The organism is Kribbella catacumbae DSM 19601 (assembly GCF_000372465.1).
GTDB classification, from domain to species: Bacteria; Actinomycetota; Actinomycetes; order Propionibacteriales; family Kribbellaceae; genus Kribbella; species Kribbella catacumbae.
On the sequence record NZ_AQUZ01000058.1, the window covers coordinates 1 to 53428 of the forward strand.

General features: G+C 68.4%; 54 protein-coding genes. 27 read left to right on the plus strand and 27 right to left on the minus strand.

Going from position 1 to position 53428, the window contains the following annotated elements; translation table 11 throughout:
* Positions 1-253 precede the first annotated feature (253 nt).
* The 12 genes from A3ES_RS51905 to A3ES_RS49830 all read left to right on the plus strand — a co-directional run bounded on the left by A3ES_RS51905 (position 254) and on the right by A3ES_RS49830 (position 10905).
* Positions 254-985: an SAF domain-containing protein gene (locus A3ES_RS51905; protein WP_020391990.1), complete on the plus strand. Its 732-nt coding sequence runs from the start codon at positions 254-256 to the stop codon at positions 983-985.
* Entirely contained in the window at positions 985-1800 is an 816-nt protein-coding gene (locus A3ES_RS0137540; RefSeq protein ID WP_020391991.1) for a MinD/ParA family ATP-binding protein, read from the plus strand. The genes A3ES_RS51905 and A3ES_RS0137540 overlap by 1 nt, the downstream gene beginning before the upstream one ends.
* Positions 1800-3107, plus strand: a complete 1308-nt coding sequence (locus A3ES_RS0137545; protein ID WP_020391992.1) for a TadA family conjugal transfer-associated ATPase — start codon at positions 1800-1802, stop codon at positions 3105-3107. Before A3ES_RS0137540 ends, A3ES_RS0137545 begins: the two co-directional genes overlap by 1 nt.
* Entirely contained in the window at positions 3104-3994 is an 891-nt protein-coding gene (locus A3ES_RS49810; RefSeq protein ID WP_020391993.1) for a type II secretion system F family protein, read from the plus strand. The genes A3ES_RS0137545 and A3ES_RS49810 overlap by 4 nt, the downstream gene beginning before the upstream one ends.
* The gene (locus A3ES_RS0137555) at positions 3991-4908 is read left to right on the plus strand and encodes a type II secretion system F family protein (RefSeq protein WP_020391994.1); all 918 of its coding nucleotides are present in this window, start codon (positions 3991-3993) and stop codon (positions 4906-4908) included. The genes A3ES_RS49810 and A3ES_RS0137555 overlap by 4 nt, the downstream gene beginning before the upstream one ends.
* Positions 4909-4940: 32 nt before the next feature.
* Complete coding sequence (locus tag A3ES_RS0137560) at positions 4941-5141, plus strand: hypothetical protein (protein ID WP_020391995.1); 201 nt, start codon at positions 4941-4943, stop codon at positions 5139-5141.
* 3 nt (positions 5142-5144) lie between these two features.
* Positions 5145-5561 (plus strand): TadE/TadG family type IV pilus assembly protein, encoded by a 417-nt coding sequence (locus A3ES_RS0137565; RefSeq protein WP_020391996.1) that lies wholly within the window; start codon positions 5145-5147, stop codon positions 5559-5561.
* A 25-nt stretch (positions 5562-5586) separates the two neighbouring features.
* Positions 5587-5961, plus strand: coding sequence for a TadE/TadG family type IV pilus assembly protein (locus A3ES_RS0137570; protein WP_040456482.1), 375 nt, complete (start codon positions 5587-5589; stop codon positions 5959-5961).
* Positions 5958-6362 carry a pilus assembly protein TadG-related protein gene (locus tag A3ES_RS0137575; protein ID WP_020391998.1) on the plus strand — a complete coding sequence of 135 codons (405 nt, stop codon included), beginning with the start codon at positions 5958-5960 and terminating at the stop codon, positions 6360-6362. Before A3ES_RS0137570 ends, A3ES_RS0137575 begins: the two co-directional genes overlap by 4 nt.
* 11 nt (positions 6363-6373) lie before the next feature.
* Positions 6374-9103, plus strand: a complete 2730-nt coding sequence (locus A3ES_RS51910; protein ID WP_157630963.1) for an AfsR/SARP family transcriptional regulator — start codon at positions 6374-6376, stop codon at positions 9101-9103.
* Between the two features lie 81 nt (positions 9104-9184).
* Positions 9185-9850 carry a dethiobiotin synthase gene (gene bioD / locus A3ES_RS0137585; RefSeq protein ID WP_020392000.1) on the plus strand — a complete coding sequence of 222 codons (666 nt, stop codon included), beginning with the start codon at positions 9185-9187 and terminating at the stop codon, positions 9848-9850.
* Positions 9847-10905, plus strand: coding sequence for a cytochrome P450 family protein (locus tag A3ES_RS49830; protein ID WP_063746042.1), 1059 nt, complete (start codon positions 9847-9849; stop codon positions 10903-10905). Before bioD ends, A3ES_RS49830 begins: the two co-directional genes overlap by 4 nt.
* 42 nt (positions 10906-10947) lie before the next feature.
* Here A3ES_RS49830 and A3ES_RS49835 read toward each other — a convergent pair whose 3' ends face one another.
* Positions 10948-11199 carry a type II toxin-antitoxin system RelE family toxin gene (locus tag A3ES_RS49835; protein ID WP_020392002.1) on the minus strand — a complete coding sequence of 84 codons (252 nt, stop codon included), beginning with the start codon at positions 11197-11199 and terminating at the stop codon, positions 10948-10950.
* A complete protein-coding gene (locus A3ES_RS0137600) occupies positions 11196-11480 on the minus strand; it encodes a type II toxin-antitoxin system Phd/YefM family antitoxin (protein WP_020392003.1) in 285 nt (94 codons plus the stop codon). The genes A3ES_RS49835 and A3ES_RS0137600 overlap by 4 nt, the downstream gene beginning before the upstream one ends.
* A gap of 163 nt (positions 11481-11643) precedes the next feature.
* Here A3ES_RS0137600 and guaA point away from each other — a divergent pair, with 163 nt between their 5' ends.
* The 3 genes from guaA (at position 11644) to A3ES_RS0137615 (ending at position 14502) form a co-directional block, all read left to right on the plus strand.
* Complete coding sequence (gene guaA, locus A3ES_RS0137605; RefSeq protein WP_040456486.1) at positions 11644-13194, plus strand: glutamine-hydrolyzing GMP synthase; 1551 nt, start codon at positions 11644-11646, stop codon at positions 13192-13194.
* Positions 13195-13224: 30 nt separating this feature from the next.
* The gene (locus A3ES_RS0137610) at positions 13225-13476 is read left to right on the plus strand and encodes an amphi-Trp domain-containing protein (RefSeq protein WP_020392005.1); all 252 of its coding nucleotides are present in this window, start codon (positions 13225-13227) and stop codon (positions 13474-13476) included.
* A gap of 63 nt (positions 13477-13539) precedes the next feature.
* On the plus strand, positions 13540-14502 hold the full coding sequence (locus A3ES_RS0137615; protein WP_020392006.1) for an endonuclease/exonuclease/phosphatase family protein: 963 nt from the start codon (positions 13540-13542) through the stop codon (positions 14500-14502).
* On the opposite strand, the gene A3ES_RS0137620 is transcribed toward A3ES_RS0137615, so the two are convergent.
* The gene (locus tag A3ES_RS0137620; RefSeq protein WP_020392007.1) at positions 14486-15268 is read right to left on the minus strand and encodes a TetR/AcrR family transcriptional regulator; all 783 of its coding nucleotides are present in this window, start codon (positions 15266-15268) and stop codon (positions 14486-14488) included. The two genes, A3ES_RS0137615 and A3ES_RS0137620, sit on opposite strands and share 17 nt — an antisense overlap.
* A 74-nt stretch (positions 15269-15342) precedes the next feature.
* On the opposite strand from A3ES_RS0137620, the gene A3ES_RS0137625 reads away from it, so the two are divergent.
* On the plus strand, positions 15343-16176 hold the full coding sequence (locus tag A3ES_RS0137625; RefSeq protein ID WP_026163572.1) for an NmrA family NAD(P)-binding protein: 834 nt from the start codon (positions 15343-15345) through the stop codon (positions 16174-16176).
* A 37-nt stretch (positions 16177-16213) separates the two neighbouring features.
* Entirely contained in the window at positions 16214-17233 is a 1020-nt protein-coding gene (locus A3ES_RS49840; RefSeq protein WP_040456475.1) for an Rv2578c family radical SAM protein, read from the plus strand.
* 5 nt (positions 17234-17238) lie between these two features.
* On the opposite strand, the gene A3ES_RS0137635 is transcribed toward A3ES_RS49840, so the two are convergent.
* Entirely contained in the window at positions 17239-17847 is a 609-nt protein-coding gene (locus A3ES_RS0137635) for an SMI1/KNR4 family protein (RefSeq protein WP_020392010.1), read from the minus strand.
* Positions 17835-18608, minus strand: a complete 774-nt coding sequence (map, locus tag A3ES_RS0137640) for a type I methionyl aminopeptidase (RefSeq protein ID WP_020392011.1) — start codon at positions 18606-18608, stop codon at positions 17835-17837. The genes A3ES_RS0137635 and map overlap by 13 nt, the downstream gene beginning before the upstream one ends.
* Before the next feature lie 61 nt (positions 18609-18669).
* On the opposite strand from map, the gene A3ES_RS49845 reads away from it, so the two are divergent.
* Positions 18670-19200: a CapA family protein gene (locus A3ES_RS49845; protein ID WP_083933946.1), complete on the plus strand. Its 531-nt coding sequence runs from the start codon at positions 18670-18672 to the stop codon at positions 19198-19200.
* Between the two features lie 63 nt (positions 19201-19263).
* Positions 19264-19821 carry a 23S rRNA (adenine(2058)-N(6))-methyltransferase Erm(C) gene (locus tag A3ES_RS0137650; RefSeq protein ID WP_026163574.1) on the plus strand — a complete coding sequence of 186 codons (558 nt, stop codon included), beginning with the start codon at positions 19264-19266 and terminating at the stop codon, positions 19819-19821.
* A 58-nt stretch (positions 19822-19879) separates the two neighbouring features.
* On the opposite strand, the gene A3ES_RS0137655 is transcribed toward A3ES_RS0137650, so the two are convergent.
* Genes A3ES_RS0137655 through A3ES_RS0137665 form a run of 3 tightly spaced genes read right to left on the minus strand, consistent with a single transcriptional unit; the run spans position 19880 to position 24552 of the window.
* Positions 19880-21616, minus strand: coding sequence for an ABC transporter ATP-binding protein (locus tag A3ES_RS0137655; RefSeq protein WP_020392014.1), 1737 nt, complete (start codon positions 21614-21616; stop codon positions 19880-19882).
* Positions 21613-23334, minus strand: coding sequence for an ABC transporter ATP-binding protein (locus A3ES_RS0137660; protein WP_020392015.1), 1722 nt, complete (start codon positions 23332-23334; stop codon positions 21613-21615). The genes A3ES_RS0137655 and A3ES_RS0137660 overlap by 4 nt, the downstream gene beginning before the upstream one ends.
* A gap of 54 nt (positions 23335-23388) precedes the next feature.
* Positions 23389-24552 (minus strand): DUF418 domain-containing protein, encoded by a 1164-nt coding sequence (locus A3ES_RS0137665; protein WP_020392016.1) that lies wholly within the window; start codon positions 24550-24552, stop codon positions 23389-23391.
* Positions 24553-24707: 155 nt separating this feature from the next.
* Between A3ES_RS0137665 and A3ES_RS0137670 the strand changes: the two genes are divergently transcribed.
* On the plus strand, positions 24708-25673 hold the full coding sequence (locus tag A3ES_RS0137670) for a glycerophosphodiester phosphodiesterase (RefSeq protein WP_020392017.1): 966 nt from the start codon (positions 24708-24710) through the stop codon (positions 25671-25673).
* Here the strand turns inward: A3ES_RS0137670 and A3ES_RS0137675 are convergent.
* A complete protein-coding gene (locus A3ES_RS0137675; RefSeq protein ID WP_020392018.1) occupies positions 25670-26938 on the minus strand; it encodes a M48 family metallopeptidase in 1269 nt (422 codons plus the stop codon). The two genes, A3ES_RS0137670 and A3ES_RS0137675, sit on opposite strands and share 4 nt — an antisense overlap.
* A 115-nt stretch (positions 26939-27053) precedes the next feature.
* Entirely contained in the window at positions 27054-27377 is a 324-nt protein-coding gene (locus tag A3ES_RS0137680; protein ID WP_040456490.1) for a PspC domain-containing protein, read from the minus strand.
* Between the two features lie 150 nt (positions 27378-27527).
* Between A3ES_RS0137680 and A3ES_RS0137685 the strand changes: the two genes are divergently transcribed.
* Positions 27528-27866 (plus strand): MmcQ/YjbR family DNA-binding protein, encoded by a 339-nt coding sequence (locus tag A3ES_RS0137685; RefSeq protein WP_026163575.1) that lies wholly within the window; start codon positions 27528-27530, stop codon positions 27864-27866.
* Positions 27867-27957: 91 nt separating this feature from the next.
* A complete protein-coding gene (locus tag A3ES_RS0137690) occupies positions 27958-28386 on the plus strand; it encodes a RidA family protein (RefSeq protein ID WP_026163576.1) in 429 nt (142 codons plus the stop codon).
* Here the strand turns inward: A3ES_RS0137690 and A3ES_RS0137695 are convergent.
* The gene (locus tag A3ES_RS0137695; protein WP_157630964.1) at positions 28370-28933 is read right to left on the minus strand and encodes a GNAT family N-acetyltransferase; all 564 of its coding nucleotides are present in this window, start codon (positions 28931-28933) and stop codon (positions 28370-28372) included. The two genes, A3ES_RS0137690 and A3ES_RS0137695, sit on opposite strands and share 17 nt — an antisense overlap.
* A gap of 236 nt (positions 28934-29169) precedes the next feature.
* Here A3ES_RS0137695 and groL point away from each other — a divergent pair, with 236 nt between their 5' ends.
* A complete protein-coding gene (gene groL / locus A3ES_RS0137700) occupies positions 29170-30798 on the plus strand; it encodes a chaperonin GroEL (RefSeq protein ID WP_026163578.1) in 1629 nt (542 codons plus the stop codon).
* A gap of 68 nt (positions 30799-30866) precedes the next feature.
* Here groL and A3ES_RS0137705 read toward each other — a convergent pair whose 3' ends face one another.
* Together A3ES_RS0137705 and A3ES_RS0137710 are read right to left on the minus strand one after the other, a co-directional pair.
* A complete protein-coding gene (locus tag A3ES_RS0137705) occupies positions 30867-31844 on the minus strand; it encodes a glycoside hydrolase family 6 protein (RefSeq protein ID WP_020392024.1) in 978 nt (325 codons plus the stop codon).
* 107 nt (positions 31845-31951) lie between these two features.
* The gene (locus tag A3ES_RS0137710) at positions 31952-32473 is read right to left on the minus strand and encodes a DinB family protein (protein WP_020392025.1); all 522 of its coding nucleotides are present in this window, start codon (positions 32471-32473) and stop codon (positions 31952-31954) included.
* Between the two features lie 228 nt (positions 32474-32701).
* Here A3ES_RS0137710 and A3ES_RS0137715 point away from each other — a divergent pair, with 228 nt between their 5' ends.
* On the plus strand, positions 32702-33625 hold the full coding sequence (locus tag A3ES_RS0137715) for a GNAT family N-acetyltransferase (RefSeq protein WP_020392026.1): 924 nt from the start codon (positions 32702-32704) through the stop codon (positions 33623-33625).
* Between the two features lie 132 nt (positions 33626-33757).
* Positions 33758-34198: a hypothetical protein gene (locus A3ES_RS0137720; protein ID WP_020392027.1), complete on the plus strand. Its 441-nt coding sequence runs from the start codon at positions 33758-33760 to the stop codon at positions 34196-34198.
* 4 nt (positions 34199-34202) lie between these two features.
* Here A3ES_RS0137720 and A3ES_RS0137725 read toward each other — a convergent pair whose 3' ends face one another.
* The 11 genes from A3ES_RS0137725 to A3ES_RS0137775 form a co-directional block, all read right to left on the minus strand.
* Complete coding sequence (locus tag A3ES_RS0137725; protein WP_020392028.1) at positions 34203-35393, minus strand: epoxide hydrolase family protein; 1191 nt, start codon at positions 35391-35393, stop codon at positions 34203-34205.
* 292 nt (positions 35394-35685) lie between these two features.
* The gene (locus A3ES_RS0137730) at positions 35686-36396 is read right to left on the minus strand and encodes an FHA domain-containing protein (protein ID WP_020392029.1); all 711 of its coding nucleotides are present in this window, start codon (positions 36394-36396) and stop codon (positions 35686-35688) included.
* Positions 36393-37670, minus strand: coding sequence for a vWA domain-containing protein (locus tag A3ES_RS0137735; RefSeq protein ID WP_020392030.1), 1278 nt, complete (start codon positions 37668-37670; stop codon positions 36393-36395). Before A3ES_RS0137735 ends, A3ES_RS0137730 begins: the two co-directional genes overlap by 4 nt.
* 44 nt (positions 37671-37714) lie before the next feature.
* Complete coding sequence (locus tag A3ES_RS0137740; protein ID WP_026163579.1) at positions 37715-38776, minus strand: PP2C family protein-serine/threonine phosphatase; 1062 nt, start codon at positions 38774-38776, stop codon at positions 37715-37717.
* A complete protein-coding gene (locus A3ES_RS0137745; RefSeq protein WP_020392032.1) occupies positions 38773-41004 on the minus strand; it encodes a serine/threonine-protein kinase in 2232 nt (743 codons plus the stop codon). The genes A3ES_RS0137740 and A3ES_RS0137745 overlap by 4 nt, the downstream gene beginning before the upstream one ends.
* Positions 41001-42125, minus strand: a complete 1125-nt coding sequence (locus A3ES_RS0137750; RefSeq protein ID WP_020392033.1) for a coiled-coil domain-containing protein — start codon at positions 42123-42125, stop codon at positions 41001-41003. Before A3ES_RS0137750 ends, A3ES_RS0137745 begins: the two co-directional genes overlap by 4 nt.
* Positions 42125-43105: a glutamate ABC transporter substrate-binding protein gene (locus A3ES_RS0137755; protein WP_020392034.1), complete on the minus strand. Its 981-nt coding sequence runs from the start codon at positions 43103-43105 to the stop codon at positions 42125-42127. The genes A3ES_RS0137750 and A3ES_RS0137755 overlap by 1 nt, the downstream gene beginning before the upstream one ends.
* Positions 43102-44430, minus strand: coding sequence for a hypothetical protein (locus A3ES_RS0137760; protein WP_020392035.1), 1329 nt, complete (start codon positions 44428-44430; stop codon positions 43102-43104). The genes A3ES_RS0137755 and A3ES_RS0137760 overlap by 4 nt, the downstream gene beginning before the upstream one ends.
* On the minus strand, positions 44427-45860 hold the full coding sequence (locus A3ES_RS0137765) for an AAA family ATPase (protein WP_020392036.1): 1434 nt from the start codon (positions 45858-45860) through the stop codon (positions 44427-44429). Before A3ES_RS0137765 ends, A3ES_RS0137760 begins: the two co-directional genes overlap by 4 nt.
* Positions 45857-46426, minus strand: coding sequence for a hypothetical protein (locus A3ES_RS49850; RefSeq protein ID WP_020392037.1), 570 nt, complete (start codon positions 46424-46426; stop codon positions 45857-45859). The genes A3ES_RS0137765 and A3ES_RS49850 overlap by 4 nt, the downstream gene beginning before the upstream one ends.
* A gap of 7 nt (positions 46427-46433) precedes the next feature.
* Positions 46434-47567, minus strand: coding sequence for a toxic anion resistance protein (locus A3ES_RS0137775; RefSeq protein ID WP_020392038.1), 1134 nt, complete (start codon positions 47565-47567; stop codon positions 46434-46436).
* Positions 47568-47901: 334 nt separating this feature from the next.
* On the opposite strand from A3ES_RS0137775, the gene A3ES_RS0137780 reads away from it, so the two are divergent.
* Positions 47902-49740 carry an alkaline phosphatase D family protein gene (locus A3ES_RS0137780; RefSeq protein WP_157630965.1) on the plus strand — a complete coding sequence of 613 codons (1839 nt, stop codon included), beginning with the start codon at positions 47902-47904 and terminating at the stop codon, positions 49738-49740.
* On the opposite strand, the gene A3ES_RS0137785 is transcribed toward A3ES_RS0137780, so the two are convergent.
* Positions 49737-50195, minus strand: a complete 459-nt coding sequence (locus tag A3ES_RS0137785; RefSeq protein ID WP_020392039.1) for a dihydrofolate reductase — start codon at positions 50193-50195, stop codon at positions 49737-49739. The genes A3ES_RS0137780 and A3ES_RS0137785 overlap by 4 nt on opposite strands.
* The gene (locus tag A3ES_RS0137790; protein WP_020392040.1) at positions 50192-50983 is read right to left on the minus strand and encodes a thymidylate synthase; all 792 of its coding nucleotides are present in this window, start codon (positions 50981-50983) and stop codon (positions 50192-50194) included. The genes A3ES_RS0137785 and A3ES_RS0137790 overlap by 4 nt, the downstream gene beginning before the upstream one ends.
* Before the next feature lie 49 nt (positions 50984-51032).
* Here A3ES_RS0137790 and A3ES_RS0137795 point away from each other — a divergent pair, with 49 nt between their 5' ends.
* Positions 51033-51698 carry a peptidyl-tRNA hydrolase gene (locus tag A3ES_RS0137795; RefSeq protein ID WP_020392041.1) on the plus strand — a complete coding sequence of 222 codons (666 nt, stop codon included), beginning with the start codon at positions 51033-51035 and terminating at the stop codon, positions 51696-51698.
* On the opposite strand, the gene A3ES_RS0137800 is transcribed toward A3ES_RS0137795, so the two are convergent.
* Positions 51695-53293 (minus strand): HNH endonuclease signature motif containing protein, encoded by a 1599-nt coding sequence (locus A3ES_RS0137800; protein WP_020392042.1) that lies wholly within the window; start codon positions 53291-53293, stop codon positions 51695-51697. The genes A3ES_RS0137795 and A3ES_RS0137800 overlap by 4 nt on opposite strands.
* Positions 53294-53428 lie beyond the last annotated feature (135 nt).

Genomic DNA, 53428 nt, shown 5'->3' on the forward strand with positions numbered 1-53428 from the left:
GCGCCGTACCGGTTCACTCCAGCCTCCCCGAGATCTGATACAAACACCTGATCGTAGGTGACAGCGGGTCCGCAACCAGTCGCGGCAAGTTGCAGGAAGCTGCAACTTGCACTGACCCAAAGTGACCGCTCAGCACGTTACTGTTGCACGGACTGACTGAGTTGGACGTCAGTTTGTTGGCGTACGCCTAGCGGGGGCGGGCGCTGCTCGCCGCCCAGAGGAACCCCGCCAAGCCGTGAGGAGAGCGGGTCAGATGTCCAGCAAAGCCGGCACCGAGTCGGCGGATCGGCAACGTCAGCGCGCCCAACGAGGCGTAGGCGTTCCTGGTCCCGCACCAACGTCCAGTCGGCTTCCGACCACACCTCGCCGACGGCGTCCCGCCATCGCGGCTCTGGCTGCGCTGCTGGTTGTCGGTGGCGCGTTGGTGGCCGGCGTGCTCGCGGTCCGGATGGACGAGCGTCAGTCGTACCTGCAGGTGTCACAGGATGTGGCCGTCGGGCAGAAGATCACCCGCGCCGATCTCACCGAGGCGCAGGTGGCCGGTGACGTTCCCGGCCTGATCTCGACTTCTCTTGCAGGTCAGGTGGTCGGCCGCTACGCGAAGGTGGCGATGGCCAAAGGTCAACTGCTGGACCGCGCGATGCTGACGCTGCAGGGTCCGCTGCAAGCAGGCAAGGCCGCGGTCGGCATCGTCCTGGTCGACGGACGGACTCCCGCCGAAGGGCTGGCTTCCGGCGATCTCGTCGAGTTGGTCAGGATCGGCCAGGGATCCACCCCACCCGCGGTGATCGGTGAGGCCACGGTGCTGACCGTCAGTGCGGACGAGAAGAAGGGATCCGGGCTCGGGGAGAAGTCCTCGACGGCCGTGAAGACGGCGACCGTGCTGGTCGACCGGCAGGACGTCCAGGCGATAACCGATGCCTCCGGCAACAACAAGATCGCGGTCGCGCTGCTGCAACGCGGTGCTTCGTTGGAGGACAAGTAGTGGGTCTGTACGTCGTCGCCGCGGCCAAGGGCTCCCCGGGGGTCACAACTTCGGCGGTGGCCCTGGCCGGCGTTTGGCCAGGCGAGCCGATTCTGGCGGATCTCGATCCCGCCGGCGGCGACATCGCCTTGCGCTACAGGGATCCGTCCGGCCAGCCGCTCGACCCTGACCGAGGGCTGCTTTCACTCGGCGCAGCGGTCCGACGAGGTACCGCGGAAGTTCGGCTGACCGACCACGTGCAGCAACTGTCGGGCGGCCTGGAGGTCCTGGCCGGTGTCAGCTCACCAGGTCAGGTCCAGGGCCTCGGCCCGACCTGGCAACACCTGGCGAAGTCACTGCGCTCGGTGCCTGGCCGGGACGTGATCGCCGACTGCGGCCGGCTGATGCCTGGCTCTGCGACCGTGCCCATCCTGCAGAGTGCGGACGCGGTTCTGATGCTCGCGCGGCCAACGCTGGAAGGGCTGTCGCACCTCCGGGAGCTGATCCGTGGTCTGTCCGACATCCTGCAACTCGGCTCGTACGACGCTGTGCCGGTCGGCGTCGCGTTGGTCACGTCGTACCGGGATGCACGCTCCGCGGGCAACCTTCGGGCGATCTTGACGCAGGCCGGGCTGTCGGCCTCGGTGCTCGGCATCCTGGCCGAGGACGACAAGGCAGCAGCCGCGATCCGGATCGGAGACAGCCGCCGGGCGAGGCAGTCGTTGCTCACGCGGTCGGCAGCCGAGATCGGCGACCGGCTACGAGCGCTCGGGCGCGACCGCGTCGAGGGTGTGCCGCCGGCTCAACCTCTCGGACAAAGCTGGGGACGCGGCTGATGGACCAATCACTCGTACGCAGCCTCCGTGAGGAAGTAGCGGAGATCCTGGCCCGTCAGCGACGCGAGGACACCGCCAACGGTCTCCCGCAGATGACGGCGGAAGACGAGCGCCAGTTCGCCCGAGCGGTCGTCGCGCGCGTCCTGGAAGCGCATGCGCGGGGAGAACTGGCCGCCGGCCGGACCCCGCCCGGTGCGGGCGAGGAGCAGGACCTTGCCGACGGCATCCATGCCGCGCTGTTCGGTGTCGGCCGGCTGCAGCCGTTGCTGGATGACCCCATGGTGGAGAACGTCGACATCAACGGCTGTGACCGCGTCTTCATCGGGTACGCCGATGGCCGCGAGGAACGGGCCGACCCGGTCGCGGAATCCGACGACGAGCTGGTGGAGCTGATCCAGACACTCGCCGCGTACTCCGGACTGGCGAGTCGCCCGTTCGACTCCGCCAACCCACAACTGGACCTACGCCTCCCCGACGGCAGCCGGTTGTCGGCTCTGATGGGGGTGTGCTCACGGCCGTCGCTGTCGATCCGGCGAGCCCGGTTGGCCCGGGTGAGCCTGGAGATGCTGATCGACTACGGCACCATCAGCCCTGACCTGGCATCCTTCCTGTCCGCGGCTGTCCAGGCACGGAAGAACATCATGATCGCCGGTGCCACCAACGCCGGGAAGACGACGCTCCTGCGAGCACTGGCGAACGAGATTCCGGCCGACGAGCGGCTGATCACGGTCGAGCGGGCACTGGAGCTCGGACTCGACGAGTTCGAGGACCTGCACCCGAACGTGCTGGCCCTGGAGGAGCGGCTGTCGAACTCGGAAGGCCAGGGCGCCATCGTGATGGCCGACCTGGTCCGGCGGAGCCTGCGGATGAATCCGAGCCGGGTGATCGTCGGTGAGGTACTCGGCGACGAGATCGTCACCATGCTGAACGCGATGAGCCAGGGCAACGACGGCTCGCTGTCGACCATCCACGCGAACTCCTCGCTGGAGGTCTTCAACCGGATCTGCACCTACGCGATCCAGTCCGCCGAGCGGCTTCCGGCCGATGCCACGATGATGCTGATCGCCGGGGCGATCGACTTCGTGGTCTTCGTCGAGCGGCGCAACGAGTTCGCCAGCGGCGGCAACCTGCGCCGGGTGGTCACCTCGGTGCGCGAGGTCAACGGCGTGGACGGCAGGGTGCTGTCCAGCGAGATCTTCGCCGCCGGCCCGGGTGGGATGGCGGTGCCGGCAGCCCCCATCAGTTGTATGCCGGAGCTCCAGGCCGTCGGCTACCAAGGCGCGGCGCCGGCCGGGTGGGCGTCGTGAACGCCATCTCACCTTCTCTGTTGCTGATCGTCCTGGCCGGCGCGGTCGCTGGTGGAGCCCTCCTGTTGCTGATCATGGCCCTGGTCCCCCGGGAGCAGTCCGCCGAGCTGAAGGCGCCGTCGGCGATCGTCGGAGCGCTGCGGCGAGCCGGTCTCCGGCTGCCCATCGCCGTCGGTGTGGCCCTGCTGGTCTTGCTGCTGACCCGGTGGCCGGTCGCAACGATCGCCAGCGGAGTCCTCGTCTTCGCCTGGCCGATGCTGTTCGGTGGCGCCAACGAGGAACGGGTGGCCATCGCCCGGCTCGACGCAGTAGCTGCCTGGACGGAATCGCTGCGGGACACCGTCGCGGGTGCGGTCGGCTTGGAGCAAGCGATCCCCGCCACCGCCTACGCGGCATCGCCGGCCATCCTGAAAGAGCTGTCAGTCCTTGCGGATCGGCTCAGGGTCCGGGTTCCGTTGCCGCAGGCGTTGCAGAAGTTCGCCGACGAGATGAACGACTCGAGCGTCGATCTCATCGTCGCCACCCTGATTCTGAATGCGCGGCTCCGCGGTCCGGGCCTGCGCGAAGTACTGACCTCACTGGCCGAGTCGGCCAGAGCCGCGCTGGACATGCGCCAACGGGTCAATGCCGGACGGCGGAGTACCAGGCGCAGCGTGCAGATCGTGATCGCGGTCGCGCTGGTGTTCGTCTTCGGGTTGTCGATCTTCAACCGTGACTACGTGGAGCCGTACTCCAGCCCGGTCGGCCAGGGCGTTCTGCTGGTCATCCTCGGGCTGTACACGGTCGGGTTCTTCTGGCTGCGGCGGCTGGCGAGCTTCGAAGTACCGGAGCGCTTTCTGCACGCGCGCGATCGGCTTCCCGACGCCGAGAGCGGGAGCCGGCGATGACCCTGATCATGCTCGGCGGTGCCGTGATGGGACTGGGGCTGCTGCTCGGCATCCGGCTGCTGGACCGATCCGCGCCCGACGGTGCGGTCGGCCTGATGCAGCTCGACGCGGACCGGCGCCGGTTCCGTCAAGAGGTCAGCTTGACTGCCGACCGGCGGCATCAGGCAGAGTCGCTGCGCGCACGCCGCCTGGGTGGGAACCTGCGCCGGCTGCTGGATGCCCGGGGCTTCCAGCTGCCACCGGCGATCCGCGCCGACCTCGGCGTGACCGGCCGATCGCTGGAAGCCCACCTGGCCTCCAGCCTGATGAGCGGAGTGGCCGGATTCTTCGTACCGATCCTGGTACTCGCTCCGGTCGGTGTGGTGACCGGCGGCATCCCCGTCGTGGTTCCGGTCTGGCTGGCACTGGTCGGGGTGGCCATCGGCCTGGTGTTGCCGACCGCGCAACTGCGCACTGTCGCGGCGGACCGCCGTCGCGACTTCCGGCACGTCGTCAGCGCCTTCCTCGACCTGGTGGCGATGAACCTGGCCGGTGGCCGCGGCGTACCCGAGGCGCTGTCGTCGGCGTCCGGGATCAGCGACGGTTGGGCGTTCGTGCGGATCCGGGACACCCTCGAGACCGCGCGGCTGCAGGGAATCACCCCGTGGGCCGCCCTCGGCGAGCTCGGCGAGGAGCTGTCCATCGACGAGCTCCGCGACCTGTCGGCAGCGCTGGCCTTGGTTGCAGAGGACGGCGCAAAGGTTCGGGAGTCGCTCACCGCCCGTGCGGTCTCCATGCGGCGGCGCGAACTGGCCGACACCGAAGGCCGGGCGCAGGCGCGGTCCCAGTCGATGTTGATGGCCCAGATGCTGCTCTGCGTCGGCTTCCTGCTCTTCTTGATCTACCCAGCGGTCGCCCGGGTGATGGGACTGTGACGCACCGAGTGACCGAACAGAAAGGAACGACGATGACAACTTCGACCAATCAGGCGGTCATGCTGCTCCGGGTACTGATCGGAGCCCGGATCGATCGTGCCCGGTCGTCCGAGCAAGGCGCCTCCGCGGTCGAGTGGGTAATCATCTCGGCACTGCTCATCGGCGTCGCTCTGGCCGTCGGCGCGATCATCTTGAGCAAGCTGACCGGCAAGGCCGAGAAGCTGCCGCTGTGACCCATGGCTGACCGGTCGGGGAGGACGAGGCGGCGTCGCCGGCTCCGCTCGGAGCTCGGTGCCAGCACCATCGAGCTGGTGGTCTACGCGCCGATCCTGATGCTGTCGATCTTCCTGACCATCCAGTTCGCCCTGATCTACCTGGGCAACCAGGCCGCGTCGTCCGCCGCTCGCGAGGCCGCGCGGACGGCCCGTACGACGCTCGACAGTGGCGCCGCGCAGACGGCTGGGCAGGCGTACTCGGACAAGGTTGGCAAAGGCATCCTCGAGGACGTGGCCGTGACGGTCGAACCGGTCGGCACCGAGCAGGTCCGGGTGGTGGTGACCGGTCACGCCCTCAAGATCACCCCGTTCATCGACCCACCGACCGTGACCCAGGTCGTCCAAGGCCCTCTGGAGGAGTTCCGTGCGGACCGCTGAACGTCGTCGTGACGATCGCGGTTCGATGGCTATCGAGATCGTTCTGCTCGCTCCGGTGATGATGGCCTTCATCCTGCTCGTGGTCGCCTGCGGCCGGTACGTCGCGCTCCGCGGTGACATCGAGGCCGCCAGCCGGGACGCCGCCCGGGCGGCATCGCTCGAGCGAACCGCGGGCGCGGCCGAGGCCGCGGCCCGCGACGTCGCGGCGGCGTCCTTGCGGAATCCCGAACAGTGCCGGCCGATCGAGCTGACCGGCGATTTCGTTGCTGGCGGCACCATTACCGTGACGGTCAGCTGCGACGTCTCGTACGCCGGCCTGGGGCTGATCGGCCTGCCAGGGTCCAGAGAGTTCAGCGCCAGCAGTTCGGCACCGCTGGACACCTACCGGAGAACAGGATGAGGCGGCGCACGGAGCGGGGATCCGCCACCGTGTTCATGCTCGGATTCGCCACCGTGTTGCTGGCCGGCGCGGGTTTGGTGATCGACGGCGGGCTGGCCCTGAACGGGAGGCAGCGGATCGCCGATGATGCCGAGCAGGCCGCACGCTACGGTGCCGGAGCGATTGACGAAGCGGCGTACCGGAGTCGTGGTGAATTGGTGGTCGACCGCGGAACCGCGATCGACCGGGCGACGGAATTCATGGCCGACCGTGGCTACCGCAACATCTCGGTGTCAGTCGACGGTGGCGAGGTAACCGCCTCGGCTGAGGGGACCGTCGAAACGGTGCTGTTGAACCTGGTCGGCATCGGTTCCTTCACGGTGCAGGGCGAGGCGACCGCCGCAGCGGTGGACGGGCCGTAGGAGGAGAGACGATGACGCAGACACCTAGTCCGCAGCGCTTCCTGGAGCGCCCGGAACCGCGGCGACACCGCTCAGCCGGTCGCGCCTTTGTGGCGGCGATCGCGCTGCTGCTCCTGATAGCTGGAGTCCCTGTTGCGCTCCTGCTTCTGTCAGGACCACCACCGCTTCCTCAGGGCTGGCCGACCAAGGAAAACCTGTCCCAGCCGATCGGGATCGGGGCGCTGCTGACAGTTCTCACCTTCGTGGTCTGGGTGGCGTGGCTGCATTTCGTCGTCTGCGTGATCGCCGAGCTGGCCAATGCCCTCCGAGGTCATGGCGTACCACGGCCCATCCCGCTGGGTGGTGGAAGTCAGCGCATCGCGCGAGTACTCGTCAGTGCGCTGATCGTGACCGGGATCGCGACCGGCCAGGCAGTCGCAGGTGCGGGCGCGACACCCGCTGGACCGTCGGCTTCCGCGACACACACGGTGAGCGCAAGTCAGCAAGAGCCTGCGTCGCAAGTAGCCGTCGTGGCAACTGCTACCGGTACCTCCGCGGGCACCAGCCAGGTCGTAGGCAACAAGGATCCGCTGGCGGGCAAGAAGGTCTACCTGGTCAAGGCGCCGCACGGGCACCACCACGACAACCTGTGGGACATCGCGGAGAAGCATCTCAACGACGGCCGCCGCTATCCCGAGATCTACGAGCTCAACAAGGACCGGATCCAGCCGGACGGCCAGCGGCTGCACCTCGCCCGGCTGATCATGCCGGGCTGGAACCTGATCATGCCCGAGGACGCGGTCGGGGTCTCGCGGCTGCCCACCGAGGTGCCCCTGGACCAGCACCGTACGCAGACTCCGAAGCCGGTCGAGCAGCCGAAGCAGACCGCCGGAGCAGACGATCACGTCGAGCAGCCGAGCGTCACGGACCACGGGCACGCCGGCTCGGACGCAGTGCAGTCCGACTCACGCTGGCGCCTGCCCAGCGACCTCCTCGGCGGCGGGCTGCTGACCGCGGGCCTCCTTGCCCTCCTCCTGGTGGAGCGCCGGCGACGCCGCGGCCGCGATCCGGAGCAGGCGGCGACAGCGGCCGAGGTCGCACTCCGGGTCGGCGGCGATCCTTCGCGATCGATCGCACTCGACTGGGCATTGCGTGCCTTGGGCAATGACTGCGAAGCTGCCGGCGTCCCCTTGCCGCCGGTCTTCGCCGCGCTGATCGATGACGAGTGGATCGAGCTCCTGCTCGCACCTGGCCAGCAACCCGCCCCTACTCCGTGGCAAACCCTCGAACAGGGTCAGCGCTGGCGGCTCGCCCGATCCGAACTGACCACGGACACCGGCGGTGCCGCGCCGTACCCGGCCCTGGTCTGCCTGGGGCGCGACGAGGAGGGCCGCGACGCATTGGTGAACCTCGAAGCGGCCAGTGGCGCGGTGAGCATTCAGGGGGACTCGGTGGTGGCCCGCGAGGTGGCGAACTCCGTGGCCGTGCAGCTCGCGACCAACCCATGGGCGGATCTCCTCGAGGTGACCGCCTGGTCCCTGCCCGACGGACTCGACCAGATCCTGTCCGACCGGCTCCGCGTCGTCCGTGACCTCGACGCTCTGATCCCGGAATTCGAGGCGGGCGGAACGGACTTCGATGTACTGTCCGGCCGGACCGGCCGTGCAGCGGACGAGGTGCCGCGGTATGTCGTCCTGGGTGCGCCGCCGAGCGAGACCTCCGCGACCAGGCTTGCGACGTTGGCAGGACGTGGACAGAGCGGGTTCGGCCTGCTGATCGCCGGCCCTGTCGCCGGCGCACGGTGGCAGCTCCTCGTGGACGAGTCCGGGACCCTCCGAGTTCCGTCGCTCGGCCTGACAGTCCGGGCGAGCCGACTCGCGGAGAGCTCCCTCGACCTGGTCACCGAGTTGCTCGCCTCGGCTCGCTCGACCACCGCCGATCCAGCCGGACAACTCCGGGTGCCGCAGACAGGCAGGTCGGGCGACGACTCGGCCTGGGTCACTGCCAAAGTGCGAGTCGGTGTGCTCGGAAGGCTCGAAGTACGAGCTCAGGGCCAGCTCGAGGCCGCCCGGGAACCGCTCGCGACCGAGCTCGTCACCTTCCTCGCACTTCATCCCGGCGGCGTGCACCCCAGCGTGCTGGCCGCATCGGTCTGGCCCCGAGGAGTCACCGCCGAAGTCCGCGACGCGACCGTGCAACGTGTCCGGCAATGGCTCGGTACCGATTCGCAAGGCGGACACCAGCTCCGTAGCGACAGCACCGGACGGCTCTACCTCGGACCGGAGGTGGCTGTGGACTGGGATTGCTTCTGCGAGTTGTTGCGGCGCAGCAGAACGGCGCAGACCACCCGAGATGAACGAGAACTCCTCCGGCGCGGAATGCACCTGGTCCGAGGTCAGTTCCTCAGCGGTCGTGCGCCAGGCGCCTACTCGTGGATCGCTCGCGTGCACCTGGAACGCGTTGTCCCAGATCTCGTCGCACAGGCGGCGCACCGCCTCGCGGAGTTGTCCATCGGCGACGACGATCCAGCCGGCGCAGCCAACGCAGCAAGGGCGGGACTCCGGCTGACCGTGGGTACGGAGTACCTCTGGCGCGACCTGCTGATCGCCGAGTTCCGCCATGGTGGCCAAGTCGCTGCCGAGCAGGTCGTCCAACTCCTCGGCGAGACCGCCCAGGGGCAGGGACTCCTGCTCAGCGCCGAGACCCACGCCCTGATCGAGGAGCTACTCCCTGGACACAACCCAGCCCAGCGGGTGAGCTGAAAAACGTTAGTCAGCTTCGTGCGGACCCCTGCACCCTGGGGTCTGTCCCTGGGGCTGTCCCCAGGCTTCTAGGATCAGCTGATGCACAAGGTTCTGTTCGTTACCGGTACTGACACCGGGGTGGGGAAGACCGTGGTCACGGCTGCGCTGGCGGCGAGTGCGGTCGGGCGCGTGGCGGTGGTGAAGCCTGCGCAGACGGGGGTTACCGCGGATGAGCCGGGGGATCTGCAGGAGGTTCAGCGGCTGACCGGGCTGGACGATCTGCACGAAGGGGTGCGGCTGCTCGAGCCGCTGGCGCCGACGACGGCTGGGCGGCGGCAAGGTGTTGCGCTGCCGTCCGTCGATGAGCACGCGCAAACCATCGAGAAGCTGGCGGCCGATCGGGACCTGGTGCTGGTCGAAGGCGCGGGCGGGTTGCTGGTCGGACTGGATGACGACGGCAACGATCTGGCCGATCTCGCGGCCGGGCTGGAGATTCCGTTCGCGTTCGTGGTGGTCGCTCGCGCCGGTCTGGGCACGTTGAACCACGCCGGGCTGACGGTCGAGGCGTTGCGGGCGCGGGGGTTGCCGATTGCCGGTCTGGTGATCGGATCCTGGCCGGCTGAGCCGGATCTCGCCGAGCAGTGCAACTTGGACGACTTGCCGACGACGACCGGCGTACCGGTGATCGGGCGGGTTCCGGCGGGCGCCGGGGACCTGGATCGGGAGGCGTTCGTGGCTGCGGCGGCGGGCTGGTTCGGCAAATGACTCGCTGCCCGGCTCGGTACGACGAAGAGCTGGGGATGTGGGTTGTCGACGAGCCGGCTGAGGTTCGTGAGGTGCTGCTCGATCCGGAGACGTTTCGGCCGGACAACGCGGTCGTCGCCCACACCGCGCTGAGCGTGAAAGCACTGCGGGTGCTGCAGGGGGTCGGGTTCGTGTTGCCGCCGACGCTGGCGAACAACGCCGGAGCGTCGCATCGGCCGATTCGGGCGGCGGTGGCGCGGTTCTTCAGCCCGGCTCGGGTTGCCGCGGTCGAACCGCTGACGCGAAGGCTGGTGTCCGATCGGGTGGCGGTCGCGTGGGAGTTGCTCGACGCCGGTACGACGGACCTGGTCGAGGTGATCGCGGCCGAGCCGCCGGCGCTGGTGCTCCTGGACATGCTCGGGTTGCGCGACGTCGACGTACCGGAGTTGAAGGCGTGGAGCCGGGAGTCGCTGGAGTTGTTCTGGGGCTGGCCGGATGACGATCGGCAGTTGGAGCTCGCGCACAGTGCGGCGGAGTTCTACGGATGGTTGCGGAAGCGGGTCCTGGCGGCTCGTCGGTTGCCGGGCGAGGACCTGTTCGGGGTGTTGGTGCGGCTCGGGCTGAGCGATGAAGAGGTATGCGCTGTGGCTTACTTCCTACTGATCGCCGGCCAGGAAACGACGACCCAGCTGATCTCGACCGCCTTCCTCCGGATGCTGGGTCGTGCTGTCGACGACGACGCGGCGGCGGTCGTCGAGGACGTACTGCGCGATTCGTCATCCGTCCCGACCTGGCGCCGGGTCACGACTCGGCCGGTTGCGGTCGGTGACGTGGAGCTGCCCGCCGGTGAGCCAATGCTGCTGGGGCTGACCGGCCATGGCGGGCCCGCCGATCTCGCCTTCGGGCTCGGCGTCCACCGCTGCCTGGGCGCCGGTCTCGCGCGACTGGAGGCCCGGATCGCCTTAGGATGCGCGGCGCCGCTGCTGTCCGCAGTACGGGCTGTCGAGATTGAGCCGCCGATGATCGAGCTGCTCTCCTTTCGCGCGCCCGCGCGGGTGCTGGTGACTCGCGCTTGACGCCGGACCAATCGGATCGTCAGATCACCCGCGCCCTGCAGGTCACCCCGGCACCCGGCCGAGCGACCACACCCGCACCAAGTCGTCGCCGACCTCGTACAGGACCCGGTAGTCGCCCACTTGGAGCCGGTGGAAGGTGCTGCCGCTGAGGCGTGAACTGCCCGGCGGGCCCGGATCGCGGGCGAGCATGTTCACAGCCACCATCACCCGACGGGCAGTCACCTTGGCGGTCGCAACCAATTCTCTGAATGCCGGGAGCCAGGCGGTGTCGTAGATGAGGTTGCGATCGGTCACCGTGCCTGGTCCGCTGCGTCCGCATCGGCCAGCATCTCGTCCATCATCCGCTGCGCCTCTTCGCCGCTGACCCACTGTGGCCCGCGCTTTTTGATCTTCTCGATCACCGCGAGGTCAGCAGCGTCCTCGAGAGCCTGGTAGCGCGCGAGCATCTCCGGGGAGATCAGCACCGCCGCAGGCTTACCATGGTCGGTGATCAGCACGGGCTGATGCCCGTAGCGCGCCTCGTTCACCATCTCGGCGGTCTTCTTGTTCGCCTCGGTCATCGTGTACGTCGACATGCTCCCATCTTACTCGGCCAGTGCCGGAAATTCTGGAAATTCCAGACTGGCCGGGTGGTCTGGACTAGAGGCTGAGCACGGGGAAGCCTTTGCGCGGGCCGGTGTGGGCGGCGGGATCTGGCGCGATTACAGTCCCGCTGACCTGCACCGATACCCTTTGCAGGTGACTGAGCATGAGCTGGTTCTGGTCGTGGACTTCGGGGCGCAGTACGCGCAGCTGATCGCACGCCGGGTGCGCGAGGCGAAGGTGTACTCCGAGATCGTGCCGTCGTCGATGCCGGTCGAGGAGATGCTCGCCCGGAATCCGAAGGCGATCATCCTGTCGGGCGGTCCGCAGTCGGTGTACGCCGAGGGCGCGCCGCGGGTGGACTCCGGGCTGTTCGAGGCCGGGGTGCCCGCGTTCGGGATCTGCTACGGGTTCCAGGCGATGGCGCAGACGCTCGGCGGCGAGGTCCGGCGGACCGGGCTGCGCGAGTTCGGGCGGACGCCGGTCTCCGTGAGCGAGCCTGGGACGTTGCTGGCCGGCGTACCGGAGGATCTCAACGTCTGGATGTCCCACGGCGACGCGGTGTACGCGCCGCCGGCCGGGTTCGCAGTACTGGCTGGGTCTACTGGTGCGCCGGTCGCGGCCTTCGAGGATCTCGACCGTCAGCTCGCCGGTGTGCAGTGGCACCCGGAGGTGCTGCACTCTCAGGCCGGCCAGGCGGTGCTGGAGCACTTCCTCTACGACATCGCGGGCTGCAAGGGCGACTGGACCACGACGAACGTCGTCGACGAGCAGGTCGAGCTGATCCGTCAGCAGGTCGGCGACAAGCAGGTGCTGTGCGCGCTGTCCGGCGGCGTCGACTCCGCGGTCGCGGCCGCCCTGGTGCACAAGGCGATCGGCGACCAGCTCACCTGCGTGTACGTCGATCACGGGCTGCAGCGCGCGGGGGAGTCGGAGCAGGTCGAGAAGGACTACGTCGCCGCGACCGGTATCCGGCTGGAGGTCGTCGACGCGGAGGACCAGTTCCTCAGCGCGCTGGCCGGCGTCACGGATCCCGAGCAGAAGCGCAAGATCATCGGCCGCGAGTTCATCCGTACCTTCGAGGCGACGGCCCGCAAGCTGGACGCCGAGCGGCACATCGAGTTCCTGGTCCAGGGCACCCTCTACCCGGACGTGGTCGAGTCCGGCGGCGGGACCGGGACGGCGAACATCAAGTCCCACCACAACGTCGGCGGACTGCCCGACGACCTGCAGTTCTCGTTGATCGAGCCGCTGCGGACGCTGTTCAAGGACGAGGTCCGTGAGCTCGGGCTGGCCCTCGGGCTGCCCGAGGCGATGGTCTACCGGCACCCGTTCCCCGGCCCGGGGCTGGCGATCCGGATCGTCGGCGCGGTCGACAGGGAGCGGCTGGACATCCTTCGCGCCGCCGACCTGATCGCCCGGACCGAGCTCACCGCGGCCGGCCTGGACCGCGACATCTGGCAGTTCCCGGTGGTGCTGCTGGCCGACGTCCGCTCGGTCGGCGTCCAGGGCGACGGCCGCACCTACGGCCACCCGATCGTGCTCCGCCCGGTCACCAGCGAGGACGCGATGACCGCGGACTGGGCCCGGCTGCCGTACGACGTACTGGAGAAGATCTCGACCCGGATCACCAACGAGGTCGACGAGATCAACCGGGTCACCCTCGACATCACCAGCAAGCCGCCGGGCACCATCGAGTGGGAGTAGTAAGGACCCTTTAGGTGTGAGGATTAGGGCATGGCTGAAAGAGATGTTGAACGTGAGTACTCCGTAGCGGACTTCGCCGCCAAACTGCGCCGGCTGGCGGATGCCCTGGAGTCCGGCAAGCCGTTCCGGATCCAGATCGCCGGCGAGCGGTTCACCGTACCGAAGAACGCGCAGGTGAGTGTCGAGCACGAGCGTGGGGACGACGAGGAGGAGGTCGAGTTCCAGCTGAAGTGGAGCCTGGCCGACACCGACGAGGAGCCCGAGGACGACACCGAGGTCTGACCCTCCCACCCCCCCAGCTCAAGCCGTACAGTGAGGCAAGGGGCTTGAGCCTGGGGAGGGCTGATGACGCTCACGGTGGGGACGTTCAATCTGAACAATCTTTTCGACCGCTGGAATTTCGCGGGGGCGGTCGAGGTGCTGGCGGCGGGGACGAGTTCGGTGCCGGCGACGTACACGTTCGACGACGAGCATCGGCGGCGGCTGCAGCTGGACGGGCGGGGCAAGCTGCTGGTGTCCAAGCCGGCCGCGGAAACCGACCGGGTCGCGGAGCGGTTGCTGGCGGCGGATGTCGACGTCTGGGTGGTGCAGGAGGTCGAGAACATCGATGTCCTGCGGGAGTTCAACCGCGATCACCTCGGCGGCGCCTACCCGCACGTGATGGTGATCGACGGCAACGACGCAGTCAGGTTCATCGACATTGGGATCCTGTCCCGGCGGCCGCTGGGTGGGGTGACGAGTTATCAGCGGATGTTCCACCCCGACGTACCGACCCGGCCGATCTTCTCCCGCGACCTGGTCGAGGCGGAGATCCTGGACGCCAAGGGACGCCGCGTGCTGACCATTTTCGGGACGCATCTGAAGTCGAAGTTCGTCGACTTCACCGTCGCCGACCCGGTCGCGGCCGCCGCCGCGGCGCAACTACTGCGGCAGCGGCAGGCCGAGACGATCACCCGGATCATCGCGGCCCGGACGAGCAGCCGTCAGCGGTACCTGCTCTGCGGCGACATGAACGACACCCCGGACTCGTCGGCGCTGGCCGCCTATCAGCAGGCAGGCCTGGCCAACGCACTCGAGTCGCCGACTGAGATCGGCACGGTCACGACGACGGTGCAACTGCCGACGAACCCGGCGTGGACCTCGACCTTCAAGCCGTCCGGGCAGCCGCGCACGTTCGACCTGATCGACCAGATCTGGCTGTCACCGGCGCTGGTGCCGAGGCTCACCGGTGCCTTCATCGGCCGCCGCCGCAAGCTGGCCCGCGACGGCACCGACCACGATCCCGCCTGGATCACCCTGGATCTCTGAGGGCCTCGATGCCGTCGAGCAGGCGGTCCAGGCCGAAGCGATAGGACTCGTCGGCGGCCTCACGGGTGCCGTCGCCATAGCCCTCGGCGTTCCAGATCGCCGTCATGGTGGGGTGCCGCTCGACGTCGAAGTACGTCTCCCACAGGTCGTACCGCTCGTTCCACCACGCGTCGTGGCTCTGCCCGGTCGACCGTTCCAGTTGCTCGCTCTCGGCCTCCAGACCGGCCGCCGAGTCGATGTACGTCGTGATCGCCAGCGCCGCCGTATTGGTCTGCCGAGCAGACAGACCGAGTACTGCGCACGCCGACAGCAGGTACTCGCGGGCGGCCAGCATGCCCGGGCCGACGGGCGGGCGGATCGTGGAGATGCTGGCCAGCCAGGGGTGCCGGCGGAACATGGCGCGGGTCTGGTCGGAGTACAGGTTGATCTGGTCGCGCCAGGTGGCGGGCCGTGGTTCGCCGGGGCCGGGGAGGGCGCGTTCGGCGAGGACCTGGTCGACCATCAGGTCGAGGAGCTCCTCCTTGGAGGGGACGTAGGTGTAGAGCGTCATGGTGCCGACGCCGAGGGCTTTGGCGACGCCGTTCATCGAGGCGGCTGCGAGGCCTTTCTCGTCGGCGAGGGCGATGCCGGCGTCGACCACCGTGTTCAGGTCGAGGGTCGGACGGCGGCCGAGCGGGGGTTTGGTCGCGGGACCGGGGTGCTGGTTTCGCCAGAGCAAGGCCAGGGTCCGGTCGGCCGGACCGCCGCCGCTGTGCCGCTCTGCCATCTTTCCTCCCCGATTCGGTCGTCGACGAACTTTCTCATAGGCGCTCGAGGTCTATTCTCGTATACCCTACGAGAATGACGATTCTGGTGACGGGTGCGACGGGAAGTGTGGGACGGCTGCTGGTGGACGAACTGGTTGCCGCGGGTGCTCCGGTGCGGGCGCTGACGAACAATCCGGCGAAGGCCGCCTTGCCTGGCGGGGTGGAGATCGCGGAGGGATATCTGGGTCGCCCTTCGACTCTGCCCGCCGCGTTGAAGGGGGTGGACACGGTCTATCTCGCGCCGCTGCCCGCTCTGGTGGATGACTTCGTCGCCCATGCGCTGAAGGCCGGCGTACGGCGAGTGGTCGCGTTGTCGGGTTCGCCGGCGGAGTACGAGGCGCAGGGGGATCCGTCGGGGTGGCACTACTACAGGCTGGAGCGGGCGATCGAGGATGCGGGGTTCGAGTGGACTCATCTGCGGCCGGGGCAGTTCATGAACAACACGCTGGACTGGGCTGAGTCGATCAAGACCGAAGGGGTGGTGCGGGCGCCGTACCCGGAGGCGGCGCAGACGCCGATCGACCTCGCGGATATCGCCGCGGTGGCGCGCGTCGTCCTGCTGGACGAGAGCTATACCGGGCGCAAGTTGATGATGAGTGGGCCTGAGGCGATCACTCAGCCGGAAGAGGTGGAGTTGATCGGTGCCGCGATCGGGCGGCCGCTGCGGTTCGAGGAGTTGTCGCCGGAGGAGGCGATCGCCGCTTGGGCGCCGTTGATGGGCAAGGAGACGGCGGAGTGGCTGGTGGACGGGTTCCGGATGATGGCGGAGTACAAGATGGCGCCCGAGCCGACAGTGCTGGAGGTGACCGGCCGGGAGGCGCTGGCGTACCGGGAGTGGGCCGTGCGGAACGCTGACGCCTTCCGGTGAGTTGAATCGCCAGTGAACATGTGTTCGACTATCATCCATGCGATGGGCTGGACAACGGATCGAAGCAGAGGTGCCCGGGACGTTGCCCGGGCTGGGGTCGATCGCGGGGCTGGTCCGGAGCGTGACGACGCCGGAGTTCCGGGGCGTCACGTTCCACGAGGTGCTGGCCCGCTCGGCGCTGAACAAGGTGCCCGGGGCGGGGTTGCCGTTCAACTGGACGATCAACCCGTACCGCGGCTGCACCCACGCCTGCCGGTACTGCTTCGCCCGGCCGACCCACCGGTACCTCGAACTGGACACCGGGCTGGACTTCGACCAGCAGATCGTGGTGAAGACGAACGTGGCGGACGTCCTGCGCCGGGAGCTGGCGCGGCCGTCGTGGGCTGGTGAACAAGTTGCCCTCGGCACCAATACCGATCCGTACCAGCGGGCGGAGGGGCGCTATCGGTTGATGCCGGACATCATTGAGACGCTGGCGGCCTCGGGGACTCCGCTGTCGATCCTGACGAAGGGCACGTTGCTCCGGCGCGATCTCGGCGTACTGGCTGCGGCGGCCGAGGAGGTGTCGGTCGGGCTGGGGGTGTCGCTGGCGCTCGTGGACGATGACCTGCGTCGCCTGGTCGAGCCGGGAGTGCCGTCGGTGCGCGGCCGGCTGGACCTGATCCGGGCGATCCGCGAGGCGGGGTTGCCGTGTGGCGTGATGGTGGCGCCGGTGCTGCCCTGGCTGACGGACTCGGCCGAGCAGCTCGATCACCTCTTCGGCGAGCTGGCCGAGGCGGGGGCGACCGGCGTCACCCCGCTGGTCCTGCATCTCCGGCCAGGCATGAAGGACTGGTTCATGACGTGGCTGGCTCAGGAACGCCCGGAGCTGGTCAGTCGCTACGACCAGCTCTACTCCCACGGCGCCAATGCCCTACCCAGCTTCCGTAATGCCTTCGGGGAGAAGGTCCGCCCCCTCCTCGACAAGCACGGCTTCGGCCGGGTTCCCCAATTTTCAACCCGCCGTCCGCCGACGCCGGTGATCACCCCGCCCCCGGATCAGCAGACCCTCTTCTGAACTGGTCAGGATGGAGCGGGCAGGAGTGGCTCGCCGTTGAGGTCGGTTTGGTTGGCGGTGCTCCACCAGAGCTCGCCGAAGGCGGTCAGGTACGGGTACCAGCCGTTCACGCCAACGCCGTTGTCGAGGGCATCAGCGGTGTCGGTCAGGTATGCCCCCAACGTCGGCCAGGCACCGTCGAAGAAACCGCCGCCGTCGTGCACTGCCCAGCCCAGCCGCTCGTACCCCGGACCCGGCCGCAGGTCGATCACCTGCGAGTCCCCGTCGGACCCGGCGAATGGTAGCCACAGCTCGTGCCACCAGGGCTCGTCGCCTGGCCCGGCCGGGGTAAGACCGTCGAAACCCTCAGCGACGTCCATACACATCTGTCGGTGTTCCACGATGTCCGCGACCGACAGTGGCGGGTTCTCGGGAAGGATGTTCGCCCATTTGAGCAAGCCGTCGTGGCGGCGCAGCGATTCGATCAGCTCGGCTGGAAACGTCATCCCCAGCGTGACCTGCGCAGCGGCGATCTCACCCGGGTCGGCTGGTGGGGCGAGCACGGCTGCGCTGGCCGGGGCGTGCCGCCTAAGCCAGTCCTCGATCCGCGCCCACGCCTCGGTCACCGCGCCCATGCGGTGAGGATTTCTGGTCCGTCGGGGGTGATGGCGACCGTGTGTTCCGCGTGCGCGCCTCGGGTGTGGTCGGCGGAGCGGAGGGTCCAGCCGTCTTCGGCGATGACGTAGACGCTGCCGGGGCCGTGCCAGAACCACGGCTCGATGGCGATCACGTGTCCGGGGCGGAGTTTCAGGCCTCGGCCGGGGTGGCCGCCGTTGGGGACGTGGGGTTCCTCGTGCATCCGGCGGCCGATGCCGTGGCCGCCGAAGTCCAGGTTTGTGCCGACGCCGGCTCGGTGGCCGATCTCGCCGATGGCCGCGCCGATGTCGCCCAGACGGGCGCCCGGCACGGCTGCCGCGATTCCGGCTGCCAATGCCTGCTCGGTCGTCTCGATCAGCTCCAGGTCCTCGGCGCGCGGAGTACCGACGATGAAGCTGGTGGCCGAGTCGGCGCACCAGCCGTCGAGTGAGGCGCCGCAGTCGACGTTCAGCAGGTCGCCGTCGGCCAGCCGCAGGTCGCTGGGCAAGCCGTGCAGCACCGCGTCGTTCACCGACGTGCAGATGACGCCGCTGAACGGGCTGGTCGCGAATCCGGGCTGGTATCCGTCGAAGAGCGACACCGCCCCTGCGGACCGGAGTACCTCGCGGGCGACCTCGTCCAGCTCGCGCAGGGAGACACCGACCGCGGCTTGTTTCTTCACCGCGCTCAGGGCCGCGGCAACTACTTGGCCGGCGGCGCGCATCTGCTCGATCTCGGCCGTGGTCTTCAAGTCCACCATCTACTGAGTCCTCGACTTCACGTGACAGTTATACCGGTTCAACTTTTTCGTCCTCTGCCACCTGGAGACCCCGCTCGGTACGCCGCCCACCGGCTACCCACTCTTCCAAGGCCCGCCGCAGATCGTGCCCGCGCTGATCAAGACCGGGTACGACGCTTGCACCACTGCCAGCAATCACAGCTTCGACAAGGGTGCGGCGGGGGTCGACCGTACCCTGAAGCTGCTCGATCAAGCCGGGATGAAGCACGCCGGTACGGCGCGCACCCGCGAAGAAGCCGCGACTCCCACGATCGTCCCTGTGCAAGGCGTCAAGGTCGCGTTGCTCAGCAATCTGGTCGCCGCCCATCGGCAGCCCGCGAGCCCGAAGTCCGAAGGCCTGCTGGTGAAGTTCACCTTCCGCAAGGACGGCGACCGGTGGAAGGCGGATGCGCAGTACGCGCCACTGTTGATGACCGACACGCTGCCGGTTCGCGTGCTCGACGTACAGCGCGAGCTGGCCAAGCCGGGGCTCTCCAAGGCCAAGAAGGCCAGGCTGGAACTGGCTGAGCGGCGTACCAGTGAGACCGTCGGCGCTGGCCTGAAAATGCTTTGATGAGCAGGTGATCCACCGTCTAGGGTCGACTCATGTCTATCAACTACTTCGTGATGGTTCGTCGTGCCCGCCTCCGGGCAGGCGAGGGGTGCCTGGGGATGGCATCCGCTCGATAGTCGTTGGGCCCAACGCGTCGTGGACGCCGCCGGGGTCAAACCCGGTGAACTAGTTCTCGACGTCGGTGCCGGCCTCGGCGCGATGACCGCGCCGCTGGTCCGGGCCGGAGCCCAGGTGGTGGCCGTTGAGCTCCACCCTGTCCGTGCCGACCGGTTGCGTCGGCGGTTCGCGGATGATCCGGTGACGGTGGTTCGTGCCGATGCCGGTGATCTCCGGTTGCCGTCACGGCCGTTCCGGGTCGTCTCCAGTCCGCCGTACGGGATTTCCACTGTGTTGCTGAAGAGATTGCTTGCGCCAGGCTCTCGTCTGGTGTCGGCGGATCTCGTCCTGCAGCGGCAGGTGGTCAACCGGTGGATCAACCATCAAGCTCCAGCAGCTGCCAGATGGAGCCGGCACTACGACCTATCGATCGGGATTCGCCTTCCCCGCAAGGCTTTCTCGCCCCCACCCCATGTCGATTCCGCCGTCCTGGTACTGCGCAAGCGCAGCCGGACCCGACCGTAGGAAACGCCAAGGCCCCGCTGCCCAGAGGTGAGCAGCGGGGCCTCCGGCGTACAGAGACTCAGCCGTGCCAGGAGTTCCAGAGTGCGGCGTACGACCCCTGCCGGGCGACCAGTTCGTCGTGGCTGCCGAGCTCGCTGATCCGGCCGTCCTCGACCACCGCGACCCGGTCGGCGTCGTGCGCGGTGTAGAGCCGGTGGGCGATCGCGATCACCGTCCGGCCTTCCAGTACTGCGGCCAGCGACCGCTCCATGTGCCGGGCCGCTCGTGGATCGATCAGCGAGGTCGCCTCGTCGAGCACCAGCGTGTGCGGGTCGGCCAGCACCAGTCGCGCCAGCGCCAACTGCTGCGCCTGCGCCGGCGTCAACGCGACCTGGCCCGAGCCGACGCGGGTGTCGAGCCCGTCCGGCAACGCCTCGGCCCACTCGCGCGCATCGACGGCCGCCAACGCCTCCAGCAGTTCGGTGTCGGAAGCGTCCTCGTGAGCCATCGAGAGGTTGTCCCGCAGCGTTCCGACGAAGACGTGGTGCTCCTGGGTGACCAGCGCGACCTGCTTGCGGAGGTCGTCCAGGGGCAACTCAGTCATCCCGACCCCGCCGACGGTCACCGATCCGGTGCGTGGCGGATGGATGCCCGCGACCAGCCGCCCGAGCGTCGACTTGCCGGCGCCGGACGGACCGACCATGGCGATCCGCTCGCCCGGCTGGACGGTCAGGTCGATGCCGTGCAGCACGTCGCGACCGTCGACGTACGAGAAACGCACATCGCGCGCCTCGACCAGCTCGCCGGACGGCGTACGTCCCGTCGGTGTCCGGTCGTCCGGTACGCCGGTGATGCCGAGCAGCCGGGCGAGTGAAGCGCCACCCACCTGCAGCTCGTCCATCCAGGAGATCAGCCGGTCGACCGGATCGATCAGCTGGTTCACGTACAGCACGCCGGCCGTGACCGCGCCGAGCGAGATACTGCCGTTGATGTGCAACCAGCCGCCGAACAGCAGCGTGCCGACGATCGGCACGACATAGCCCACCTCGACGACCGGGAAGTACACCGTCCGCAGGAACAACGTGTACCGCTCGGCGTTGTACGAGCCGCGGATGTCGTCGTCGGTCCGCTGGACGCGGTCTTCGTACCGCTGCAGTGCCTCGACCGTGCGAGCGCCTTCGACGGTCTCGGCGAGCGAGCTGGTCAGCTGCGCGTACGCCGCGTTCTCGCGCAGGTACCCGTCCTTGGCGCGGCGCAGGTACCACCTGGTGCTCACGACCAGCAGCGGCACCATCGCCAGCATCGGGACGAGCACCCAGACGCCGACGAGCAAGGCCGCACCGACCGTGAACAGCACGGTCACGAACGCCACGATCGTCTCCGGTACGGCGAACCGCACTGTCCTTGACAATGCGTCGACATCCCGCGAGGTACGCGACAGCAGATCGCCCGTCCCGGCCCGCTCGACCGTGCCGATCGGCAGCGCCAGCGCGTTGTCGACGAACTCCTCGCGTAGCTCGGCGAGCACCTGCTCGCCGAGCGCGAACGAGCGGAACCGCGCCCACCTGGTCAGTAACGACTGCGCCACGATGAACACGGCGATCACCAGGATCACCTGGTTGATCTTGCTCGCCGTCGTGCCGCGCTGGACGTCCTCGACCAGGACACCGATCAATCGTGGCGCAGCCAGCCCGGACACCGCGGCGAGTGCGTGCAGCCCCATCGTCGTGATCAGCGCGCGCGGATGCCGCCGCGCCAGCCGCCGGGCATGCCGGCGGACCTCGGCGGAGCTCGCCACGGGCAGGATCTGTCTCATGCGCGCACCTCCTCGTCTTCGGTCTGCCGAGTGACTGTCCTGCGGTACAGCGGATCGCGCGCGAGCAGCTCGCGATGCTTGCCAGTAGCAACGACTCGCTCTGCGGCGACGAAGATCACCTCGTCGACGCGGTCCAGCAGTAGCGGACTCGAGGTGAGCACCACCGTGCTGCGACCGGTCCGGTGCTCGCGCAGCCGGTCCGCGATCCGCGCCTCGGTGTGGGCGTCGACCGCGGAGGTCGGCTCGACCATCACCAGCACCGACGGGTCGGCGAGCAGCGCGCGGACCAGAACCAGCCGCTGCCGCTGACCACCGGAGAACGAGCGGCCCTTCTCCTCTACCTCCGAGTCGAGCCCGTCGGTCAACGCGACCAGCACGTCTTCGGCGGACGCAGTACGGATCGCTGTCATCAGCTCTTCGTCGGTCCGCCGATTGCCGGGGTCGAGCTCGTGGCGCAGCGTGCCGGTGAAGAGTTGCGACCCGGTGTCGCTGACCAGGATCCGGGCCCGCACGTCCGCCCGGGTCGCGCTGGCGAGGGTGACTCCGCCGTACCGGACCTCGCTGGCGTCGTCGTACCGGCCGAGCCGGTCGGCCAGCCCGGCGGCGCGGTCCGGCTCGGCGGAGACGATTGCGGTCAGCAGGCCATTTCGCGCGCGGATCCCGGAAACGGGGTCGACCAGGTCGCCGGCCGAGGGCAGCCGCACGGGCTGGGCCGGATCCACGACGTCAGGCGTCAACGCCAGCACACGGTTGACCCGCCCGGCTGCGACCAGGCCGCGCATCAGCTTGTCGGCTGCCTCGGTCGCCGTCCGCAGCGGCAGCACGAGGAAGGTGGCATATCCGTAGAAGGCGACCAGGCTGCCTGGGCTCAGCTCGCCACGCAGGGCGAAGTGAGCGCCGAGGCCGACGACGATCACGATGAAGATGCCGGGCAGGAGCACCTGAGCCGCGTCGAGCACCGACTGGATCCGGGCCACCTTCACGCCCGCGGTACGGACCTCCTGGGACTCACGCCGGTACCTGCGCGAGAACGAGTCCTCGCCGCCGATTCCCCGCAGCACTCGCAGACCGGCGACGATGTCGGAGCCCAGCGAGTTGAGTTCGCTGACCGCCTCGCGTTGCGCGGACTGCCGGGCGTGCAGCGGCCGCAGCATCGGGCCGAGGCAGAACAGCATCAGCGGTACGCCGATCAGCACGACCAGGCCGAGCAGGGTCGACGACGACAAGAGAATCACCGCGACCACGAAGAACGCGACGACCGCACCGGCGAACCGGCCGGTCACCTCGAGCACGTTGCCGATGTAGGCCAGGTCGCCGGCGCCGACGCTGACGACCTCACCGGTGGCGAGCTGCTTGGGCAGCGTGGCGCCGAGGTCCGCCGACTTGCGGGTGACCACCTGGACCGTCCGATAGGCGCCGGTCAGCCAGTTCACCACGACGAACCGGTGCCGCATGATGCCGGCCAGCGCCTGCACCACGCCGACCCCGAACAGCACGGTGCTCCACAGCAGCAACCTCTCGAGGTCACCCGTGGCGATGCCCTCGTCGATCGCCTTGCCCAGCACGGCCGGCACGAACGCCTGCGCGCTCATCGCGAGGACTCCGAACAGCATCCCGCCCGCGAGCGTGGCCTTCTGCCCGCGCGCCACCCAGAGCAGATAGCGGGCAGGCGTGCGGTGATCAGGTGTGCCGGGATCGGCCAGTGGGAGCTGTCTCATAACCCTTCGAGGCTATGCGGCGGCACCGACAAAAGCATTCGAATAAAAGGCGCCTCAGCCGCGGTACGTGAGTTTCCTCAGCAGAACCTCGAACGGACCACGGACGCCGGCTCGCCNCATCCACTCGGCGAGGCCGACTGTCGCGGCCCAAGTGACGACGGCCAGGAGCGCCGACTGCCACAGGCGCATGCTGTGGCCGAGATCGAGCAGGTACGGGAAGAACAGCACAGCCCAGACGACCGACTGGCTCAGGTAGCAGGTCAGCGAGCGCTGCCCGGTCGCCTGCAGAGCAGCGACGAACACGTTGGCCTTGTCGACCCGCAGCGCCCACAACGCGATCAGCGCGGCGTACGCCGGTCCGCCGGCCAAGCCGGACAGCGCATGCAGTGCAGCGGCCGGTACGACGCCCTGGGTCGAGCTGGACAGGATCCCTGAGGTGTAGAGCGCCAGCGGGACACCACCGAGCACGGAGACCGGCAGACCAATGGCGACAATCCGGCGTAGCAGTACGCGATGCTGCTCGGGTTCTTCGAGGAGTCGGCGCTTGGCGGCCCAGATCCCGAGCAGGAGCGAGGCCGCTGCGGTGATGGCCAGTACTGGCGCGGAGACGAGGATGCCGCCGAGCCGGAGGACGATGCCGAGCAGTGGGTTCTCCTCGACGCTCCACGGATAGACCTGTGTGACGGTGTCCGGGCTCATCGGTGCGGCGAAGAAGGCGTAGACGGCCGCACCGACCACCGCCCAGACCCCGGCAGCGATCAGCAGGCGACGATCGCTGTGGCGCAGCGCGCCCACCAGCAGCAGGGCCAGCAACCCGTACGCCGCCAGGATGTCGCCGTAGTACAGCAGTGCCGCATGTGCGACCCCGAACAGCACCAGCCACCGGCCCCGGCGGCGCAGTAGCGAACGGACGTCGGGCCAGGGGGTGCCGTTGCGCTCCTGCCGCCGGGCGATCTGCACCATGCCGTAGCCGAACAGGGCGGCGAACATCGTGTAGGACCGGCCGTCGACGAGTATCGTCTCGGCGAACGCCACGAGCTGATCGGCCAGCGTGGAGGCGACGGGGATGGCGCGGATGACAGTGATGGCGTCGGGGTGCAGGAAGCCATGCGTGTTGGCCAGGGCGATGAACAGCAACATCATGCCCCGGGCGAGGTCGGGGCCGAGGGCCCTAGCGGTGACCGCGGTCGGACCGGTGGACTGCGTCGTACTGCTCATCCAAGGAGCCTAGAAACGATTCCTCCCGACCACATCCGTCCTCGGAGGTACCCGGCTGTCCACCGATCAGGGGACAGCTCAGTTGGCGGGCTAGCTTCATCTTGCGTTGGGCAACGGGTTCCCCGGTCGCCATCTGCGCCGCCTGTTCTGGAGACATGCTGGTGATCGCGCATCGGGGAGCGAGTGGCTACCGTCCGGAACACACGCCGCAGGCCTATCGGCTGGCCGCGGCCCTCGGAGCCGACTACCTGGAACCTGACCTCGTCGCCACCCTCGACGGGGTCCTGGTGGTCCGGCACGAGAACGAGCTGTCCGGTACGACGGACGTCGCGGAGCACGCGGTGTTCGCGGACCGGCGGATCACCAAGATCGTCGACGGGACAGCCGTCACCGGCTGGTTCGCCGAGGACTTCACCTATGAGGAGCTGCGCACGTTGCGCGCTCGCGAGCGGATGCCCGCCCTCAGGGCCGCCAATACGGCGTACGACGGGCGGGAAGGGATCGCGACCTTCGACGAGGTGGTCGCGCTGGCGCGGCAGGAGTCGGCCCGGCTCGGGCGGCCGATCGGGGTGCTCCCGGAGATCAAGCACCCGGCGTACTTCCGTCGCCTCGGGCTGCCGCTGGAAGAGTTGCTCGCCGAGCGGCTGATCGCGCTCGGCCTGCACCAGGGCGAGGCGATGATCCAGTCGTTCGAACCGACCAGCCTGCGGCGGTTGTCGGTGATGACGGATGTCCCGTTGATCCAGCTCGTCGACTCGGTGAACGCACCGAACGATTTTCTCCGGCACGGCGATGGCCGCACCTTCGCCGACCTGATCTCGCCCGCCGGGCTGCGTGAGATCTCGACGTACGCGCAGGTGCTGGCGCCACACAAGGATCTGGTCATCCCGCGTACCGCGAACGGCGCCCTCGGCGAACCGACCCGCCTGGCCGACCAAGCCCACCGCGCCGGCCTGTCGGTCCAGGTCTGGACCTTCCGCGCCGAACGCCGCTTCCTCCCCACCGGCCTCGACCTGACCGGAGAACTGACCCGCTTCGCCGCGACCGGCATCGACGGCGTCTTCTCGGACCACCCCGACATCGCGGTAGCCGCCGCAGCCAAGACTTCCCTCAAGGTCTAACGCAACTCGGACCGCAGCTCCTTGAGTACGGCCTGGGCGGGCACGGCAAGCTCGCGGTCGATAGCGCGGCTCTCGTCGGTCCCCAGTACTACGAGGGCGCTCTGGGCGGGCCTGGCCCGGATCAGCTTCGCGCGGAGGTTCGTCGGCGGGTGGGTCGAGTCGATCCGGCTGTCCCGTAGCCGACTGACCCGTAGCCGCCGCTCGACCTCACGCGCAGGGATCTCGTTGACAGCCCGGCTGGCGGCCTCCAACGGCTCAGCCTCCGAGCCGAAGCGCAGCGCCCGTTCTAGTGCCCGGGAGGACGTTTCGGCGAGTACTGTCCGCTCCAGCGCCCTGGCAGCCGCTTCCGAGCCGGCGATCTCAGCCGACCGCCGGTCAGCCAGGTACTCCGCCCGCTGCCTAGCCCGGAGGTCGACCGTCGTCAGCAGCCAAAGCATGCCTCTGGCTGCCCCGCCGAGAGTTGCATCGAGCAGCTTGTTGAGGAAGCTGTTGCTCGTGCCGTCGCCGGTCCAAGCGATCATGTCATCCCGGTACTCGTCGAGCGGTTGCTCGCTGAAGCTCTCCTGTAGCTCGTCCAGGACCGTCGTCGCCCAGTCGACCACCCAGCCGTGCCGGGCGTCGCCGTTCTTGCCGTGTCCGAGCTCATGTGCCAGCACGGCGACGCGCTCCTGCGGTCGGAGTCCCATCCACAGTGCGAGACCGATCCCGACCACCGGCGTGAAGCGCCAGCCGACTCGCGCGTAGTAGATGTTCGGCTCGGCATCGAGGGTGACAACGCCCACAGGCTTGGTGCCGACGGCGGCGGCGATCTTGTCGAGCAGGGCGAAGAGCAGCGGGGCCTGCTCCCGGTAGACCAGGTGGGCGTCAGAAGCCAGGCGGAAGGCCCGAGGGCGGAATAGCAAGGCGAAACTGAACATGATGACTGCCAGCAGGCCGCTGAGCCAAAGCGGCCGGTAGAAGACCAGCAGCGCAATGCCGGCGAGTAGGCAGGCTATGGGGAGCAGCAGGATCACTGCGGACAGCAGATAGGCCGCAACCCGGGCGGCGTCCCAGCCCGGGCGATGGATCTTTCCCTGCTCAAGTTCGCTGTACAGCGTGTCTGCCAGTCGGTGTTCGAGCCGCAGTCGCCGGGCAGCTACCTGGTCGGTAGGGCCGGTCGGATCGACATTCCACTCGCACTTGTCGCACCAGGTGACGTACCGGGAGTCGACTGGGAGCTGCTGGGCGCACTGCGGGCAGCGAGTCACGCCCTGGTCGGTCTGCACTCCAGGAGTGTGACAGGACCGACTCGCTAGTGGGAGTCGGTCGGCACGGCAGCAAGGGTGAGGGCGCCGGTGGCCTATCTGTGGCGCTCTCAGCTTGCTGCCGTGCGTCCGTCCGTCACGCCGCCGGCGGCTTGTCGTCGTAGATGCGGGCGGCGATGTCGGATTCGGGGGTGGACTGGGGCTGCTGGGGCTGCTGGACCGACTGCCAGACGGCCTTGCCGTCTGCCTCGGGCATCACGATCCATGCCACGACGTAGCCGATCAGCGCGGTGCCGCCGGTGATCAGCGTCAGGCCGACGATGCCCAGCCGGACCAGGGTGGCGTCGATGTTGAAGTACTCCGCCAGGCCACCGGACACACCGGAGAGCATCCGCTGGTCACGCGAGCGGCGAAGCGACTTACCGGACAGGTTCGAGAACGGTGCACTGGAGTTCGTCATGTCCACTACTCTGCCCTCCGCACCCCTCCCGCCACATCGGGATCGGTACCGACCCAACCCTGGTCCCACCCCTGACCCCGCTCAGCCGGGTCGCCCAACAGCCCTGACGACTTTCGTCTAAATGTCGGTGGCCGGTCGTACCGTCGGGGGATGGATGCTGAGGCGGTGACGAAGGTGCTGCTTGGTCTGCCGGGGGTGGAGGAGCATGTGGGGTGGGCCGGGCAGCCTGCGTTCAAAGTGCGGAAGAAGGGGTTCGTCTACCTGTCGGCGGACGAGACCTCGGTGATGCTGAAGGCGTTGCGGGAGGAGCAGGAGGCGCTGGTCGCGGAGGATCCGGAGGTGTATTCGCCGTCCTGGGCATCCGGGCAGTTCGCCTGGCTGGAAGTCGACCTGGCCAAGGCCGACGACGAGGAGCTACAGGAGCTGCTGACCGAGGCCTGGCGCCTGAGCGCACCCAAGTTCCTGATCGCTCAGCTCGAGCGACGATAAGCGGTCGGTGGTGATGGCCCGCAGTCGATCCTATGGTCGATCACACAGTGTTCCTTCTGACAGTGTTCCTTTTGGATGGGAGTGATCGATAGTGACGAGTACGCGGGTGGAGAACTTCGGGGTGCGGTGGGAAGGCGAGTACGGCTACGTACAGGCCATCCAGCACGGCGACACGATCTACATCTCCGGCCAGCTGGCTAACAAGGGCAACGAGCTGCTGCACCCGGCACCGCTGGACGACAACGGCAAGCCGGCCGACTTCTCCACCATGGCCGACCAGATGCGCCAGACCTACGCCAACGCCGAGGAACTGCTCAGCCGCTTCGGTGCCACCTTGGACAACGTGGTGGAGGAGGTCCTCTACGTCCTGGACGTCGACGCCGCCTACGAGGCGGCCGGCCCGGTCCGCAAGGCCGCCTACAAGCGGGAGGACCCCCAGGTGGCCAGCACCCTCGTCGGCATCAGCCGACTGGCGTTTCCGGCGCAACTCATCGAGATCAAGTTCACCGCAAAGCTCTAGAGACCAGCACCCATCTCGGCGAAGTACGGCTGAGTTCCTTGAAGCCGGCGTCCAGGTAGACCGACAGTGGGCCGCGGTAGAGGTCGGCGGAGGAGACCTTGCCCGCCTGGGCAAGGTCCACCGCGCAGGCCTCCAGTACGGCGGCACCCCGGTCCCGGGCGAACTCGATCGCACCGGCCAGCAGCTCCCCGGCGAGACCTTGCCGCCGATGACCGACCGGTACTACGAAGCAGGTGACGACCCAGGAGTCGGGGTCGCCTCCGCGCCAGTTGGGTGAGGCGGTCACGCGGGGATAGGCCGGGCGTGGAGCGACGGCGCACCAGCCGACCGGCGTACCGGAATCGGTGGCGAGCACGCCCGGTGGGAGATCGGAGGCGACCTGGGAGTGCAGGGCGTCGCGGTGAGATGCCGCCGAGGCATCGGCCCACTGCTTGCCGCGGAGGCGGAAGTACTGGCAGAAGCAGCGGGACGGGTCGCCGCGATCACCCATCACGGTCAGCACGTCCGGCCAGCGGTCCGGGGTGGCTGGGGCGACTTCCAGAGGCACCGCACCACCGTACTGCGGGCTGGGGCTGGCTTGCACTCGCCTGGGTCGAGTGCTAATACTTGGTTAGCACTCGATGGGCGAGAGTGATAACGCTAGCGTCCTGACGGTGTGACCATAGACGGCCTCGATGAGGTGCCGGAGGCGTGGCGGGACGTGACCGCCACACCGATAGCACCGTCCGTCGCGGGCATCCGGCCGGCTGAACCAAAAACTCGACGCGGGAGGACTCGCGGAGAATGCCCAAGCTGATTTCTTTCAATGAAGAGGCGCGCCGCGGCCTCGAGCGGGGTATGAACACCCTCGCCGACGCCGTGAAGGTGACGCTCGGCCCCAAGGGCCGCAACGTCGTGCTGGAGAAGAAGTGGGGCGCCCCCACGATCACCAACGACGGTGTCTCCATCGCCAAGGAGATCGAGCTCGAGGACCCGTACGAGAAGATCGGGGCCGAGCTCGTCAAGGAAGTTGCCAAGAAGACGGATGACGTCGCCGGCGACGGCACCACCACGGCGACCGTGCTGGCCCAGGCGCTCGTGCGCGAGGGTCTGCGCAACGTGGCGGCCGGCGCCAACCCGATGGGCCTGAAGAAGGGCATCGAGAAGGCCGTCGAGGCCATCAGCGAGCAGCTGCTGGCCCAGGCGAAGAACGTCGAGACCCGGGAGCAGATCGCCGCCACCGCGTCGATCTCCGCCGCTGACACCCAGGTCGGCCAGATCATCGCCGAGGCGATGGACAAGGTCGGCAAGGAAGGTGTCATCACCGTCGAGGAGAGCAACACCTTCGGTCTCGAGCTCGAGCTCACCGAGGGCATGCGCTTCGACAAGGGCTACATCTCGCCGTACTTCGTGACCGACACCGAGCGGATGGAAGCGGTCCTCGAAGACCCGTACATCCTCGTGGTGAACAGCAAGATCTCGAGCATCAAGGACCTGGTCCCGGTGCTGGAGAAGGTCATGCAGACCGGCAAGCCGCTGGCGATCATCGCCGAGGACCTCGAGGGTGAGGCGCTCGCGACCCTGGTCGTGAACAAGATCAAGGGCACCTTCAAGACCGTCGCCGTCAAGGCGCCGGGCTTCGGTGACCGCCGCAAGGCCATGCTGGTCGACATCGCCGTCCTGACCGGCGGTGAGGTCATCTCCGAGGAGGTCGGCCTCAAGCTCGACACCGTGGACCTGGAGCTGCTCGGCCAGGCCCGCAAGATCGTCGTCACCAAGGACGAGACGACCATCGTCGAGGGTTCGGGCGACGCCGACCAGATCGCCGGCCGGGTGAACCAGATCCGCGCCGAGATCGAGAAGTCGGACTCCGACTACGACCGCGAGAAGCTGCAGGAGCGGCTGGCCAAGCTGGCCGGTGGCGTTGCGGTGATCAAGGTCGGCGCGGCCACCGAGGTCGAGCTGAAGGAGCGCAAGCACCGCATCGAGGACGCCGTTCGCAACGCGAAGGCGGCCGTCGAAGAGGGCATCGTCGCCGGTGGCGGCGTGGCGCTGCTGCAGGCGTCGGTTGTTGCGTTCGAGAAGCTGGAGCTCGACGGTGACGAGGCCACCGGTGCCGCGATCGTGCGGTCCGCGGTCGAGGCGCCGCTGAAGCAGATCGCCTTCAACGCCGGCCTCGAGGGTGGCGTCGTGGTGGAGAAGGTTCGCAACCTCGAGCCGGGCTGGGGCCTCAACGCCGCAACCGGTGAGTACGTGGACCTGATCGCCACCGGCATCATCGACCCGGCGAAGGTCACCCGCTCGGCGCTGCAGAACGCGGCGTCCATCGCGGCGCTGTTCCTCACCACCGAGGCAGTCATCGCCGACAAGCCCGAGAAGGCCGGTGCCGCCGCTGGCGGCGGCGCGCCCGACATGGGCGGCATGGACTTCTGATCTCCTAGAAGTACCCAGCAGGACAAAAAAAGCTGGTCCCGGGCACTCGCCCGGGACCAGCTTTTTGTTCAGCTTCCGGTGATCAGGCGCTTGGCCAGGACCGGAGAGAAGGTACCGGCGGGGATGCCGGTGCCGATACCGCAGCTACCGTCCGAGTCACCGGGGACCTTGAGCCACAGCAGCATGTCGACCGTTCCCGAAATGTGGTTGCCGTTCCGGGAGGTGTCGCCCAGCTTGCGGCCGGCCGGGTTGCACCACTCACCATTCGAGCCGTTGCCATTGCGGCTCGTGTCGATCACGAACTGCGCCTGGCTGTTGAGTGCGGCTCTGATCGCGTTGCCCTTGGTGGCTGACTGCGCGGTGGTGTAGTAGTTCGAGGTGTTCAGCGCGAACCCACGGATCTTGCTGACCTCGACGAGCTGGAGCCGCCGGGCCATCTCGCCCGCCTCGATCCAGGTCGCGTTGCCCCCGTCCATGTAGGCCCAGGTGTTCGGGTTCTTGCTGGCGAACTGGTTGACGGCGTACTTGAGCAGATCGAGCCGGGTCTGCTTCTCGGCCGCGGGCACGCAGTCGAGTTGAGCAAGAGCGTCCGGTTCGATGATCACTACCGCCGGGCGGTTCCCGATCCCGTCGGCGAACCGGCTGATCCACGTCCGGTACGCCTCTGGGGAGCCGGCGCCGCCGCCGGAGTGACTGCCGCAGTCGCGGCCGGGGATGTTGTAAGCGACCAGGATCGGCAGCTTGTCGGCGGTGTCGGCCGCCTGGGTGAACGACGACACCGCCGAGGCGATGTCGCCACTCCAGTTGCCGAACCAACGGCCGCCGGCCTTCTCGGCGATCTGGGTCCGGATGGCCGGCGCATCGGCATTGCCGGAGTTCTGCCGGACCCAGACGGCCGGATTGGAGTTGGGGTCGACGTAGAAACCACTGGTCATCGTGACCGGGCTGGCCGTGACTTGCGCGGCGGCCTGACTGCCGGCTGTGACCACGCCCAGGGTGAGGGGCACGGTGAGCAGGCCGAACAGAGCCTTTCGCAGGCTGGACATCGAGGGTGGTCCTTCCGTGAGGGGCGGAAACAACTACTCAACGTGTCGACGACGTTACGGAGGAGATTAACCGGTTAGGTGTGCCTTTGGAAAGTCCTTGACGATGACTATCTTCCGGCTGCCCTGAGCAATCGGAGCTGGCCGATCTCGGCGGCGTTCTTCATCAGTTCGGCGTTCACCCAGGCGAACTGGTCGGCGGTCGAGCGCCCCGCCTCCGGCGGCCACGGAAAAACCGCCGGAGTGACGAGGTGCTCTTCGTCGGTGTCGTCCAGGATGTGCAGCCACTGATCCCGCAACGCCCGCATCCAGCCGAGCGTCTTGGCCAGATCGCCCGGCCACAACACCGCAGTACGGTCCGGCGGTACGACGCCTCGCGCGTGCGCCGCCGCGGTCGACCACCACCAGCCGATATGCCAGCTGAGCCAGCCGATCGTCGGCACCGGGATCGGGTCGAGTACCCCGTCGGACCAGTCGGCCCGCCAGCTCCCCGTACTGTCCGGCCGGACCGTCCAGCAGAGCTTGGCCGGCTCCCAGAGCAAGTCGTCCGGCGTCAGCCGTTCCAAGTGATACTCGAACAACGACCATGTGAGCTCGAACTGATTACGCACCACCGCTGCCGAATCCGTCACTGACGGATCATCTCAGCCCTGCTCGTCGACGGGGCAACCGCGTGCGGTACATCTCAGCTGTGGTTAATCGGTGGATTATGACCCTGCTCTGTCCTACTGTCGGCGGCAGCGAGAAGTTCTCGAGTGGAAGGAGCGACCGATGAAGACTGCCACCTGTATTCCGGCGCGACCGGTCCGCTCGTTCAGCTCGCACTGAGCGGAGCCCCCGCGCCTCCTTCTGGAGGATTCGTGAAGATCCGCACCACCGTCGAGGCCGACCTCGACGCCATCCACACCCTGATCACCGAGCAGTCGCTCAACACCGTCACCCGGGACCGCTGGGATCAGTTCCTGGCCTCGGGCGCCTACCGCTACGACTGGTCCTGGGTCGCCGAGGACGACGGCAAGATCATCGCCCTGTCCATCTGGTGGGGCATGGAGCAGTACGCCCACCCGTTCAGCATCGACGGCCTGTACGCCGTACCGGGCGTCGATCGCGTCGCCGTCTGGACCGAGCTGATCCGGCACGCCCTGGCGACCTTCCCGGCGGAGGCGGAGGAGCCGGAGTACCACATCTTCCTGCCCAACGGCTGGCGCGATCAGCCCGACGTCGTCACCGAACTCGAACCGCGACTCGAGGCTGCGGCCGCCGCCGGGTTGTCGCGGCTGACTGAGCGCCTGCGCTACGAGTGGACGCCGTCGGACGGGTTGCCGGCGCGCTCGATTCGGCTGCGGTTTGAGCCGGCTGATGATGATGCCTTCCTGGATGTGTTCTGCCGGGTGATCGAGGGGAGCCTCGACGCGGCTACTGCTCGGGCGGTTGCTCGAGTTGGGGTTGAGGGGTCGGCTAAGGAGGACCTGCAGGTTTACAAGTCGATGCCGGGGGAGCGGGGTTGGTGGCGCCTTGCCTACAACGCTTCTGGGGAGTTGGTTGGCTTCGCGATGCCGTCGGCGAACAATGGCGGTCCGGTGGTCGGGTATCTCGGCGTGCTGCCGGAGCATCGCGGCAACGGGTACAGCGATGATCTGCTTGCTGAGATCACGCACCTTTTGGTCGAGACCGGCGCGGAGCGAATCCGGGCCGACACCGACCTGACCAACAAGCCGATGGCGGCGGCGTTCGAACGGCTCGGCTATCGCAACCATGCGGTGAGGATGGTTGCTAGCTACTAGCCGGAGATCCCCACGCCTGCGCCTCGCTCGCTCCCACCCGGGGCCGCCGTGGGGATGGCTGTTGGGTGAGGGGGAGACGCGAGCAGCTGTGAGCCCTATGCTTCGCTGACATGTCAGATAGCTGGACGTGTGATGCGTGACATCGCGTTGCTTCTGCATGTGGCCGCGGGGGCGGTTGGGATGCTCGTTGGGCCGCTGGCGATTGTCTTGACGTTGCGGGCGCGGCGGCTCACCTGGGCCGGTGAAGTGTTCCACTGGGCGGTTGCGGCGGTCTGTCTGACGGCGCTGGTGATGGTGCCGTACGACTGGGGCCGGTTGTGGGTGTTCTGGCCGATCTCGATTGCGTCGTACCTGTTCGTCTATCTCGGCCAGCGCGCCGCGGAGGCGCCGGGTGGGCTCTGGTATCGCGGGGTGTTGCGCGGGTACGGCGGTGGCTGGATCGCTTTGTGGACAGCGATTCTGGTGGTCAGTGTGACCGAGCACCCGTGGACGTGGGCGATCCCGATCGTGGTCGGGTCGGCGGCGATCGAAGTGTTCTGCTTTCGGCCGTCGCCGACCTGGACCCGGTCGTAAGGATTCAGCGCAGCCGACGGAAGAAGGTCCTCAGGTCATCGGTGAGCAGCTCCGGTACCTCCATCGCGGCGAAGTGGCCGCCGCGCTCGTACTCTTTCCAGTGCTCGATCTGGCCGGCCGGATCGGTCAGGCTCTTGATAGCCGTCTCGTTCCCGAACACCGCGACTCCGGTCGGCGGTCCCGCGACCGCGCCCCACTCCTGAGCCTCGTCGCCCGACTGCATCGCGACCATCGCCTTCCACGCCGCCATCCCCTCGTAGACAGCGTGCGCCGACGACGCCCCCGAGCCGGTGAACCAGTAGAGGCTCACATTGGTCAGCAGCTGATCGCGATCGACGGCCTCCTCCGGCAGCTTGTTCGCCGGGTCGGTCCACTCCGCGAACTTCTCCACGATCCACGCCAACTGCCCGATCGGTGAGTCGTTCAGCGAGTACGCCAGCGTCTGCGGCCGCGTCATCTGCTGGACCAAATAGCCGAATCCTTCATCCATCAACCGGTTGAACCGCTCGGCCCGCGCCCGATCCGAGGCGTTCAACCCGTCCAGCGGGATCGGGTCACCGAACGGCGTCGACGCGCTCACCCCGGCCAGGTGGATGCCGATCACATGCGCGGCATCGACCATCGGCAATATCCCGGCCACCCCCGACCCGACGTCCGTGCCGTGCGCGGCGTACCGCTCGTACCCCAGCCGGCTCATCAGCTCGGCCCACATCTGGGCCACCCCGAAGAGGTTGAAGCCGCCCTGGCCGATCGGGTTGGAGAACCCGTACCCCGGCAGCGACGGTACGACGACGTGGAACGCGTCAGCCGGGTCGCCGCCATACGCCCGCGGGTCGGTGAGCGGGCCGATCACCCGCTGGAACTCCACCGGCGAACCAGGCCAGCCGTGGGTCAGGACCAGCGGTGTCGCGCCTGGCTCGGGGGAGCGCTGGTGGATGAAGTGGATCCGCTGTCCATTGATCTCGGTGATGAACTGCGGGATCTCGTTGAGCGCGGCCTCCTGGGCACGCCAGTCGAAACCTCCTGCCCAGTAGTCGGCGAGCCCCTTCAAGTAGGACACCGGTACGCCGCGGCTCCAGTCGTCCACCCGTGGGGTGGCCGGCCAGCGGGCGCCCAGGAGACGGGTGCGCAGGTCGTCGACCTCACTCTGGGCGATGTCGATCCGGAAGGGCTGAATCTCGCTCTGGTTCGTCATACGACCAACGCTAGATTCAATGGCGGCCAACTTCTGTCCGCTATACGACCGTTCGACGAGAACGGCCACTGAACCCGCCCGTTTTACCGTCAGCCGTGAACTTCGACGACTTCCTCACCCTGCCCGGGTCTCCGGCCTGACCGTCTCGGTCGATGGCAGCAAGGTCTCGACACATCGCCCCGGCCGGTCCGGATCGACCTGGCAACCGGCGAGATGAGCGCTGCTTCTAAGTCCAGGTTGTCTATCTAACCTGGACTTAGAGCAATACAAGTCCAGGTTAGATTCAGGCTTCTCAGGCTTGGCCGGATTGTTCTTCGGGGGTGGATTTGCGTACTACGAGGCGCGTCCAGGCGCCGACGTAGACGCGGTCGTCGGTGTTGAGTTCGCGCCGCTGGCCGGGGGTGATCGGGTCTTCGGGGAGCGGGCCGGAGGAGGGGCCGACGAAGGTGCCGTTGGAGGACTGGAGGTCTTCCACCCACCAGCGTTGGCCGTCGGTGGTCAGCTGGGCCTGACGGCGGCTCACGCCGGTGTCGTCGCCGCAGTCGATCTCCGGGGTGATGCCACGGCTTTTGGACGGCCGCCCGACCAGCACGCTCTTGGCGGTGACAGGGATGACGACCGGCAGGCCCGGTGACGGGCACGGGTCGTCACTCTGCTGCACCTCGTACCAGTCCGGGTCGACCCAGCGCTCGACCACCCAGTCGGCGACCTCCTGCGGAGCCGGCGGGACCGGGGGCGGCGTACCGAGGTCGAGGGATGAGGACGGGCGGGGCATGGTGCCGGTGGTGAAGTCGTAGCCGCAGTTCTCGCAGAACAACGCGTCCGGTGCGGCCGGCTCCGAGCAGTTCGGGCAGGCCTGAGTAGCCGGGCCCGGAGCCGCGACCGCCGGGGAGGGCACCGACGCGGCCGCAACACCCGCGGCCGCCCCGATCGGCAGGCCGCAGACGTCGCAGTAGTCGGTGGAGACGGACGGGTGCCCGCTCGGACACGTCGCTGAGGTCATTTCTTCACCCGGGTGGTCTTGGTGGAGGCGGTGTCGAGTGCCATCTCGTCGGCCTTCTCGACAGTGCGCTTGAGCCGCACGGTGCCGTTGTCCTGGTCGTCGATGTCGACCACCTTACGGAGCCGGGTGGTGGCTTCCTCGTTTCCGGTTTGCGCGGCGAGTTGCACCGCGCGGCCGAGCTTGGTGGTCGCGGTCGCGGTGTCCCCGGCGGCCTTCGCGGCCAGGCCTTCCTGGATCGCGTCGGCCAGCTCGGTCTGCCCGGTGTAGTGCGCGACCTCCGGGCTGATCCGGGTGGTGAGCGCCTCGTCCTCCGACCACAGCGCGCGGACCAGGCCCTGCGCGACGACGTCGCTGCCGATCGCCAGCTGCACCCGGGCGGCGAGCTGCTCCTGGCCGATGCCCTTGGCCGCGAGCCGGATCGCGACGTGGTAGTCGCGGGACTCGTCGCCCCACGAGCCGGTCGGGTAGGCGCCGGTCAGCGCGTTCACCTCGGTACGCCGTGACGTGAGGTCGTCGACGGTCGGGGCGACCTGACGGACGAACAGCACCTGCGCACCCTGCGGAGCCCAGACACGCATGTCGGCTTGGGCGACGCCCTTGCTCATCGCGTTCTGGATGATCTTGGAGAACTCGGCGGCGAGCTGGTCCGGCGCCGGGATGATGTCGACGGTACCGAGCAGTGCGGTGGCGATCCGGCGTACCTCGTTGACCTGCCAGGCGACGCCGACACCGCGGCAGTCGCACTGGAACTGGCCGGTGACGGCCTCGATCGTCTGGGTCAGTACCTCGGGCGACTCGTGCTGGTTCTCGCCGTCGGTGAGCAGCAGTGCGTGCTTCTGAGTCAGCGACGGCACGGTCGCGAAGACTCGCGAGGCGAGCCGCAGCCAGGTGCCCATCGCAGTACCGCCGTCGGCGAAGAACCGGGCTACGGCGTCCTTGGCGGCCCGCCGGGTGAACTGGTCCATCTTGACCATCACCGGCTCGGGCGACGGCGGGAAGGCCAGCTGGGCCCGGTCGTTGCCCGAGATCACCGCGAACCAGACCCCGTCGAGGATCTGGTCGAGCGCGGTCTGCGCGGCGAACGCGGCCGCCCGGACGCCCTCGGCGCCCATCGAGCCGGAGGTGTCGACGATGATGATCTCGCCCGCGTCGCCGCTGCCGGTCTGGCCGGCCGAGCCCGCGCCGCTGCAGGACACCGTGACGATCGCGTGGACGTCGGTGCCGCCGTCGGGCAGGAACTCGTTCTGGTACACGGAGGCGGAGAACTCGGCCATCTCAGGCGTCCTTTCGATGAACTAGCAGATCAGAGCAGTGTCGATCAGATACGGGCGAGTGCGACGGTGATGTTGTCCTGGCCACCCTGGGCGTTGGCCCAGTCGACCAAGGCGGACGCGGTGGCCAGCGGGTCGCCGTTGTGGGCGGCGGCGGTCTGACGCGTCAGGTCGGCCAGCGGTGCCGCCTCGGAACAGTAGTTCCACAGGCCGTCGGAGCAGGCCATCAGCCAACCCGGCCCAACCACCTTCATCGACGTAGTACGGGGTGTGTGGTCCGGAGCGTCCTTGCCGAGCCAGCGGGTGATCGCATGAGCCTGCGGGCCGGTCTCGGCTTCATGCCGCGGTACGCCGGTCGCAATCAGCTCGGCGGCCCAGGAGTCGTCCACAGTGAGCGCAACGGCCTCGGCGTTGTCCGGGAACCAGTACGCACGACTGTCGCCCACTACGCCCGCCACCAAGAGGTCACCCTCGAGCACTGTGGCCACAAAGGTGCAGGAAGCCGGGTTCGGGCTGTCCGGCGAAGTGTTCGCCAGTACGGCGTCGCTAGCGGCATCCGCTGCAGCCTTGAGCCGTGCGACGACCGCACTGATCCGGGAGGACTCAGTACCCATGCCCTGCGCGTTCCCAGCCTCCAGTACGTCGCGCGCGGCGCGGGCGGCGGCAAGGCTGGCCACGTCGGAGTCGAGCGACGAGCTGACCCCGTCGCAGACCACCAGCAGCGCGCGGCTGCCCGGCTCTGGGTCGGCCGCGATCGCCACGGCGTCCTCGTTGCGGCTGTGCCGGATCCCGCGGTCGCACACGGCCGCCACCCAAGGAGCGGGCTGCTCGCTGAAGTGGTCGCGCGGCTTGGTGGCCTTCGTCCCGCAGGTCTCGCAGTACCCGTCGGGGCCGATCGTCCCGCCGCAGGAGCGGCAGGGGCCGGGAGCCGCCTCGGCGCCGCGAGCGGCGGCCGGGTTCAGCTCCACCGTCGGCTCGGTGTCGGTGTCGATCGCCGGCGTGGCTGGGGTAGCAGGGGTGAGCTCAGCCCCGCATGCCTCGCAGAAGTGATCGGCCTGGGAGATCGGCCCGCCACAGCTGGGGCAGACCGTCTGGGTCGTACTCGTCATCGCATCGTCCATCCTCGAACATCGTTGGCCAGGTCGACCAGGGCGATCCGTTCCTGCCGGCTGCGCGCGTGCCCGGCGAGCTCACGGTAGGCCGCTTCGAGCCCGGCCCGCAGGTCCGGCTCGACCGCTTCCCGCCCGGCGATCTTCAGGCCGGGCTGCGGACCCTTGCCGAGTACTTCGTCCAGGGCGGTCTGGAAGATGTTCGCGGTCAGGTTCGCCCGGTCGACCGGGTCGATCGTCACGCTCTCGATGTTGCTCATCGCCTCGGCCAGCGCTGGCAGTCCACGTCCCGATCCTGCCAGTAGACCGGCTCGCAGCCGCCGGGCCCGTACGAACGAGCCGCTGGTCGGCGGCACCAGGTCCAATGCGCCGACCGCGCCATCGAGGTCGCCACGCTGCGACCGGATCGCCGCCAGGCCGAAGGCGGAGGGGGCGATGTAGTTGGCGTCAGTGCGAGCGCAGGTGAGGTAGAGACCCTCCGCGACGTCGAACTCGCCGCTGATCTCACAGGACACGGCCAGTGCGAGCTTGGGCGCCAACTCACCCGGCACCTGGCCGTAGACCGCGTTGAAGGCCGACTGCGCGGCAGCAGCGTTATTGCGAGCCAGTGCGACCAGCCCGGACATCCAGACCGCCCGCCACTCCCACGGGTCGGCGGCCAGCAGGTCCGCCACCGCGGTGTCGACCATGTCGTACTTGGACGGCCCGATTTCCAGGGCGGTCTGGGCGATCTCCAGCAGGATCTGCGCGGACGACTCCGGCGCGTCCACCAGCAGCTCGAGCCGCTTGTCGGCGTCGGGGACGCTCACGGTCTTCAGCCAGCCGGCCATCTTGTCGCTGTTGTCCGTCGCGAGTGACGGCAACCGCCGCCACGGCTCGGCCGCGTCTCCCAGCCCGGCCGCCCGGTCACCCGGGCTGCCGAACAGGATCGACGAGGTGGAGTGCTGAGCAGCCTTGACGCCCTGCTTGTCGGCGACCACCTCACGCAGTACGCCGAGAAGCTGGACGCGGAACTCGTCGGCCGACACGAACCGGTCGGCCGGGTCGGGCGCGCAGGCCTTCACCAGCAGGCGGTACACCGAGTCGTACTGCTGGAACAGCGGTACCTCGGCGACCGGCGGCAGCGTGCCGACGTACTTCGACTGGTAGCCGCGGAACTCGAACGCGAGAACGCACAGCGTCCGGCCGAGCGTGTAGATGTCCGAGGAGATCGATGGGCCGACCTCGGCCACCTCGGGTGCCTGGAAGCCGACCGTGCCGTAGATGGCCGAGTCCATGTCGTCGATCCGCCGCACGCCGCCCATGTCGATCAGCTTCACCGCGTCGCCGACCTGGATGATGTTGTCCGGCTTGAAGTCGCAGTAGACCAGGCCGAGGTCGTGCAGGTAGGAGAACGCGGGCATGATCTCGAGCAGGTAGGCGATCGCCTGGTCGATCGGCAACGCGTCGTAGGAGTTGTTGTTGGCCGCCATCCGCTGCTTGAGCAGGGTTTTGAGCGAGGTGCCGCCGACGTACTCCATCACGATGTAGCCGGCGCCGTCGTGGGTGACGAAGTTGTAGATCTCGACGATCAGCGGGTGCTCGACGCGGGCCAGGAACTGCTGCTCGGCGATCGCGGCCGCGACGGCGTCCGGGTCCTCGGAGTTCAGCAGACCCTTCAGCACCACCCAGCGGTTGGACACGTTCTGGTCCTGGGCCATGTAGATCCAGCCGAAACCACCGTGGGCCAGACAGCCGGCCACCTTGTACTGGCCGCCGACCAAGTCGCCCGCCTTGAGCTTCGGCGAGAACGAGAACGGGCTGCGGCACTTCGGGCAGAAGCCCTCGGTCCGGCCCGGCTGGTCGCCGCGCGAGCGGCCGACCGCGTTGCCGCAGTTGGGGCAGTTGCGGCGGTCCTCGGGGACCATCGGGTTGGCCAGGATCGCTTTGCCGGCGTCGATCGCGGGGATCGGCGGCACGTGGGTCAGGCCGGCGCCCAGCCTCGCCCCGCGCAGGCGCGTGGACGAAGTACCGAGCCTGCGGGTCAGCTTGGAGCCGGCCGCGGTGGCCCGGGCCGAGCCGATCGGCATCGAGGCCAGCCGGTTGGAGGCACGGGAGACCGTGGAGGCCGTGCTGATGGGGTCCGGTGCTGCTGCAGCCGCTTCTCCAGCAGGCGAGCCGCAGACGTCGCAGTACCCGTCCAGGATCGTGCCGGTACAGCCCGGCTGTGCGCAGGCGATGGTCGTCATGTCGTCACTCCCAGATACGTCTGGTACGCCGCCACGAGCGCGCCGAGCCTCACCAGGTCCACTGGTTTGGCGTCGAGCACCTCACGGCCGCGTCGATAGAGCTCGGCCAGGTCTTCGGTGGTTCCACTGCTCCGGGGGACGCTGCCGGCCTTCACCTGATACGCGTCCAGCCGCCCGGCCAACTCGTCTCTACGCTCCAGCGCGGCGCCGTACGCCGTCTGCGCCTGCCCAAGCGCACGCCGTACTGCGTCCAGCCGGGTCAGGTACTTCTCCAGCTCAGCCGGAGTGTTCGGTATCGGCCCCAACGCAGTGACATCCGGTACTGCGAGTCGCGGCGCCGGCGTGACCGCGGCGACGCAACTGTCGGCCAGTGCCCGGACTGCCTGTCCCTGCGCTTCGAGCTCGTGGCGAACCTCGCGTGCCCGGGCGACGTCGGCGGCCCGCTCACGGCGGGTCGCAGCGCCGACGATCAGGTCGCGTTCGTTGTGCGCGGCATCGATCTCCAGCGGGCCGATCAGCCCGCCGACATCGGCGCCGCGCTTGGCGCGCTCGGTCAGGTCGGTGACTCGGCGGTCGAGATCGTGGTGCTCAGCGATCGCCGCGTTTCTGGTCGCGGCGGGCTCGATCGCGACCAGGTCCTTGATCCGCTCCACCTGGACCCGGAGTTGGCGCAACCGCGCGGCCAGGTCGGCGTCACCGGGTTCGAGCGCGAGCTTGGCCCGCAGGGTGGATGCCAGCGCGTCCGACAAAGTGCATGCCTCAGGCAACGAAACGGCGAGCGAGCCAGCGGCGCCGCCGGTGTCCAGGCCGCCCCAGATCAGGGTCGAGATCCGCTCGGTCTCGGTCGGGCCGACCCGGCCGGAGTCCCAGGTGACGAGGATCAGCTCGTACCGGTCCGAGACCGCCTTCCAGACCGCCATCGCCAGCACGACGTCGCCGCTCAGGGCATCGGCGTCGGCCGAGTGCAGGGCGGCTTGGTCGAGCTCGTCCAGCTCGGCGCGGCGCCGGTCGCGCCAGGTGCCGAGGGCGTCGAGGAACGCCAGCAGATCCTTCGCGGGGATGCTGCTGCCGATCCGCCCCGGAGGCGGCGGCGCGGTGGCCGTCGGGGTTCTTACTGTCATTAGTCGCCTCGGCCGTAGAGTGGCTGCGGCGGCACGGCCTTGCCGAGGGCCGGCTCGAGCCACGTCTTGTACGACTGCTGCCAGCTGCCGTCGGCCTTCATCTTCTCCAGCACGCCGTTCACGAACTTCACGAAGTCGACTTCACCGGAGTTCATGCCGAGGCCGTAAGGCTCAGCGCTGAACGGCGGCGCCTTGATCACCATCGCGTACGGGTCCTGCGCCGCCTCGCCGGCGAGCACGGTGTCGTCACCGGTGATGCCGACTACCTTGGCCTGCTGGAACAGCACCAGGCAGCCGGTGTCGGTGTCGGCGGTGACCGGGATGACCTTCGGGTTCGCCTTGATCAGGTTCTCCAGGCTGGTCGAACCGGCCGGCGCGCAGACCTTCTGGCCGCTCAGGTCGGCGAGGCTCTTCACCCTCGTCATGTTGCTCTGCACCAGCAGCTTCTGACCGGAGTGGTAGTACTCCGCGGAGAACGCGATCTCCTTCCACCGGGCGCAGTTGATCGTCATGTTGCGAGCGACGATGTCGACCGCTCCGGGCTGCCGGGGCGCCTTCAGCACGGGCAACCGCTGAGGGCTGGAGATGACCCGCAGCTCGACGTGGCCCTTCGCGGTGCCGAAGATCGCCGCCGCGACGGCGTTGATCATGTCGATGTCGAAACCCTCGATCACCCCCGTGATCGGGTTCCGAGAGCCCAGGTTGAGGCTGTCCGCGGAGACACCGGCGACCAACCTGCCGTAGGAATGGATCCGGGCCATCGTGCTGCCGGCCGGCATCTGGTTCGGTAGTGGCAGCGGACCGTCCGGTCTGTACGACTGCAGCGGATTTGCGCAGTCCTGCGCCGGCGGCGCGGCCGGCTTGGCTGCCGGTGGGGTCTCCTTGACAGGCAGCGGCGTCGCGTCGTACGAGCTGGAGCCGCAGGCGGTCGCGGCGAAGAGGAGGGCGAGTGAGCCGGCGATCAGGCGGGTCTTGTTCATCGGTACTCCTCCAGTCGCTGGGAGATTCCCCAGGCGGCGAGCAGGGCGGCGACGATCCCGATCGGCAGGCCTAGCCAGCCGAGCAGCCCCAGGTTCGCGCCGGCGGAGCCCAGCTCCCACTGGGTCGCGTCGCTGAGATCGTTGAGCCGGTCACCGGATGCCTTGTCGAAGGCGGTGAAGGCCGAGTTGGAGGTCGACGCGCCGGTGCCGATCGCCAGGTCGACGGCGTCGTCCCACTTGCCGTCGTCGTCGAGGAGGCGGATCTTGGCGTGCGCGGTCTTGTAGGCGTTCCATTGGCGCGCCGCCGCCGGGCTGGTCGAGCCGCCCCGGGCCAGTCGCTGGTCGACGATGGCCGCGGACTCCTTCCAGGCTTCCTCGAACGCGGTGCCCGAACCACGGGCGATCAGCGTCAGGCTCTCGTTCGACTTCGCGTCGTACGCCGCGATCCGGGCCTGCGAGAGCGCCAGCGTATCCGCGTACGAGATGTTCCGGGTGTCCTTGGCGCTGCTCGATGCGCCCGCGAGTTGGCCGCCGCCGATGGCCATGGTGAGCAGCACGAGTACCGCCGCTGCCGCGACCGGAACGTTGACGTAGCGGTGGGTGCGCTTGGCCAGCCAGAACAGCGACAGGCCCAGCACGGCCAGCGCGACCAGGCCACCGACGATCAGCCAGATCATCCCTCGGCCGATGCCGTCGAACTCGGTGTCGACGCGCGCCTGGTTGGCCTTGACCAGCTCGTTGAGCACCGGCAGCGAGTCGTCCTGCAGGGTCGCGCTGGCGTCCTTCAGGTACTGCGAACCGAGCGGCAGGCCCTGCCGGTTGTTCGCCCGGGCCTGCTCGATCAGGCCCTGGTAGGTGAGCAGCGTGACGTTGAGTTCGCCGAGCGCCTTCTGGTCGGCGGGCTGCGCGGTGGCGGCCTCGGAGATCAGCTTGGCGGCGGTCGTCATCGAGTCGGTGAAGTGCTGGCGCTGAGCCGGTGGCTCCAGGCCGCCGACCAGGAAGGCGTTGGTGGCGTCGGCGTTGGCGCTGACCAGGTTGGTGTGGATCGCCTGGATCCGGACCAGCTGGGCAGTGTTCGCCTCGGCGCGCTGCAGGGCACCGTCGGATTCGTTGAAGCCCTGCGCGGCGGCGAGACCGAAGACCACGCTGACCAGCGCGGCCACGATGAGGAACGCGCGCATCCGGCCCGGCGTACCTTCGAACCAGCTGGCGATCCGGCCCTTGGGCTGCTGCGGAAAGGCCGGCAGCGTCGGCGCACCCGGCGCCGCGACCGGCGGAACCGTCCGCGACCTCGTCGCGGGAGGCGCACTGGCTGTCTGTGTCACGCCGTATCTCCTTGCTCGGGCCCTGGATCAGGGTCGGTGCTGAGCTGCTGGCCGGGTTCTTCGTCGGTCAGGTCCTCGGCCAGGATCTGACGCAGTTGCTCGGTGGTCGGTGCCGTCACGTCGCGCAGCCGCCAGGCGTGCCGGCCGATCGCGGCCTCCAGCATGTTCCGCGCGAACCGACCGTTGCCGAACGAGCGGTCCCGGCGGGTCGAGGCGAGAATGACCTTGAACTCGTCCAGCGCGTTCGGGGTCAGCTCGTAGTCGGCACCCTCGGTGAGCCCGGTGAGGATGTCGGTCAGCTCGTCGTCGGTGTAGTCCTCGAAGGCGATCGTGGTCCGGAACCGGCTGGCCAGGCCTGGGTTCGCGGCGATGAAGTCCTCCATCGGTTCTGGGTAACCGGCCACGATGACGACCAGGTCGTCCCGCCGGTCCTCCATCTCCTTGACCAGGGTGTCGACGGCTTCCCGGCCGTACTGGTCGGCGCCGAGCTCACCGGCGGTGAGGCTGTAGGCCTCGTCGATGAAGAGCACCCCGCCGACCGCGGAAGCGACTACGTCGGCGGTCTTGGTCGCCGTCTGGCCCAGGTAGCCGGCTACCAGCTCGGAGCGGTCTACTTCGATCAGCTGTCCCTTGGAGAGCAGACCGAGCGCCTTGTAGATGCCGCTGACCAGCCGCGCGACTGTGGTCTTGCCGGTGCCGGGGTTGCCGGTGAACACCAGGTGCCGGGTGATTGTCGGACTCTTGAGCCCTGCCTCGGACCGGAGCTTCTCAACCCGTAGTACGGCGACCTGCCGGTGCACCTCCCGCTTGACCTTCTGTAGCCCGGTCAGTTCATCCAGCTCAGCCAGCAACTCCTCAACCGACCGCTCCGGCACAGCCGGAGCTTCTTCCGCTGCGCGGGCAACTGCGCCTGCGGCGCCCAGGCTTGTCCCTGCGCCCACGGGGCTCGCGGCTCTGCCCGCCACGCCTTCGCTGTCGCCCGTGCCTCCGGCGCCTGCGCCGGGCAGCCCACCTGCTACCAGGCGCCGTGCGCCTGCTGCCTGCAGCTGCGCAGCAGCTGCTACTGATGCGTTGCCTATGACTCGCATCGTCGGCTCGCCGAGGCTGCAGGCTGCTGAGGCGACCTCGGCCAGCGCCTCGGCGTACGGGACCTTCTCTGGGGAGCCTTGAGCGACCAGATCAGTCAGCACGGCGGTCGGCGCGCCTCGCCATCTCCTGCCGCGTACCGCTGAGTCGAAGAAGTCTTGCGTTCCTGCACCGGGTGTTACTGAGGCCCAGTCGGCCGGGGCGCCGGGCGCTGACTCGGCGACGGCGGCGGCGAGCGATAGCGCTTCAGCTCGCGCAGCGTCTTCCGCGACGCCGGCCCGTGCAGCCACAGCCAGTACTGCCGACAGCGCGTCCTGCAGCGGAGTACCCCCCGCGCCGCTCATGCGCCTCCCCGTCCAGGTGGTGGATGTAGTGGGCCCTCCGTCGGGCCGAGGCTGAGGCCGCCGCCAGTCGAGCCGGTACCGAACTTCTCCTGCAGGAACCGGCCATGGGCGATCAGGGCTGCGGCATCAGCCCGGTTCACCGCATCGGCGACCTTGTCCATCGTCGACCCCAACAGGTCCAACTGGTCGATCAGAATCATCAGCGACGTCTTGCCACGGTCCACCGGCCTGCTGTCCGCCCACTGCCGGGGCAGTCGCAGGTACCCGCCGATTGCTTCCGGCAAGTAGTCCGTCGCCGTCGCCATCACGGAGTACGCCTGCGCGCTGCCGCCGAGGTTGCCGAGCCGCGGGATGGTCTCCCGGACGATCCGGACCACCCGGTTGACCCGCGACGCCACCACTGCCGGTACCGCGCCGTCAGCGACGAGCTGCTCGACCCGGACCAGCGCCTGCAGCAGATCGTCGTTGGTCGGCGCGCGGGGGATCGGCGCAGGCTCCGGCTCCGCCTTGCGACCCGTCAGCCGCGCGAAACTAGACAGCCTTGAAAAGAAGGCACCAAGCGCCATGCAGAGCTCAGCGACCGAGATCGAGCGTGCCCTGGATGACCCGCTGGTCCTGCTTGGCGACCCGGTCCAGGTAGCTGCGGGACTTGGTCACCTCGGTCTCCAGCGTGCCGATGGTGGCGGCCATGTTGTCCAGCGCCTCCACCTTGAAGGTGTCGATCGCGTCCATCGTGGCGTAGATGTTCGCGAACGCCGCCTGCAGCTGCGGCAGCCCGATGGTGGCCGAGGCCGCCTGCTGCTGGATCGCCACCGAGTTGTCCCGGAGCATCTGCGAGGTGCGTTCGATCATCCCGCTGGTGGTCGTGTTCAGGGCGGTGATCTGGTCGAGGACGAGCTTCTGGTTGCCCAGCGCCTGCGCCACGATGACCGCGGTCCGCAGCGCGGAGACGGTCGTGGTGGAGGCCCGGTCGACGCCCTTGATCAGCTCGATGTTGTTCTTGATCACGATGTCGATGGCCAGGTAGTTCTGGATCGACACGGCCAGCTGGACGAGCAGGTCCTGGTGCTTCTGCCGGACGTAGAACAGCACGTCCTCGCGCAGTGCCCTGGCCTTGTCCGGGTCGGTCGCCTCCAGCTCGGCGATCGTCGCCGACAGCCGGGCGTCCAGCCGCTCGGCGACGTATACGTACTGGTTCAGCCGGCCCATCGCGTCCCAGAGTTGCTGCTTCTCCAGATTCAGCGCGGCGTTGTCCTTGCCGAGCTCGTCCTGACCGTTGCGGAGCGAGTGCAGGATGCCGTCCAAGTGGCCCTGCGCGCTTTGGTACTTGCGGAAGTAGTCCTCGATCTTGTCCCCGAACGGGATCATCCCGAGCAGCTTCTTGGTGCCGGTGGCTTCCTTCGGGTCCAGGTTCTCGACCGTACGGCGAAGCTCGAGCAGCGTCTTGCCCACCGTCGACCCTTCGGCCAGCCCGCCGCTGGTCAGCGCCTTGACCGGGGACTGCAGCAGCCGGTTCGAGCTCTCCGCGGCGTGCCGGATGTCGACGTCGCCCATGCTGCGGACGTCGCCGGCCTTCTGCGCGAACTCCGGCGAGCGCGGCTCGGCGGTCATCAGCGAGGTGAGGAACGAGTCCACCTTGGAGTCCAGCCCGGGCAATGCGGCCGGGTCGACCGCCGGGGCCAGACTCGGCGCCGCCGTCGCGGCCACGGGCTGTGTCGGCGCGGGTGCGGTTAGTATCAGTCCAGGTGCGGTCGCCGTGGGTGGCTGCAGCGGTGACTGAGCAGGCGCGGCCTGTGCCGCCGCCTGCCCTGCTGTGCCCTGTGTGTTGTCAGCTTCGGTCATCGTCGTTCCCCTCCGGTGGCCTGCCGCGAGCCTCCGCGCCCGCATCCCCTGTCACACACTCCGTGACGCGCACACAATCTACGCGGTTCCCAGGGTTCAAAGGGACCACCTTCCCCGATCCGTGACCAGGACAATTGCTGGGGCATTGCCACGACCGGCCGACGCACCCATGATCGATGATGGACCGAGGGGGGCCTCGATGAGACGGTTTCAACGTGGAGTGGGTGGGCGTCGCCTGCTCACACTCGCGCTCGTGGCGGTGCTGCTGACCGCAGTCGGGGGTCGTGCCGTGCACGCCGCAGTGAACTCAGGATTCGACTGGGAGGACGGCACACTCCAGGGCTGGAGCGTGGATTGGGCCGGCGCCACTCCCACCAACTCGACCGCTGTCGCGCACAGCGGCGACCGCTCGCTGGCGCTGTCCCTGACAGACGAGGAGTACCCCGGTTTCCGGTCGCCTTCGAAGCCGGCCGGGCTCGGAGTCGGCTCGGTGGTGACCTATCACGTCTACGCGCCGAGCAGCGCGAAGTCGCTCGCGGTGAAGCCCTACGTGACGGATGGCGCCTACCTCGAGCACTTCGGGGCCAAGACTGAGCTCGCGCCCGGCGAGTGGACGGCGATCACGTTGACGGTTCCGTCCGTGACCAGCGTGCGACACCTCGGGCTGGAGGTCGACGACCCTGGCTGGACCGGGTCGGTGTACCTGGATGACGTGACCTGGACCGCGCCGACAGAGCTGCCGCCCGTGCCGATCACGGGTCCGGCGCGCGGGGTCCGCAGTACGACGGCTGTGGTCACTGGGACCGTGGATCCGCAAGGGCTGGCGACCACGTGCTCCTTCGAGTACGGCACCACCAGGCGGTACTCCGGTACGACGCCGGCTGCTCCTGCGACAGGAGCGGTGTCCGCTCGGCTGAGCGGGCTGCGGGCGGCGACGACGTACAGCTACCGCCTCACTTGCCAGAACTCCGGTGGGCGGGTCTCCGGCGCCAACTCCACCTTCACCACCGGAGCGGGCGATCCACGCGGGCCGCTCTTCGACGCGCAGAACCTCATCTACGGTTCGCACATCGGCGCGTGGGACCAGGACGGCGGTACTGCGGTCAACAACCCGACGGCGAGCGCCAACGTCACGGCCGCCAAGATCCGGGTGATCAAGTGGCAGATGTGGAAGCCGCCTTGCGAGCTGCGGCCGACCGACTGCCAGACCGAGGCGCAGTTCAACGCCGCCATCGACCGGATCCGCCGCCTCGGCGCCGAGCCGCTCGTCGGCCTGCCGCCGATCTGGGACCAGCAGTGCGCGGGCGCACCCGACGCCTGGTCGCGCGCCTGGCAGGAGTGGGTCATCCGGACGGCCGGCGACCGGGTGAAGCTCTATGAGATGGGCAACGAGCCGGACCACTACTGCGGGATGACCGGCCAGCGGTACAACGACGAGCTCTGGGTGAATGTGCCCGGGCTGAAGGCGTACGCCCGCACGCTCGGGCACCAGATCTTCATCGGCGGACCCGGTCTGTCCAAGAGTGACGCGGACAGCCTGGCCGACTTGAAGACCTGGCTCGCCGCCACCAAGACCGCCTACCTTGCCAACTCCAGCAACCGCGACTGGCTGCCCGATTTCATCTCGACCCACACCTACCTGATCACGCCGACCGAGAACGACACCCAGGCCCACGCCCAAGCGCGGATCGACTCGTGGGGCGCCTTCTACGACGAGCTGGAGGCGTACGTCGACAGCACTTTCGCCGGCCTGACCGACCGGGGCTTCCCGATCGCCGACCAGCTGAAGCTCGCCGACACCGAGTGGAACGACACGATCGATCTCGACTGGCCGGGCAACAACGACCAGGCCTGGACGGACTTCTACGTCACCGCCATGTTCACGATGTTGCGCGACCACGACGTCTGGCTCTCCAACCAGTCGACGATCGCGTCCCATACCGGCCGGTCCATGGACCTCCTGAACACCGACGGCACCCCCAAACCCCTGTACAACTCCTACAAGTCCGCGAGCACGACGGACCCGCTCAACAACTAGCGGACGTAGGTGACGAAGGCGAAGCCGTCGTGCTGGGTGCGCGCGGTTTCGCGCCACTCGGTGCGGTCGAAGGTGGGGAAGGTGACGTCGCCTTCGGGGGATTGGGCGACCTCGGTGAGTTCCAGGCGGTCGGCGTACGGGAGGGCCTGGCGGTAGATCTCGCCGCCGCCGGCGACGTACAGGTCGTTGCCTTCAGCAAGTTTGAGGGCGTCGTCGAGGTCGGCGGCAACCTCGACGCCGTCGGCCGACCAGTCCGGCTGCCGGGTGACGACGACCGTACGCCGTCCGGGCAGCGGCCGGCCGATGGAGTCGTAGGTCTTGCGGCCCATCACGAGGGTGTGGCCGAGCGTGAGCGCCTTGAAGTGCTGGAGGTCCTCGCGGATCCGCCAGGGCAGGTCGTTGTCCCGCCCGATCACCCCGTTGCTGCCGACCGCCGCGATCAGGATGACGGTCATACCGCGATCGGCGCCTTGATCCCCGGGTGCGGGTCGTAGCCATCCAGTACTACGTCCGCGATCTCGTAGGAGTCGATCGAGTCGCGCTTCTCGAGCTGGAGGGTCGGCAACGGACGCGGCTCGCGGGTGAGCTGCAGCTTGGCCTGGTCGAGGTGGTTCAGGTAGAGGTGCGCGTCGCCGAGCGTGTGCACGAAGTCACCGACCTCCAGGCCGGTCTGCTGCGCGACCATGTGGGTCAGCAGCGCGTACGACGCGATGTTGAACGGCACGCCCAGGAAGATGTCGGCCGAACGCTGGTAGAGCTGGCAGGACAGCCGGCCGCCGGCGACGTAGAACTGGAACATCGTGTGGCAGGGCGGCAGCGCCATCCCGTCCACGTCGGCGACGTTCCAGGCGCTGACGATGTGCCGGCGGGAGTCCGGGTTGGTCTTGATCGACTCGATCAGCGCGGCGATCTGGTCGACGTGCCGGCCGTCCGGGGTCGGCCAGGAGCGCCACTGGTAGCCGTAGACCGGGCCCAGCTCGCCGTCTGCGTCGGCCCACTCGTCCCAGATGGAGATGTTGTTCTCGTGCAGCCACTTCACGTTGGTCGAGCCGCTGAGGAACCAGATCAGCTCACCGACCACGGACCGCAGATGCAGTTTCTTGGTCGTCACCGCGGGGAACCCGGCGGTCAGGTCGTAGCGCGACTGGTGGCCGAAAACGCTCAGTGTTCCGGTGCCGGTCCGGTCTCCTTTCTCGACGCCGTGGGTGAGGACGTGGTCGAGAAGATCCAGATACTGCCGCATGCCGCCAAACTAACAGGCCGGAATCTGGCCGGGCTGGCAGACTCGACGGGTGAGTTCTGATGAGTTCGTGCTGACCCTGGTGCTGCAGGTGGAGAAGACGGTGCTGCCTGGGCAGACCGATGCGCTGGAGACGGCGGCCCGGGCCGTGCTGGCGATCCTGGGTGACGAGCGGTCGGTCGGCGAGGGCGAGTGGGCGGTCGCGATGCGTGACTGGCAGAACGCCAAGATCCGCAAGGTCGTACGCCGGGCGCGCGGTGCCGAGTGGCGGCGAGCTGCCGCGTTGCCGGGGATCACGGTGACCGGCGCGGCGGCCGTAGTACGGGTGTTTCCGCCGGTGCCGGTCGACGAGGTGCCGAAGGACCTGGCCAAGCTCCAGGTCGCCGGCACCGATCTGGAGGAGGCGGAGGAGCCGCCCGCACCGACGGCCGGCGTACCGGTGCTGTGGGTGAACCCCGGCCTGACCATGTCCACCGGCAAGACGATGGCGCAGGTCGGCCACGGAGCTCACCTGGCCTGGTTCGACCTGTCGGACGTGGCCCGCAAGGCCTGGTGCGAGGCGGGCTTCGCGCTCGCGGTTCGCACGGCGACTCCGGCCCGATGGAAGGAACTCTTGGCGAGTGGCCTTCCCGTCGTCCAGGACGCCGGGTTCACCGAGATCGACCCAGGCAGTCACACGGTGATCGCCGAGCACCCCGCTCTCCGGGGCCGCGGCTAGGGAGAACCATGGATCCAGCAATCGGGCGGTTCCTCGCGGTACCGGCGACCGGTGGGGCTGGTCCAGGTGTGACTGCCATCGGGGTTGCGGGTGGTGCTCCAGTTGCCCTCGTGCTTGAGGCGGTGGTGATGGCGGCAGAGGCAATGGAGATTGGCCGCGGTCGTGCGACCGCCGGCGGTGTAGGCAGTGCGGTGGTCGATGTCCGTGAATTCGGCAGGCCGGTTGCAGCCCGGGAACCGGCAGAGCTGATCTCGCCACCGAACGTGAGAAGCCAGGGCACCTGACGGGACGTACCGGTCGGGATTGCTCGGCGGCGGCTGGTCGATGATCCGGAGACGGATTGCGGCCGCGGCCAGACGGGTGGGCTTGAGGGTGCCGGGTGCCTCGGTGTCTCTAGTGGACAGTTCAGGGAGAAGTGCCCGCGCCAGAGTCTTGGTGAGGTGCTTCCGGAGGGAGTTCTGGGGGATCGGACCCAAGCCCTCGGCCTCGCCGCCGGTGGAAGGGTGGTCCTCAAGGAGTGCGCGCAGCTCCGCCGCGGTGGCATGGATGATCACCGTCGCCTCAGCACCCACCGTCGCCTCAGCACCCACCGCCGTCTCCGCACTGGCGGGCGTGTCCTGCGGAGCCTCAGCATCCATAGGCGCGTCAGTGGCGGGCGCCGGATTCTCGCTGTTGTCGGCGCGCTTGGTGCGGGGGAGGAGCCGGTCGAGGGCGATGTCGGCGCGGAGCTGGTCGAAGGTGCGGGGATCACCCTGGCGGCGCAGGCGGGTCGCCGCGCGCGACAGGCTGGTCATCACGGCGGCCGCGTCGACCGCGTCCTGGTTGTGGATCAGATCGGCGGTCCCAAACTCGCTGGGCACCATTCGCACGGAACGTTCTTCAGTGGCCTTCTTGTGGGCCTTGTCGACGCCCGACGGGCAACGGCGCGCGGCTTCGCGTTGAGCTTCTTTCTTGATCCGATGCAGCGGGTACTTGCGGGCCCATCGCAGTACGGCGTCCTCAGCCGCTCGCCTCTCGTCCGGCTCGTCGATGACCGACAGCTCCGACACGATGCTGAAGGCGGCCCGCTCGGTCAGATCGCCGTCAGCCAAGGCCCGCAGGGTGGCGGGAAAGTTGTGTACCAGCTCGCAGGAGTTGTGGATCCGGGTGGTCGCGGCACCGCGGTGCATGCCGAGTACTAGCCCGACCTCGTCCGAGACGGACCGCAGATCACCGGCAATCCAACGGCGCTCGCCCGGAGCCGCGGCCCGGTCGCCGAGCTCGGGTTGGCGGTGGCCAAGGTCGGCCGATACGCCCTGCATCGCATCGTCGAGGCCCGCGATGGCCTCCGCCTTCAGCGCTTGGAGTCTCGCCTCGAGCCGGGTGATGGCTTCGAGCCGATCCAGCCATCCGCTGTCGGTCAGCTCAGCCGTCGGCTGTGTCACCACGGCGGCGTAGAGCAGTGATCCCATCGATGGATCGTCAGCCGCCTCGAACCGCCCGAGCAGCATCCCGTGCTGCCGGTGCTCGTCGTTCGAGAACGGTGATCCGCCAGCCAGCCGCAACGGCGGGCGCACCGCGTCGCCAGCCGGCTGCTCGATCGGACACTCGCTCATAACTAGAGCATATGTCCTATGTCGCTTAGCGTGGATATGATTCTGGGTATGGAAATCCCGGAGTGTCCGCTGGGTCATCGTGGTTCGGTGGTGCGTGCGGGGTGGTATGGCCGGGCTGGTCAGCGGCGGCAGCGG

Excerpts from the sequence above, each read along its gene's own strand:
- A3ES_RS51905 (WP_020391990.1), top strand. The coding sequence starts at position 254 with ATGTCCAGCAAAGCCGGCACCGAGTCGGCGGATCGGCAACGTCAGCGC.
- A3ES_RS0137545 (WP_020391992.1), top strand. The coding sequence starts at position 1,800 with ATGGACCAATCACTCGTACGCAGCCTCCGTGAGGAAGTAGCGGAGATC.
- A3ES_RS0137555 (WP_020391994.1), top strand. The coding sequence starts at position 3,991 with ATGACCCTGATCATGCTCGGCGGTGCCGTGATGGGACTGGGGCTGCTG.
- A3ES_RS0137560 (WP_020391995.1), top strand. The coding sequence starts at position 4,941 with ATGACAACTTCGACCAATCAGGCGGTCATGCTGCTCCGGGTACTGATC.
- A3ES_RS0137565 (WP_020391996.1), top strand. The coding sequence starts at position 5,145 with ATGGCTGACCGGTCGGGGAGGACGAGGCGGCGTCGCCGGCTCCGCTCG.
- A3ES_RS0137570 (WP_040456482.1), top strand. The coding sequence starts at position 5,587 with ATGGCTATCGAGATCGTTCTGCTCGCTCCGGTGATGATGGCCTTCATC.
- A3ES_RS0137575 (WP_020391998.1), top strand. The coding sequence starts at position 5,958 with ATGAGGCGGCGCACGGAGCGGGGATCCGCCACCGTGTTCATGCTCGGA.
- A3ES_RS51910 (WP_157630963.1), top strand. The coding sequence starts at position 6,374 with ATGACGCAGACACCTAGTCCGCAGCGCTTCCTGGAGCGCCCGGAACCG.
- bioD (WP_020392000.1), top strand. The coding sequence starts at position 9,185 with ATGCACAAGGTTCTGTTCGTTACCGGTACTGACACCGGGGTGGGGAAG.
- A3ES_RS49830 (WP_063746042.1), top strand. The coding sequence starts at position 9,847 with ATGACTCGCTGCCCGGCTCGGTACGACGAAGAGCTGGGGATGTGGGTT.
- A3ES_RS0137600 (WP_020392003.1), bottom strand. The coding sequence starts at position 11,480 with ATGTCGACGTACACGATGACCGAGGCGAACAAGAAGACCGCCGAGATG.
- A3ES_RS0137610 (WP_020392005.1), top strand. The coding sequence starts at position 13,225 with ATGGCTGAAAGAGATGTTGAACGTGAGTACTCCGTAGCGGACTTCGCC.
- A3ES_RS0137615 (WP_020392006.1), top strand. The coding sequence starts at position 13,540 with ATGACGCTCACGGTGGGGACGTTCAATCTGAACAATCTTTTCGACCGC.
- A3ES_RS0137620 (WP_020392007.1), bottom strand. The coding sequence starts at position 15,268 with ATGGCAGAGCGGCACAGCGGCGGCGGTCCGGCCGACCGGACCCTGGCC.
- A3ES_RS0137625 (WP_026163572.1), top strand. The coding sequence starts at position 15,343 with ATGACGATTCTGGTGACGGGTGCGACGGGAAGTGTGGGACGGCTGCTG.
- A3ES_RS49840 (WP_040456475.1), top strand. The coding sequence starts at position 16,214 with ATGCGATGGGCTGGACAACGGATCGAAGCAGAGGTGCCCGGGACGTTG.
- A3ES_RS0137635 (WP_020392010.1), bottom strand. The coding sequence starts at position 17,847 with ATGGGCGCGGTGACCGAGGCGTGGGCGCGGATCGAGGACTGGCTTAGG.
- map (WP_020392011.1), bottom strand. The coding sequence starts at position 18,608 with ATGGTGGACTTGAAGACCACGGCCGAGATCGAGCAGATGCGCGCCGCC.
- A3ES_RS0137655 (WP_020392014.1), bottom strand. The coding sequence starts at position 21,616 with ATGAGACAGATCCTGCCCGTGGCGAGCTCCGCCGAGGTCCGCCGGCAT.
- A3ES_RS0137660 (WP_020392015.1), bottom strand. The coding sequence starts at position 23,334 with ATGAGACAGCTCCCACTGGCCGATCCCGGCACACCTGATCACCGCACG.
- A3ES_RS0137670 (WP_020392017.1), top strand. The coding sequence starts at position 24,708 with ATGCTGGTGATCGCGCATCGGGGAGCGAGTGGCTACCGTCCGGAACAC.
- A3ES_RS0137680 (WP_040456490.1), bottom strand. The coding sequence starts at position 27,377 with ATGACGAACTCCAGTGCACCGTTCTCGAACCTGTCCGGTAAGTCGCTT.
- A3ES_RS0137685 (WP_026163575.1), top strand. The coding sequence starts at position 27,528 with ATGGATGCTGAGGCGGTGACGAAGGTGCTGCTTGGTCTGCCGGGGGTG.
- groL (WP_026163578.1), top strand. The coding sequence starts at position 29,170 with ATGCCCAAGCTGATTTCTTTCAATGAAGAGGCGCGCCGCGGCCTCGAG.
- A3ES_RS0137705 (WP_020392024.1), bottom strand. The coding sequence starts at position 31,844 with ATGTCCAGCCTGCGAAAGGCTCTGTTCGGCCTGCTCACCGTGCCCCTC.
- A3ES_RS0137720 (WP_020392027.1), top strand. The coding sequence starts at position 33,758 with ATGCGTGACATCGCGTTGCTTCTGCATGTGGCCGCGGGGGCGGTTGGG.
- A3ES_RS0137725 (WP_020392028.1), bottom strand. The coding sequence starts at position 35,393 with ATGACGAACCAGAGCGAGATTCAGCCCTTCCGGATCGACATCGCCCAG.
- A3ES_RS0137730 (WP_020392029.1), bottom strand. The coding sequence starts at position 36,396 with ATGACCTCAGCGACGTGTCCGAGCGGGCACCCGTCCGTCTCCACCGAC.
- A3ES_RS0137735 (WP_020392030.1), bottom strand. The coding sequence starts at position 37,670 with ATGGCCGAGTTCTCCGCCTCCGTGTACCAGAACGAGTTCCTGCCCGAC.
- A3ES_RS0137740 (WP_026163579.1), bottom strand. The coding sequence starts at position 38,776 with ATGACGAGTACGACCCAGACGGTCTGCCCCAGCTGTGGCGGGCCGATC.
- A3ES_RS0137745 (WP_020392032.1), bottom strand. The coding sequence starts at position 41,004 with ATGACGACCATCGCCTGCGCACAGCCGGGCTGTACCGGCACGATCCTG.
- A3ES_RS0137750 (WP_020392033.1), bottom strand. The coding sequence starts at position 42,125 with ATGACAGTAAGAACCCCGACGGCCACCGCGCCGCCGCCTCCGGGGCGG.
- A3ES_RS0137755 (WP_020392034.1), bottom strand. The coding sequence starts at position 43,105 with ATGAACAAGACCCGCCTGATCGCCGGCTCACTCGCCCTCCTCTTCGCC.
- A3ES_RS0137765 (WP_020392036.1), bottom strand. The coding sequence starts at position 45,860 with ATGAGCGGCGCGGGGGGTACTCCGCTGCAGGACGCGCTGTCGGCAGTA.
- A3ES_RS49850 (WP_020392037.1), bottom strand. The coding sequence starts at position 46,426 with ATGGCGCTTGGTGCCTTCTTTTCAAGGCTGTCTAGTTTCGCGCGGCTG.
- A3ES_RS0137780 (WP_157630965.1), top strand. The coding sequence starts at position 47,902 with ATGAGACGGTTTCAACGTGGAGTGGGTGGGCGTCGCCTGCTCACACTC.
- A3ES_RS0137785 (WP_020392039.1), bottom strand. The coding sequence starts at position 50,195 with ATGACCGTCATCCTGATCGCGGCGGTCGGCAGCAACGGGGTGATCGGG.
- A3ES_RS0137790 (WP_020392040.1), bottom strand. The coding sequence starts at position 50,983 with ATGCGGCAGTATCTGGATCTTCTCGACCACGTCCTCACCCACGGCGTC.
- A3ES_RS0137800 (WP_020392042.1), bottom strand. The coding sequence starts at position 53,293 with ATGAGCGAGTGTCCGATCGAGCAGCCGGCTGGCGACGCGGTGCGCCCG.